Annotated in this window: 59 protein-coding genes (2 of these 59 running past the window's edge); 34 read left to right on the top strand and 25 right to left on the bottom strand. The window is 69.8% G+C overall.

Annotation, left to right across the window (positions count from 1 at the left end; all coding sequences use genetic code 11):
- The 7 genes from gap to MKK82_RS19110 form a co-directional block, all read left to right on the top strand.
- Window positions 1–421, top strand: the final stretch of a protein-coding gene (gene gap, locus MKK82_RS19140; protein WP_238286479.1) for a type I glyceraldehyde-3-phosphate dehydrogenase. The gene continues 584 nt to the left of window position 1, outside the view; the window shows 421 of its 1,005 coding nt (coding positions 585–1,005); its start codon lies beyond the left edge, outside the window; it ends in the stop codon at window positions 419–421.
- Between the two features lie 84 nt (window positions 422–505).
- Window positions 506–973, top strand: coding sequence for a hypothetical protein (locus tag MKK82_RS19135; RefSeq protein ID WP_243986466.1), 468 nt, complete (start codon window positions 506–508; stop codon window positions 971–973).
- A gap of 36 nt (window positions 974–1,009) precedes the next feature.
- Entirely contained in the window at window positions 1,010–2,212 is a 1,203-nt protein-coding gene (locus MKK82_RS19130) for a phosphoglycerate kinase (protein WP_238286477.1), read from the top strand.
- A 106-nt stretch (window positions 2,213–2,318) separates the two neighbouring features.
- Complete coding sequence (locus MKK82_RS19125; RefSeq protein WP_238286476.1) at window positions 2,319–2,537, top strand: hypothetical protein; 219 nt, start codon at window positions 2,319–2,321, stop codon at window positions 2,535–2,537.
- Window positions 2,538–2,597: 60 nt separating this feature from the next.
- Window positions 2,598–3,668 carry a class II fructose-bisphosphate aldolase gene (gene fba / locus MKK82_RS19120; protein ID WP_243986464.1) on the top strand — a complete coding sequence of 357 codons (1,071 nt, stop codon included), beginning with the start codon at window positions 2,598–2,600 and terminating at the stop codon, window positions 3,666–3,668.
- Between the two features lie 19 nt (window positions 3,669–3,687).
- Window positions 3,688–4,332, top strand: coding sequence for a thiamine phosphate synthase (locus MKK82_RS19115; protein ID WP_238286474.1), 645 nt, complete (start codon window positions 3,688–3,690; stop codon window positions 4,330–4,332).
- A gap of 53 nt (window positions 4,333–4,385) precedes the next feature.
- Window positions 4,386–5,381 carry a sel1 repeat family protein gene (locus MKK82_RS19110; RefSeq protein WP_238286597.1) on the top strand — a complete coding sequence of 332 codons (996 nt, stop codon included), beginning with the start codon at window positions 4,386–4,388 and terminating at the stop codon, window positions 5,379–5,381.
- 4 nt (window positions 5,382–5,385) lie between these two features.
- On the opposite strand, the gene MKK82_RS19105 is transcribed toward MKK82_RS19110, so the two are convergent.
- The 8 genes from MKK82_RS19105 to MKK82_RS33985 form a co-directional block, all read right to left on the bottom strand.
- Window positions 5,386–5,820 (bottom strand): cupin domain-containing protein, encoded by a 435-nt coding sequence (locus MKK82_RS19105; RefSeq protein WP_238286472.1) that lies wholly within the window; start codon window positions 5,818–5,820, stop codon window positions 5,386–5,388.
- Window positions 5,817–6,230 carry a carboxymuconolactone decarboxylase family protein gene (locus MKK82_RS19100; protein WP_238286471.1) on the bottom strand — a complete coding sequence of 138 codons (414 nt, stop codon included), beginning with the start codon at window positions 6,228–6,230 and terminating at the stop codon, window positions 5,817–5,819. Before MKK82_RS19100 ends, MKK82_RS19105 begins: the two co-directional genes overlap by 4 nt.
- A gap of 13 nt (window positions 6,231–6,243) precedes the next feature.
- Window positions 6,244–6,669, bottom strand: coding sequence for a DUF779 domain-containing protein (locus MKK82_RS19095; protein ID WP_238286470.1), 426 nt, complete (start codon window positions 6,667–6,669; stop codon window positions 6,244–6,246).
- A 498-nt stretch (window positions 6,670–7,167) separates the two neighbouring features.
- A complete protein-coding gene (gene adh, locus MKK82_RS19090) occupies window positions 7,168–8,691 on the bottom strand; it encodes an aldehyde dehydrogenase (protein ID WP_238286469.1) in 1,524 nt (507 codons plus the stop codon).
- Window positions 8,692–9,036: 345 nt separating this feature from the next.
- Entirely contained in the window at window positions 9,037–9,384 is a 348-nt protein-coding gene (locus tag MKK82_RS19085) for a DUF3325 domain-containing protein (RefSeq protein WP_238286468.1), read from the bottom strand.
- Window positions 9,381–10,904, bottom strand: coding sequence for a PepSY-associated TM helix domain-containing protein (locus tag MKK82_RS19080; RefSeq protein ID WP_313902102.1), 1,524 nt, complete (start codon window positions 10,902–10,904; stop codon window positions 9,381–9,383). The genes MKK82_RS19085 and MKK82_RS19080 overlap by 4 nt, the downstream gene beginning before the upstream one ends.
- Window positions 10,901–11,212 (bottom strand): iron transporter, encoded by a 312-nt coding sequence (locus tag MKK82_RS19075; protein ID WP_238286467.1) that lies wholly within the window; start codon window positions 11,210–11,212, stop codon window positions 10,901–10,903. The genes MKK82_RS19080 and MKK82_RS19075 overlap by 4 nt, the downstream gene beginning before the upstream one ends.
- A gap of 606 nt (window positions 11,213–11,818) precedes the next feature.
- Complete coding sequence (locus tag MKK82_RS33985; RefSeq protein ID WP_279603116.1) at window positions 11,819–12,634, bottom strand: cold-shock protein; 816 nt, start codon at window positions 12,632–12,634, stop codon at window positions 11,819–11,821.
- A gap of 313 nt (window positions 12,635–12,947) precedes the next feature.
- On the opposite strand from MKK82_RS33985, the gene MKK82_RS19060 reads away from it, so the two are divergent.
- The 3 genes from MKK82_RS19060 to MKK82_RS19050 all read left to right on the top strand — a co-directional run bounded on the left by MKK82_RS19060 (window position 12,948) and on the right by MKK82_RS19050 (window position 15,350).
- Complete coding sequence (locus MKK82_RS19060; protein ID WP_238286466.1) at window positions 12,948–13,421, top strand: response regulator; 474 nt, start codon at window positions 12,948–12,950, stop codon at window positions 13,419–13,421.
- Between the two features lie 110 nt (window positions 13,422–13,531).
- A complete protein-coding gene (locus MKK82_RS19055) occupies window positions 13,532–14,614 on the top strand; it encodes a Ppx/GppA phosphatase family protein (RefSeq protein WP_238286465.1) in 1,083 nt (360 codons plus the stop codon).
- Between the two features lie 10 nt (window positions 14,615–14,624).
- A complete protein-coding gene (locus MKK82_RS19050) occupies window positions 14,625–15,350 on the top strand; it encodes an RlmE family RNA methyltransferase (protein ID WP_238286463.1) in 726 nt (241 codons plus the stop codon).
- An 839-nt stretch (window positions 15,351–16,189) separates the two neighbouring features.
- On the opposite strand, the gene MKK82_RS19045 is transcribed toward MKK82_RS19050, so the two are convergent.
- From MKK82_RS19045 to MKK82_RS19025, 5 genes are all read right to left on the bottom strand, one after another.
- A complete protein-coding gene (locus tag MKK82_RS19045) occupies window positions 16,190–17,278 on the bottom strand; it encodes a DUF4167 domain-containing protein (RefSeq protein WP_238286461.1) in 1,089 nt (362 codons plus the stop codon).
- Window positions 17,279–17,687: 409 nt separating this feature from the next.
- Complete coding sequence (gene prmC, locus MKK82_RS19040; RefSeq protein ID WP_313902101.1) at window positions 17,688–18,605, bottom strand: peptide chain release factor N(5)-glutamine methyltransferase; 918 nt, start codon at window positions 18,603–18,605, stop codon at window positions 17,688–17,690.
- Between the two features lie 8 nt (window positions 18,606–18,613).
- Complete coding sequence (gene prfA / locus MKK82_RS19035) at window positions 18,614–19,699, bottom strand: peptide chain release factor 1 (protein ID WP_238286459.1); 1,086 nt, start codon at window positions 19,697–19,699, stop codon at window positions 18,614–18,616.
- 220 nt (window positions 19,700–19,919) lie between these two features.
- Window positions 19,920–22,181 carry a phosphoenolpyruvate--protein phosphotransferase gene (gene ptsP / locus MKK82_RS19030; protein WP_238286458.1) on the bottom strand — a complete coding sequence of 754 codons (2,262 nt, stop codon included), beginning with the start codon at window positions 22,179–22,181 and terminating at the stop codon, window positions 19,920–19,922.
- Window positions 22,182–22,370: 189 nt separating this feature from the next.
- Window positions 22,371–23,606, bottom strand: coding sequence for an aspartate kinase (locus MKK82_RS19025; protein WP_243986462.1), 1,236 nt, complete (start codon window positions 23,604–23,606; stop codon window positions 22,371–22,373).
- Window positions 23,607–23,880: 274 nt separating this feature from the next.
- Between MKK82_RS19025 and ubiG the strand changes: the two genes are divergently transcribed.
- From ubiG to MKK82_RS18995, 6 genes are all read left to right on the top strand, one after another.
- Window positions 23,881–24,666: a bifunctional 2-polyprenyl-6-hydroxyphenol methylase/3-demethylubiquinol 3-O-methyltransferase UbiG gene (ubiG, locus tag MKK82_RS19020; RefSeq protein ID WP_238286456.1), complete on the top strand. Its 786-nt coding sequence runs from the start codon at window positions 23,881–23,883 to the stop codon at window positions 24,664–24,666.
- Window positions 24,667–24,711: 45 nt separating this feature from the next.
- Window positions 24,712–25,284, top strand: a complete 573-nt coding sequence (locus MKK82_RS19015; RefSeq protein WP_243986460.1) for a YbhB/YbcL family Raf kinase inhibitor-like protein — start codon at window positions 24,712–24,714, stop codon at window positions 25,282–25,284.
- A 135-nt stretch (window positions 25,285–25,419) separates the two neighbouring features.
- Entirely contained in the window at window positions 25,420–26,040 is a 621-nt protein-coding gene (locus tag MKK82_RS19010) for a PAS domain-containing protein (RefSeq protein ID WP_238286454.1), read from the top strand.
- A gap of 171 nt (window positions 26,041–26,211) precedes the next feature.
- Window positions 26,212–26,337: a type B 50S ribosomal protein L36 gene (gene ykgO, locus MKK82_RS19005; protein WP_003601867.1), complete on the top strand. Its 126-nt coding sequence runs from the start codon at window positions 26,212–26,214 to the stop codon at window positions 26,335–26,337.
- Between the two features lie 130 nt (window positions 26,338–26,467).
- Complete coding sequence (locus MKK82_RS19000) at window positions 26,468–27,079, top strand: tetratricopeptide repeat protein (RefSeq protein ID WP_238286453.1); 612 nt, start codon at window positions 26,468–26,470, stop codon at window positions 27,077–27,079.
- Window positions 27,076–28,107 carry an alpha/beta fold hydrolase gene (locus MKK82_RS18995; RefSeq protein ID WP_238286452.1) on the top strand — a complete coding sequence of 344 codons (1,032 nt, stop codon included), beginning with the start codon at window positions 27,076–27,078 and terminating at the stop codon, window positions 28,105–28,107. Before MKK82_RS19000 ends, MKK82_RS18995 begins: the two co-directional genes overlap by 4 nt.
- Before the next feature lie 169 nt (window positions 28,108–28,276).
- Here the strand turns inward: MKK82_RS18995 and pyk are convergent, their stop codons facing one another.
- The 3 genes from pyk to MKK82_RS18980 all read right to left on the bottom strand — a co-directional run bounded on the left by pyk (window position 28,277) and on the right by MKK82_RS18980 (window position 31,593).
- Window positions 28,277–29,713, bottom strand: a complete 1,437-nt coding sequence (gene pyk / locus MKK82_RS18990; RefSeq protein WP_238286450.1) for a pyruvate kinase — start codon at window positions 29,711–29,713, stop codon at window positions 28,277–28,279.
- Between the two features lie 112 nt (window positions 29,714–29,825).
- On the bottom strand, window positions 29,826–30,236 hold the full coding sequence (locus tag MKK82_RS18985; protein WP_238286449.1) for a DUF1036 domain-containing protein: 411 nt from the start codon (window positions 30,234–30,236) through the stop codon (window positions 29,826–29,828).
- Window positions 30,237–30,273: 37 nt separating this feature from the next.
- Entirely contained in the window at window positions 30,274–31,593 is a 1,320-nt protein-coding gene (locus MKK82_RS18980; protein ID WP_243986458.1) for a glycerate kinase, read from the bottom strand.
- Between the two features lie 178 nt (window positions 31,594–31,771).
- Between MKK82_RS18980 and MKK82_RS18975 the strand changes: the two genes are divergently transcribed.
- The 3 genes from MKK82_RS18975 (at window position 31,772) to MKK82_RS18965 (ending at window position 33,312) form a co-directional block, all read left to right on the top strand.
- Complete coding sequence (locus tag MKK82_RS18975; protein WP_238286447.1) at window positions 31,772–32,548, top strand: N-formylglutamate amidohydrolase; 777 nt, start codon at window positions 31,772–31,774, stop codon at window positions 32,546–32,548.
- 62 nt (window positions 32,549–32,610) lie between these two features.
- Window positions 32,611–32,919 carry a DUF1244 domain-containing protein gene (locus MKK82_RS18970; protein ID WP_238286446.1) on the top strand — a complete coding sequence of 103 codons (309 nt, stop codon included), beginning with the start codon at window positions 32,611–32,613 and terminating at the stop codon, window positions 32,917–32,919.
- A gap of 114 nt (window positions 32,920–33,033) precedes the next feature.
- Complete coding sequence (locus tag MKK82_RS18965; protein WP_191991933.1) at window positions 33,034–33,312, top strand: DUF2312 domain-containing protein; 279 nt, start codon at window positions 33,034–33,036, stop codon at window positions 33,310–33,312.
- A gap of 63 nt (window positions 33,313–33,375) precedes the next feature.
- Here MKK82_RS18965 and MKK82_RS18960 read toward each other — a convergent pair whose 3' ends face one another.
- Both MKK82_RS18960 and MKK82_RS18955 read right to left on the bottom strand, forming a co-directional pair.
- The gene (locus tag MKK82_RS18960) at window positions 33,376–35,055 is read right to left on the bottom strand and encodes an alkaline phosphatase family protein (protein WP_243986456.1); all 1,680 of its coding nucleotides are present in this window, start codon (window positions 35,053–35,055) and stop codon (window positions 33,376–33,378) included.
- Between the two features lie 274 nt (window positions 35,056–35,329).
- Complete coding sequence (locus tag MKK82_RS18955) at window positions 35,330–36,367, bottom strand: aspartate-semialdehyde dehydrogenase (RefSeq protein WP_238286443.1); 1,038 nt, start codon at window positions 36,365–36,367, stop codon at window positions 35,330–35,332.
- Window positions 36,368–36,687: 320 nt separating this feature from the next.
- Here MKK82_RS18955 and MKK82_RS18950 point away from each other — a divergent pair, with 320 nt between their 5' ends.
- The 3 genes from MKK82_RS18950 (at window position 36,688) to MKK82_RS18940 (ending at window position 39,851) form a co-directional block, all read left to right on the top strand.
- A complete protein-coding gene (locus tag MKK82_RS18950) occupies window positions 36,688–37,515 on the top strand; it encodes a hypothetical protein (protein ID WP_238286441.1) in 828 nt (275 codons plus the stop codon).
- A gap of 137 nt (window positions 37,516–37,652) precedes the next feature.
- Complete coding sequence (locus MKK82_RS18945; protein ID WP_238286439.1) at window positions 37,653–38,075, top strand: hypothetical protein; 423 nt, start codon at window positions 37,653–37,655, stop codon at window positions 38,073–38,075.
- A gap of 156 nt (window positions 38,076–38,231) precedes the next feature.
- On the top strand, window positions 38,232–39,851 hold the full coding sequence (locus MKK82_RS18940; RefSeq protein ID WP_238286438.1) for a gamma-glutamyltransferase family protein: 1,620 nt from the start codon (window positions 38,232–38,234) through the stop codon (window positions 39,849–39,851).
- A gap of 4 nt (window positions 39,852–39,855) precedes the next feature.
- On the opposite strand, the gene MKK82_RS18935 is transcribed toward MKK82_RS18940, so the two are convergent.
- The 7 genes from MKK82_RS18935 to ruvA form a co-directional block, all read right to left on the bottom strand.
- The gene (locus tag MKK82_RS18935; RefSeq protein WP_243986455.1) at window positions 39,856–40,815 is read right to left on the bottom strand and encodes a hypothetical protein; all 960 of its coding nucleotides are present in this window, start codon (window positions 40,813–40,815) and stop codon (window positions 39,856–39,858) included.
- Window positions 40,816–40,919: 104 nt separating this feature from the next.
- A complete protein-coding gene (locus tag MKK82_RS18930) occupies window positions 40,920–41,576 on the bottom strand; it encodes an alpha-ketoglutarate-dependent dioxygenase AlkB (RefSeq protein WP_238286436.1) in 657 nt (218 codons plus the stop codon).
- Window positions 41,577–42,215, bottom strand: coding sequence for a 2,3-bisphosphoglycerate-dependent phosphoglycerate mutase (locus tag MKK82_RS18925; protein ID WP_238286435.1), 639 nt, complete (start codon window positions 42,213–42,215; stop codon window positions 41,577–41,579).
- Window positions 42,216–42,230: 15 nt separating this feature from the next.
- A complete protein-coding gene (dapB, locus tag MKK82_RS18920; protein WP_238286434.1) occupies window positions 42,231–43,028 on the bottom strand; it encodes a 4-hydroxy-tetrahydrodipicolinate reductase in 798 nt (265 codons plus the stop codon).
- Between the two features lie 116 nt (window positions 43,029–43,144).
- Window positions 43,145–43,642, bottom strand: coding sequence for a bacterioferritin (gene bfr / locus MKK82_RS18915; protein ID WP_243986454.1), 498 nt, complete (start codon window positions 43,640–43,642; stop codon window positions 43,145–43,147).
- 44 nt (window positions 43,643–43,686) lie between these two features.
- Complete coding sequence (locus tag MKK82_RS18910; RefSeq protein ID WP_238286432.1) at window positions 43,687–43,959, bottom strand: bacterioferritin-associated ferredoxin; 273 nt, start codon at window positions 43,957–43,959, stop codon at window positions 43,687–43,689.
- Between the two features lie 192 nt (window positions 43,960–44,151).
- Entirely contained in the window at window positions 44,152–44,769 is a 618-nt protein-coding gene (ruvA, locus tag MKK82_RS18905; protein ID WP_238286430.1) for a Holliday junction branch migration protein RuvA, read from the bottom strand.
- A 136-nt stretch (window positions 44,770–44,905) separates the two neighbouring features.
- Between ruvA and MKK82_RS18900 the strand changes: the two genes are divergently transcribed.
- From MKK82_RS18900 to MKK82_RS18845, 12 genes are all read left to right on the top strand, one after another.
- On the top strand, window positions 44,906–45,538 hold the full coding sequence (locus tag MKK82_RS18900) for a YceI family protein (RefSeq protein WP_238286429.1): 633 nt from the start codon (window positions 44,906–44,908) through the stop codon (window positions 45,536–45,538).
- 85 nt (window positions 45,539–45,623) lie between these two features.
- Window positions 45,624–45,989, top strand: coding sequence for a hypothetical protein (locus MKK82_RS18895; RefSeq protein ID WP_238286427.1), 366 nt, complete (start codon window positions 45,624–45,626; stop codon window positions 45,987–45,989).
- 176 nt (window positions 45,990–46,165) lie between these two features.
- Window positions 46,166–46,480 carry a 50S ribosomal protein L21 gene (gene rplU / locus MKK82_RS18890; protein WP_238286425.1) on the top strand — a complete coding sequence of 105 codons (315 nt, stop codon included), beginning with the start codon at window positions 46,166–46,168 and terminating at the stop codon, window positions 46,478–46,480.
- Window positions 46,481–46,567: 87 nt separating this feature from the next.
- A complete protein-coding gene (gene rpmA, locus MKK82_RS18885) occupies window positions 46,568–46,834 on the top strand; it encodes a 50S ribosomal protein L27 (protein ID WP_238286424.1) in 267 nt (88 codons plus the stop codon).
- Between the two features lie 185 nt (window positions 46,835–47,019).
- A complete protein-coding gene (locus tag MKK82_RS18880) occupies window positions 47,020–47,616 on the top strand; it encodes a GNAT family N-acetyltransferase (protein WP_238286423.1) in 597 nt (198 codons plus the stop codon).
- Between the two features lie 89 nt (window positions 47,617–47,705).
- Window positions 47,706–48,734, top strand: a complete 1,029-nt coding sequence (gene obgE / locus MKK82_RS18875) for a GTPase ObgE (protein WP_238286422.1) — start codon at window positions 47,706–47,708, stop codon at window positions 48,732–48,734.
- 130 nt (window positions 48,735–48,864) lie between these two features.
- On the top strand, window positions 48,865–49,980 hold the full coding sequence (gene proB, locus MKK82_RS18870; RefSeq protein WP_238286421.1) for a glutamate 5-kinase: 1,116 nt from the start codon (window positions 48,865–48,867) through the stop codon (window positions 49,978–49,980).
- A gap of 160 nt (window positions 49,981–50,140) precedes the next feature.
- On the top strand, window positions 50,141–51,439 hold the full coding sequence (locus tag MKK82_RS18865) for a glutamate-5-semialdehyde dehydrogenase (RefSeq protein ID WP_238286420.1): 1,299 nt from the start codon (window positions 50,141–50,143) through the stop codon (window positions 51,437–51,439).
- 19 nt (window positions 51,440–51,458) lie between these two features.
- Window positions 51,459–52,133 (top strand): nicotinate-nucleotide adenylyltransferase, encoded by a 675-nt coding sequence (locus tag MKK82_RS18860; protein ID WP_283206427.1) that lies wholly within the window; start codon window positions 51,459–51,461, stop codon window positions 52,131–52,133.
- Window positions 52,134–52,177: 44 nt separating this feature from the next.
- Window positions 52,178–52,579, top strand: coding sequence for a ribosome silencing factor (rsfS, locus tag MKK82_RS18855; protein WP_373323296.1), 402 nt, complete (start codon window positions 52,178–52,180; stop codon window positions 52,577–52,579).
- 14 nt (window positions 52,580–52,593) lie between these two features.
- Window positions 52,594–53,088 (top strand): 23S rRNA (pseudouridine(1915)-N(3))-methyltransferase RlmH, encoded by a 495-nt coding sequence (gene rlmH / locus MKK82_RS18850; protein ID WP_238286419.1) that lies wholly within the window; start codon window positions 52,594–52,596, stop codon window positions 53,086–53,088.
- A gap of 300 nt (window positions 53,089–53,388) precedes the next feature.
- Window positions 53,389–54,421: the 5' portion of a peptidoglycan DD-metalloendopeptidase family protein gene (locus MKK82_RS18845; RefSeq protein WP_279603133.1), read on the top strand. It continues 269 nt past the right edge of the window; 1,033 of the gene's 1,302 nt are visible here — the first part of the coding sequence; it begins with the start codon at window positions 53,389–53,391; its stop codon lies beyond the right edge, outside the window.

Below are 54,421 nucleotides of genomic sequence, written 5' to 3'. Positions count from 1 at the left end.
CTACCGCGGCCGCGCCGCTGCCCTCTCGATGATCCCGACCTCGACGGGCGCCGCGAAGGCGGTCGGCCTCGTGCTGCCGGAGCTCAAGGGCAAGCTCGACGGAACCGCGATCCGCGTGCCGACCCCGAACGTCTCGGCGGTGGACCTCGTCTTCACGGCCAAGCGCGCCACCTCGGTGAAGGAGATCAACGACGCCATCAAGGCCGCCGCCGCGGGCCCGCTGAAGGGCGTCCTGGGCGTCACCGACCGGCCGAACGTGTCGATCGACTTCAACCACGATCCGCACTCGTCCACCTTCCACCTCGACCAGACCAAGGTCATGGATGGGACCTTCGTGCGCATCCTCTCCTGGTACGACAACGAGTGGGGCTTCTCGAACCGCATGGCCGACACGGCCGTGGCGATGGCCAAGCTCATGTGATCGACGAGGCCCGCTGCCCCTGGGACGGGGCGGCGGGCCACGCTCCATCGGACGACCTTTCCTCGAACCAGGGATCCTCCAGGGATGACCGACGCACCGCAGGGCATGTCGAGCGGTTCGGCTGGCGTGCCGCCCGCGCCGAGACCGGCTCCCGCCCCGCCCGGCACGATGGGCGAGCCCGTCATCGCTGGATCGTCCCAGACACTCACGACCAACCACTTCTTCGATCAGCTTGCGCGCATTGAGGACAAGTGCTCGCGCATCGAAGACAAGTACGCTCGCTCCGAGTCGCTGCTCTCGCGCGTCGAAGACAAGGTCGAGAACGCGTCGAACCGGATGAATGAGGCGGCCCGTCAATCCGACCTGGCGGCCCTGCGGACGGAGATGCGCGGCCTCTCCGAGCGCACGCGCCGCCTGCCCAGCACCGGTGCGCTGGTCCTGACTGCCGTCATCACCGCCGTCCTGACCGTCGTGCTGATGGTCGCGGTGCAGCGGCTGAACCTCGATCGCCTGCTGCCGCAGCGGGCCGCGATCGGCACGACGACCCAGTAAGATCCTTCGACCTTCACAGGACCTCGACAGCACCGCATGAGCGCCTTCCGCACCCTCGACGACGCCGGATCCCTGAAGGGCCGCCGGGTCCTCCTGCGCGTCGACCTGAACGTGCCGATGGAGAACGGCCGGGTCACCGACGCCACCCGCATCGATCGTGTCGTCCCGACGATCCGCGAGATCGCCGAGCAGGGCGCGAAGGTGATCCTGCTGGCGCATTTCGGCCGGCCCAAGGGAAAGCGTGAGCCGAAGGACTCGCTGGAACCGGTGGTCCCGGCCCTGGGCAGCGCCCTCGGCCGTACCGTCGCCTTCGCGCCCGACTGCGTCGGCGACGAGGCCGCCAGGGCGGTCGCGGCCCTCCGGGACGGCGACGTGCTGCTCCTGGAGAACACCCGCTTCCATGCCGGCGAGGAGAAGAACGACGCGGCCTTCTCCGACGCGCTGGCGGCGAACGGCGATGTCTACGTCAACGAGGCCTTCTCGGCGGCCCACCGGGCCCATGCCTCCACGGAAGGACTGGCCCACCGCCTGCCCGCCTATGCCGGGCGTGAGATGCAGGCCGAACTCGAGGCCCTGACGAAGGGCCTGGAATCGCCGCAGCGTCCGGTGATCGCCCTCGTGGGCGGCGCCAAGGTCTCGTCCAAGATCGACCTCCTGGAGAACCTCGTCGCCAAGGTCGACATGCTGGTGATCGGCGGCGGCATGGCCAACACCTTCCTGCACGCGCAAGGTAAGTCGGTGGGCAAGTCCCTCTGCGAGAAGGATCTCGCCGAGACCGCAACCCGGATCCTGGCGGCGGCCGAACGGGCCGGCTGCCGGATCATCCTGCCGGTCGATGCCGTGGCGGCCGCCGAGTTCAAGGCCCACGCGACGCACGAGACCGTGCCGGTCGACGCGGTTCCGGATTCCAGCATGATCCTCGATGCGGGTCCGCAGTCGGTCGCCGAGATCAACGCGGCCATCGACGGTGCGAAGACGCTGGTCTGGAACGGCCCTCTGGGCGCTTTCGAACTCGCCCCGTTCGACGCCGCGACCGTAGCGGCCGCCCGGCACGCCGCGGCGCGCACGAAGGACGGTCGCCTCGTCTCGGTGGCCGGTGGCGGCGACACCGTCGCGGCCCTCAACCACGCGGGCGTGGCGGACGAGTTCACCTACGTGTCGACCGCGGGCGGGGCTTTCCTCGAATGGTTGGAGGGCAAGGCCCTCCCGGGTGTCGAGGCGTTGCGGGCCCAGAGCTGAGGGCGAAGGTCTAAGGGCGAAGGACTGCGCGGTGATCGCGGGCTCTTCAAGGCCCCGGGTGGTCACCTATCTGGGTCTTGGGTTCCGCCGGTCAGTGCCGTAGTCGATGGGCGAGGCTTCGGAGATCGGGCTGCCCGGGGGGCCGCAGGTGACGATCGTTCGGTCGCGGACGGAGACAGGGGAGCGCGTCGAGGCGGCCGTGGCGGTGGGCCCGAGCAGGGCGCGTGCCTTGCTCACGACGGAGCGCCCTTCGGTTGCGGGGCGCGATGTCCGCGTCGTCGACGCGGAGGCGCTGCTCGCCAGCCTGGAAGGCGAGACCGATTAGATTACCGTCGCCATCGGCGATCGGACGGATAACGATACGGCAAACGGGAAGACAGGCACGATGGCACGCATCACTCTCCGGCAACTCCTCGACCACGCCGCCGAGCACGAATACGGCGTGCCCGCCTTCAACCTGAACAATATGGAGCAGGGGCTGGCCATCATGGCGGCCGCCGACGCCACCGACTCGCCGGTGATCCTGCAGGCCAGCCGCGGCGCCCGGGCCTACGCCAACGACGTGGTGCTGGCCAAGCTGATCGACGGTCTCGTCGAAATCTACCCGCACATCCCCGTCTGCATGCATCTCGACCACGGCAACAACGAAGCCACCTGCGCCACCGCGATCCAGTACGGCTTCACGTCGGTGATGATGGACGGATCGCTCAAGGCCGACGGCAAGACCCCGGCCGACTATAACTACAACGTCGAGATCACCCGCAACGTCACGAAGATGGCCCATTGGGCCGGCGTGTCGGTCGAAGGTGAGCTGGGCGTGCTGGGGTCCCTGGAGAGCGGCCAGGGCGAGGCCGAGGACGGTCACGGCGCCGAGGGCACGCTGAGCCACGACCAGCTGCTGACCGATCCGGACGAAGCCGTGAAGTTCGTCGAGGCCACCAAGGTCGATGCTCTGGCGGTTGCCATGGGCACGAGCCACGGCGCCTACAAGTTCACCCGCAAGCCCGACGGCGAGGTGCTGGCGATGAACGTGATCGAGGAGATCCACCGCCGCCTGCCGACGACGCACCTCGTCATGCACGGCTCCTCCTCGGTCCCCCAGGACCTTCAGGACATCATCAACCAGTACGGCGGTCAGATGAAGCCGACCTGGGGCGTGCCGGTCGAGGAGATCCAGCGCGGCATCAAGCACGGCGTGCGCAAGATCAACATCGACACCGACAACCGCATGGCGATGACCGGCCAGATCCGGAAGGTACTCACGGAGAGCCCGTCCGAGTTCGATCCGCGCAAGTACCTGAAGCCCGCCATGGAGGCGATGACCAAGCTCTGCAAGCAGCGCTTCGAGGAGTTCAACACCGCCGGCCAGGGCGCGAAGATCCGCCCGATCTCCGTGGCCGAGATGGCCAAGCGCTACGCCAGCGGCGCCCTCGATCCGAAGATCGGTGCCCGCTGACGCGGGCGCCGCAGGTCCGATGAGCACCAGCGCGCGTCTCACCCTGCTCGGGCCGCACGGCCTCGACGCGGCCGGCCTCGACGAGTTCTTGGCGGCCTTGCGGGCCGCCTGCGGAGCCGGCGACGTCGCGGCTTTGATCCTGCGGCTCGCGCCGGCCGACGACCGGAGCCTCACCGCTCGCATCAAGCAGATCGCGCCGGTGGCGCAGGACCACGGCGCTGCGCTGGTCGTGGCCTGTCCGGGTTTCACCGGGGATCTCGCCTCGGTGGCGGTCCGCGGCGGCGCCGACGGCATTCACGTCGACAAGCCGCGCGACCTCAAGGACCTGCGCGGCCGGTTGCCGGACGGGCGCATCCTGGGTGCGGGCGGCCTCGAGACCAAGCACGGCGCCATGGAGGCCGGCGAATCGGGGATCGATTACCTGATGTTCGGCGGCCTCTACCCGGACGGCATCGCGCCGGATCCGGAGACGGTCCGCGCGCGCGCGACTTGGTGGGCCGAGATCTTCGAGACGCCGTGCGTCGCCGTCGCCGCGAATGCCGACGAGATCGCCGGGCTCTGTGAAACCGGCGCGGAGTTCGTCGGCCTGGAGAGCGGCCTCTGGTTGCAGGATCCGGGCATCGTTGCCCGGGCCCTTCAAATCGCCCGGGAGGCTGGCGCGTGAGGGGACGCGTGCTTCGTCCGCTGTGGGGCGTGGCCGTCGCCTGCGCCCTGACGATGCCGGCTTGGGCGGCCCCCGGTCCCCCCGATCCGGCCAGGAATCCCGTGCCCGCGACGGCCGGCGCCGCCGTCCAGCCCGGCAAGAAGCCGTTGCCTGAACTGCCGAGCCCCTACACGCCCAACTACACGCGGGGCGCCGTTCCGCCAGCTAACGGGCAACCGCCGGATCTGGCCTACGGGGCCTATCAGCGCGGCCAGTACGTCACCGCCTTCCGGGAGGCGACAAAGCGCATCGAGGCGAATCCCAAGGATGCGCCCGCGATGACGCTGCTCGGCGAACTCTACAACCAGGGCCTCGGCGTGAAGCAGAACGCCGTCAAGGCGGCCGAGTGGTACCGGCTCGCCGCGGCGCAGAACGATGCGGCCGCCATGTCGTCGCTGGGCCTGATGGCCCTCGACGGGCGCGGGATGGCCAAGGACGCCAAGGCCGGACGCCGCTGGCTGGAACAGGCGACCGGCCACGGCTCACCCACGGCCGCCTACAATCTTGGCTTGATCCTGATCGGCAGCGGCGCCGCCGCGGACGAGGCCGCGGCGGCCACGCAGTTCCGCAAGGCCGCCGAGGCCGAGATCGGCGCGGCGCAGCACGATCTCGGAGTGCTCTATCTTCAGGGGCGCGGCGTTCCGAAGGACCCGGTCAAGGCGGCGGAATGGTTCCGGCGGGGCGCCGACAACGGCGATCTCGCCAGCGAAGTCGAGTACGCGATCCTGCTGTTCAACGGGAACGGCGTCACCAAGGACGAGCGCGCGGCGGCGCGCTACTTCCTTCACGCGGCCTCCCGCGGCAACGCGATCGCGCAGAACCGCGTCGCCCGTCTCTACGCGGTCGGCCGTGGGGTCGCGAAGAACACCGTGGAGGCGGCAGCCTGGAATCTCGCGGCCGCAGGTCAGGGGCTGTCGGACGCGTGGCTCGACCAGACGCTGTCGGGCCTCTCGGCGGATGAGCGCACCCGTGCCGAGCGCCTCGCCAACGAGCGGATCGAGCAGCGCTGATCCTTCAGGCCTCGGCCTTCGACCAGTCGACGCCGGCCTCGAGGTCTGGCAGGAGAACGACGCTCTCCTGCTCGTTCGGATCGGTCCGGGCAATCACGGCCGTCACCGGCTCGGTCTCACTGCGGTTGTAGGGCAGATGCGGCACGTCCGCGGCGATGTAGACGAACTCCCCGGCCCCCGCGATCGCATGATTTTCCAAGCGCTCGCCCCAGAAGCAGCCGGAGATGCCCGACAGGACGTAGATCGCGGTCTCGTGCGATTCGTGTTTGTGCGCATGCGCGCGCTCGCCCGGCGGGATCTCCAGCAGCTGCATGTGCAGCGCCCGGGAGGCCACGGACTCGGCGGAGATCGCCGGCCTGTAGACATGCCCCTGCTTGCCGCGGAACGGCGCACTCTCGTGCACCACCCGGAACCCCCGCGCGTCTGACCCGGAACTCATGGCGTATCCTCCACCCTGAAGGCGGAATCGATGGGGATCTGCAGGCCATTGACCAGCGCGTTCGTCTGGTTCGCCATACCGACCACCGCCAGGAACTCTCCGTGCTGCGCAGCCGTCAAGCCCTTCGTCCGCGCGGCGGCCGTGTGCGAGTGGATGCAGTACGGGCAGCCGTTGGCAATCGAGACCGCGATATAGACGAGTTCCTTGGTCAGCGGATCGAGCGTCCCCGGGCCCATGACGGTCTTGAGCGTGGTCCAAGTCCGCTCCAGCAACCCGGCATCGTGAGCGAGACCGCGCCAGAAGTTGTTGATGAAGTCAGAACCGCGGGTGGCGCGGATGTCGGCGAAGACCGCGCTGACGCGCGGATCGGCCTCCGCCTCGGCATCGCTCCAGAGCTTGACGGTCGCCATCGCTGCCCTCCCCTCAGAGCTTGCACGCTCCCGCCAGGGCCTGATTCTCGGCCTCGGAGAACAGGCGTGAGCGAATGTGGAAGCGCTTCTCGCGCCCGTTCTCCAGCGAGAACATGCCGCCGCGCCCTGGAACCACGTCCAGCAGCAGATGCGTGTGCTTCCAGACCTCGAACTGCGACCGGCTGATGAAGAAGTCGGCGCCACCGACCGTCCCGAGACGGACGTCCCCGTCGCCGATGACGAAATCACCGACCGGGTAGCACATCGGGGAGGATCCGTCGCAGCAGCCGCCGGACTGGTGGAACATCACCGCACCGTACTCGCCGCGCAACTCGTCGATCAGCGCCAGCGCCGCCGGGGTTGCCGTGACCCGCAGGGGCGTGCCGTCGGCACCGACCTGTTCGGCCGTGTCGGCGTCGATCGTCATGTTTGCACCCATGCCATCCTCCACTGTCGAGACCTGACTATGCGCGGCGGCCGGCGAAGATGCACGATGGTTCTACATCGCCGCCGCGCGCGTTGCCGTCTGATCGGTCCGAGGCTCAGCCGGGCGGTCCGGAGAGACTGCCATGCCGCACAGCCGCTCTGCCGCCTGCCTCGCTCTCGCGCCGATCCGCCTTGCAGGACCGGCCGCATCGGAGCCGCTGAGCCTGCGGGTCCAGCCCCGGGCACAACCGCTCTTCCTCCAGCACGGTGGCGTATCGCCGGAAACCCCGACGTCACGCCCGACAACCCGACGGGCGTGGTCGGCGGGGACTGGCCGCTCGACGACGTACCGAGCGTCAGCGGCGATGCCGGCCCGTGGCGCCGGGCTCGATCGCCGACGCACCCGTCGCGGCTACGGCTTCGGCCGCGAGTGACGGCTCCTCCGAGCGAAAAAGCCCCGACCTTTCGGCCGGGGCTGAAGTTGTCTCGGGGGGTTAACCCGGGAAGAGGCTCAGAAGAACCCGAGCTTCTTGGCCGAGTAGCTGACCAGCATGTTCTTGGTCTGCTGGTAGTGATCGAGCATCATCTTGTGGGTCTCGCGGCCGATGCCGGACTGCTTGTAGCCCCCGAAGGCCGCGTGGGCCGGATAGGCGTGGTAGCAGTTCGTCCAGACGCGGCCGGCCTGGATCGCCCGACCGAAGCGGTAGGCGCGGGTCCCGTCGCGGGTCCAGACGCCGGCGCCGAGGCCGTAGAGCGTGTCGTTGGCGATCGAGAGCGCCTCGGCGTCGTCCTTGAAGGTCGTGACCGACAGGACGGGGCCGAAGATCTCCTCCTGGAAGATGCGCATCTTGTTGTGGCCGCGGAACACGGTCGGCTTCACGTAGAAGCCCTCGGCGAACTCGCCGTCCTTGACGTTGCGCTCGCCGCCGGTGAGCAGCTGCGCGCCCTCCTGCCGGCCGATGTCGATGTAGCTGAGGATCTTCTCCATCTGCTCGCCCGAGGCCTGGGCGCCGATCATCGTGGCGGGGTCCAGCGGCGAGCCCTGGGTGATCGCCTCGACGCGCTTCACGGCCCGCTCCATGAAGCGGTCGTAGATCGACTCGTGCACGAGGGCGCGGCTCGGGCAGGTGCAGACCTCGCCCTGGTTGAGGGCGAACATCGTGAAGCCCTCAAGGGCCTTGTCGAAGAAGTCGTCGTCCTCGTTGGCCACGTCGGCGAAGAAGATGTTCGGCGACTTGCCGCCGAGTTCCAGCGTCACGGGGATCAGGTTCTGCGAGGCGTACTGCATGATGAGGCGGCCGGTAGTCGTCTCACCCGTGAAGGCGATCTTGGCGATCCGGGGCGAGGAGGCGAGCGGCTTGCCAGCCTCCAGGCCGAACCCGTTGATCACGTTGAGCACGCCCGGCGGCAGCAGGTCGCCGACGATCTCCATCAGCACCAGCACGGAAGCCGGGGTCTGCTCGGCGGGCTTCAGGACCACGCAGTTGCCGGCGGCGAGCGCCGGGGCGAGCTTCCACACCGCCATCAGGATCGGGAAGTTCCACGGGATGATCTGGCCGACGACGCCGAGCGGCTCGTGGAAGTGGTAGGCGACCGTGTCGTGGTCGATCTCGGAGATCGAGCCTTCCTGCGCCCGCACGCAGCCGGCGAAGTAGCGGAAATGGTCGATGGCGAGCGGGATGTCGGCGTTCGTCGTCTCGCGGATCGGCTTGCCGTTGTCCCAGGTCTCGGCCAGCGCGATCAGATCGAGGTTCTCCTCCATCCGGTCGGCCATCTTGAGGAGGATGCGGGCGCGCTCGGCCGGAGCGGTGCGGCCCCAGGCTTCCTTGGCCGCGTGGGCGGCGTCCAGCGCCTTCTCGACATCCTGCGCGTCCGAGCGGGCGACCTCGCAGATCACCTTGCCGGTGATCGGCGAGGTGTTCTCGAAGTAGCGGCCGGCCGCGGGGGCCACCCACTGTCCGCCGATGAAGTTCTCGTAGCGCGCCGAGAAGGGCGACTTGACCTTGGCGTCGCCGAGGAATTCCGGCTTGTTCATGGCTTGGTTTCCTCCTTGGGGCCCGGCCTCGCGAACCGCGGCTCTTGGGCGTCAGCTTGTTTACGGGCGGCCACTTCGTCGGGCCGCGCCGTGTTCTGCTCTGGTCACAGCCAATGGCTTTTGGCCTGCCGAATCAAGATGGACTTTTGGCCAGTGCGCGAGAGTAGGGATCCTACGCCCTTCCGGCCGATGCCGCGAGGGGACACATTCGGCGGTGCGGCCGAGGCGTAGGGCCGTCGCTCCGGACGGATTCGACATCGATTCGACGCGTGAAGACAAATCGCGCGGATGGCCCGGCGTGTCGAGATGCTGGCCGTGACCGCGCGCGCCGCGGCGTCTGCGGTTTCAGCCCGTCAGCACGAGCGGCAGCATCAGCACGGCGAGCGGTAGCGCCGTCAGGGCAGCAATCCGCAGCCAGCCCGGCTGATAGGCCATCAGCGCCACCACCAGGAGCGCCGAGCCGGTGAGCGATCCGATCCATTGCACGGGCCCGAAATTCCAGCCCCCCGCGGCGACGGCGGCCGCGAAGGACAGGGCAAGTCCCGCCCAGCCCGCGGCCCGCAGCCCGCCGGCCCGCCGCTTGGGAACCGGCGTGCGGAAGGCGGCCCGGTGATGGCGATCCAGGCTGAGCGCCAGGGACGAGAAAGCCGAAAAGCCGAGGAGCAGGCAAAGGGCGAGCGCGGCGACCGTCATGCTCTAGCCGTGGTCTGGAGGGCGCGCGCGGTCCTGCGCGGCGCATCCGCACGGCGGCGCGCGGCCAGCCGGGCGGCCAGCAGGAGGATCAGGCCCAGGATCGCCATCACCGCGTCGAACCCGACGAAGCGCGGTTGGCCGACCATCACGGCGTCGACGACGGGGATCGCCAGGAAGGCGAGCGCGGCGATCGACAGCGTTGCCGTCCAGGCCCTGCCGTGTGGCCAGAGAGCGGCGCCCGCGCCCGCGCAGGCCCAGGCTGCGAAGAAGCATCCCATCTCCCAGGCGGCGCGGGCATTGAGGCCGAGGGGCCGCAGGCGATTGGCCAGGAAGTAGGCCGCGAGGCCGATCGGAAGGCCCGCGATGGTGCCGAGATTGAGGATCCGCACCGCGCGCAAACCGAAGCCGGCCGGATCGGCCCCCTTCGGTGCTCGCGCCACGGCCCAGAGGATGAGACCGCTGGCCACCGTCGCCGCGCCGAGGGCGCCGCAGAGGAAGAAGAGCAGGCGCAGCGGCGCCGCCGCGAAGTGGGCCTCGTGCAGACCGACCATGACGGCGCCCGTGCGGGTCGCCGCGCCGGCCTCGCCCACGCGCCCGATCTCGATACCGGTATCGGCCGCGTAGACGATCTGCGGATGAAGATGCGCGAGCCCGTGCGGCTCCTCGAAATACGCCGTCACCGTCGCCCCCGCATCGCCGGGCTGGGAGACCAGCAGCACCTCCGGCACTTCGCCGGCGGCCGCCTGCGCCCGCGACAGAATGGCGCCCAGGGGCAGCGGCGTGCCGGGCCGCCCTTCCGGCGGGCGACCCGGCGACATGATCCCGGCCTCCGCGTAGTAGCGGAGGACATCGTCGCCGTAGGCCGTCTTGATCCCCCACGGCATCAGCATCGACGAGAGGGTGACGAGGCCTGTGTAGACGATCATCAGGTGGAACGGCAGCGAGAGCACCCCCGCCACATTGTGGGCATCGAGCCAGCCGCGCTGCATCGAGCGGTCGCGCCGGAAGGTGAAGAAATCCACGAAGATGCGCCGGTGCGTCACGACTCCGGAGATCAGCGCGATCAGCAGGATCATCGCGCAGGCCGAGACAATCCAGCGGCCCGCCAGCGGCGGCAGGCTCAATTCGAAATGGAAGCGATAGAGGAAGTCGCCACCGCCGGTATCACGCGCCCGCGACAGCTCGCCGGTGGACGGGTCGAGAAGAGCCCTCTGGAACGGGCCCGCCGGGTCACGCCACCAGTAGACTTCGACGGTGGGGTTCTCGGTCGTGGGCGGGCGGACGGACCAGCCCATGGCGTCCGGTACCGTCTTGCGCAGGTACGCACCCGCCCGGGTCGCGGCCGCCGCGGGATCGACCGACGTTTCCACCAGTTCAGGCCGCATCCAGCGCGAGATGTCGGAGCGATAATAGCTGGCGGTGCCGGTCACGAAGATCGCGAACAGCACCCATCCGACGACGAGGCCCGACCACGTGTGCAGCCACGCCATCGATTGGCGGAAGCTTCCCGATCGGCTCAAGCGGCGGCTCCGCCATTCAGGCCGCCCGCGAGCCACAGGGCTGCGGTCAGCACGGCGGCCACGACGCTGAGGGCCAGGGCCGCGGTGGTGAGCGTTCGCGCCGCAAAGACCCAGATCGCCGCGGCAGCCATGATGGCGAAGCTCAGGAGCGTCGCCGCGGAGACGGCCTCGGCCTTGGGGCCCGGGAGGACCAGCGCGAGAAACCCGGTCGCGAGGGCGGCGACGCCGTAGCCGCCGAGGGCCGCCAGGATCACGCGGCCCGCCACGGCCAGTCGACCGGCCAAGGTCGGCATCACACGGGCGCTCATGGCGCGGCCTCTCGATTCCGTGAGCCCATGCCGCGACCTAGCAGCGGCCGCGGCCGGGGCGCAACGGCTATGTTCCGGAACGATTCCAGTGTGTGCGGAAGCGTTTAGGCGGAACTCGAAGACGCCGTGCAGCGCGCATCGCGATGGGCGCGCGGGCGAGCCGGTGCGATGCCGGAACCCTGCCCGCGCGGACGCCGACTCCCGAGAAGCCCGTGCTTCCCGCGCAGGCCCGGCCCTGGTCCGTGCCCGATCAGCGCCCCGGACGCGTCTTTGCACCGATCCGTTCGGGTCCGCGAACCGAAGCGGACGCCTCCGAAGCGCTCGGAGGCAGGCCGGGCCCGGCACTGCGTTCGTCGATCACCCTGCGGGCATCGGGGGTTGTTACGGGGCCGTGGTGGTCCCGCCCCCAGCCGTAGCCGGCGTTGAGACCTGCATAGAAGCCCGTGAAGTCTTCCGCCCGCGCGTTTCCAGTGATCAGGATCAGAAGAATCGGCAGCAGAGCACAATGCATCGTTGACCTCAAACGGCAAAGGCGGCGGTCCCGTCGGAGCCGCCGCCCTGCAGTGTTTCCCGGATCGCGGCGGCTCGGCGGCCGCCGCGTCGCTCTCAATCTTCGACGTTGATGCTCTGAGCCTCGCGGCCCTTCTGACCCTCAACCACGGCCAGGGTGACCTGCTGGCCTTCGGCGAGGGACTCGAGCCCGGCCCGCGACAGGGCCGAACGGTGGACGAACACGTCCTTGCCGCCGTCGTTCACCGAGACGAAGCCGAAGCCCTTGGCGGGATCGTACCACTTCACGGTGCCGCTCATCTCCACGGAGGGGCCGCTCGCGAATCGGCCACCGCCGCCGCCACCACCCCCACCGTAGCCACCGCCGCCGCCGGCTCCGTAGCCGCCACCGCCGCCGGCTCCGTAGCCGCCGCCACCGCCGGCTCCGTAGCCACCAGTCCGCGGTCGCAGTTCACGCCGGGGCGCGGGCGCCTCGGCCGTTGACGTGTCGACGCTGGTGACGCTCGTCACCTGCGGGCCCTTCTGGCCCTGAGCCGTGGTCACCGACAGGCGGGTGCCCGGAAGGAGATCGGCGTGACCGGCTGCCTCGACGGCGCGGATGTGGAGGAAGGCATCACCCGAGCCGTCACCGAGCTCGACGAAGCCGAAGCCTTTCTCCTTGTTGAACCACTTGACGGTGGCATCACGCTCCGGGCCGGTCGCGACCGGCGCCGCACCCCGGGCCGGGCCGCGGTCGAAGCCGCCCCCACCGAAGCCGCCACCGCTGCCACCGCCGCCGAAACCGCCGCCGCCACCACCACCGTACCCGCCGCCGAAACCGCCGCTGGGGGGAGCTTGATCAGGCCATCTCGGCTCGCCACTCTCGTCGAAGCCGCGCTTCTGCGGCCCCCTGAAATCACGACCACGTCCCATAGAAAGCTCGCAAAAACCGTCCGCCGCCCTTGTCTCGAATACCGCGTGCGCGCCATCCCAGACAGCCCACGCCCCGCACTATCATTACCCCAGGTCGCGGTAACCAAGAATAACGCCCCAGTCCTGACGCAATCGGGCCTTGACCGCAAGGACCTTCTTGGCCCAAACGCGCCCGTTTCGTTACTTTCTTGCGGCAAACAACGGGGGCGTCTGGACGCGGGCGTTCAGGTCTTTCTCATTCGAACGAGGACGTTAGCGAAACGCAAACGCTGTCCGGCTAGCTTGGTGGACGTCCTGTAAGGCCGGCCGCTTTATGATCGCAACTCCGACCTTTCCCGATCTCTCCGCCCTCGTCGTCGACGAGAGCCTCTACATTCGCCGAATCGTGCGCGACATGCTGATGCGCGTCGGGATCAAGCGCGTCCTCGAGGCTCCGGACGGAGCCGAAGCCCTCGGCGTCCTGGCAGAGAGCAAGCCCGATATCAGCATCATCGACTGGGACCTCTCGATTCTGTCGGGCGAGGAATTCATCCGGCTCGCGCGCACGCCGACGACGTCCCCCTGCCCCACCATCCCGATCATCCTGATGCTGGCCCAGCCGCGCCGGAACGTCGTGGACCGGGCCGTGGCGCTCGGCGTCAACGAGGTCATCGCCAAGCCGTTTTCGCCCAAGACCCTGTGGTCTCGCCTGGACGAGGTGATCAACCGGCCCCGCCCCTACTCGCAGGTCAAAAGTCTCCTGCGCCCCATCCCGCGGCGCGCCAGCGCCATGAAGGCGGTGGCTTGATCGGGGCTGCGATCGGACGTTGCAGTTCCCCGCCGAGCCTGTAGGGTCACAGATCAATCAAGGCCGAGCGCGACGCTCCCGGCCGACCCGAAGGATCGACGGCCGCGCCGATGAGGGACGAGACCGCCGCGGCCGCGCCGTCCCGACCCCAGACCGGCGCCGCGCCGCTCCACGCGCCAGCCCCCCCGCCGGGCCGCGATCGCCGTCGGGCGGCCTACGGAGCGCTCGATCTGGGCACCAACAATTGCCGCCTGCTGATCGCCGAGCCGACGTTCAGCGGCTTCCGGGTGATCGACGCGTTCTCCCGCATCGTCCGCCTCGGCGAGGGCCTCGGGACCTCGGACCGCCTGAGCGAGGCGGCGATCGAACGGACCGTCGAGGCGCTGCGGATCTGCCGGACCAAGATGCAGGCCCGCGGGGTGCAGCGGGCCAAGGTGATCGCCACGGAAGCCTGCCGCCTGGCCGTGAACGGGGAGGCCTTCGTCGAGCGCGTCCGACGCGGCGTCGGTCTGGACCTCGAGATCGTGGATCGCCAGACCGAGGCCTATCTCGCCGTCACGGGCTGCGCGGCCCTCGCGGACCCGCTGGCGGAATCGGTCGTGATCTTCGACATCGGCGGCGGCTCCACCGAGATCGCGTGGCTCGACGGCGCGGCCGCCAACCCGTCCACCGACCCCACCCTGCGGATCCGGGCGTGGGATTCGCTTCCGGTCGGCGTGGTCACCCTCGCCGAGCGCCACGGCGGCGCCGAGGTCACGCGCCGGATGTTCGAGGGCATGGTGGAGGAGGTGGCCGAGAAGCTGTCCGCCTTCGCGCTCCGCGCCGCCGCCGCCGCGACGGCGCCGCGCTTCCACCTGCTCGGGACGTCCGGCACCGTCACGACGATCGCCGCGATGCACCTGCGGCTGGCGCGCTACGAGCGCCGCCGGGTCGACGGTCTGTGGATGACGGACGGCGAGGTCGGGACCGCGATCGACGATCTGCTCGACACCCGCCTCGAACAACGGGCCGACAATCCCTGCATCGGCCGGGACCGGGCCGATCTCGTGCTCGCGGGCTGTGCGATCCTGGAGGCGATCCGCCGGGCGTTCCCGGCCGAGCGCCTGCGCATCGCCGACCGGGGGCTGCGCGAGGGATTGCTGATGAACATGATGCGGGAGGACGGCGTCTGGAACAGGAAGCCGGTGCGATGAGGATCTCGCGATGACCGACCGGCGCGGCGGCGCGAGTTCCGGCGGCGGCGTGCGCGGGGAACTGAAGCAGCGGGTGAAGACCGGCCGCGGCCGGACCCTGTCGCAGAAGCGCTGGCTGGAGCGCCAGCTCAACGATCCCTACGTGGCGCGGGCCAAGCGCGAGGGCTATCGGTCCCGGGCGGCCTACAAGCTCATCGAGATCGATGAGCGTTACAAGCTGCTGCGGCCCGGCCAGCGGGTCGTCGATCTCGGCGCGGCCCCGGGGGGCTGGTCGCAGGTCGCCGCGCGCGTCGTGGGACCGTCCGGCCGCGTCGTCGGCATCGATCTCCTCGAGATCGAGCCCATGGCCGGTGTCGAGTTCATCACCCTGGATTTCCTCGATGCCGAAGCGCCGGACAAGCTGACCGCTCTGCTCGGGGGGGCGGCCGATCTCGTGCTGTCCGACATGGCGGCCAACGCCACCGGCCACAAGAAGACCGACCACCTGCGCATTATCGGACTGGCCGAGACCGCTGCCGAATTTGCCCGCGAGATCCTGGCGCCCGGCGGCGCCTACCTCGCCAAGGTGCTCCAGGGTGGCACCGAGAGCGCCCTGCTGACCGACCTGAAGCGCGACTTCGCCACCGTCCGTCACGTCAAGCCGGCCGCCAGCCGCGCCGATTCCAGCGAGCTCTACGTCTTGGCGACGGGCTACCGCGGCACGGCCGGCCGGACACCCGAGCCCGACGAGGACTGAGCCAGTCCGCGATGCCGGTCGCGCGGGCGTTGGCCCTCGTGAGTCCCACGCCGTTGCGCCTGCGGCGGCTCGGCTACGTGCGGCAGAGCAATCTGCTCCATACCTGGTCCCGCCGCCGTCGCCGGGCCTGGGCGCCACATCTCGAGCGGGCGCGCGGACATCGTCACGGCGGCTGCGGAATCCACCCTGCGGCGCCGGCACGCCCTCGTGCTGGGCTCGGGCTTCCGCGACGACGTGCCCTCAATGCCTTTGCCGGCCTCTTCGGCGGGGTCAGTCTGGTGGATGCGGTGCATCCCTGGCCGGCCCGGTTCGCGGCCGGGCGCTGCCTGAACGTGATTATGATGCACGGGGAGATCAGCGCCGGGATCGCCGGTGTCCTGAGAAATATCTGCGACGGGGCCGACCTGATGGCCTCAGCCAATCTGCTGTCGCAGCTTCCCATCGTTCCCATGGCCGTCCACGGAGCGCGCGGGCGCGACGTACCCCCTCGCCTGGGCCAGCGGATCATCGCGGCGCGCCTGATGACACTGGACCATCTGGCCGGACGCGGAACGGGTCTGTCTCACCACCGAGACCGTACAGCGCGGGGAGGACTGCTCCGGCCGCGTTACCGACAGCCTGGACCTGATGTTCGGTTCCGTCCTGCCGCCATCCGGCGTGGCCTGGGATTGGATAATCGAACCCTTCGGCGGGATCGGCCGTCGGCGGCGGCAGCATCCACCGTGTCCACGCCTCAACGGGCTGGCGGACGGCGCGGGCCTGAACCCCGACACATGAAAAAGGCTGCCCCGGTTGCCCGGGACAGCCTCCATCGCGTGTGCGGCGAGCGGGACGGACGTTTATTCCGTCGTCCCATCCTCGCCGGGCGTACCCGTTCCGCCTTCGTCCGCGGCGACGCTCTCGAAGCGCGGCCGGCGGCGGCGGCGCGGCTTGGCAGCCGGCGCTTCCTCGCTGGCCGTCGCGTCCGGCTCGGGGGCAGCCGGCGGCTCGGCCGCCGGGACAGGTCGTGCCGGAGCCATCAGGAAGGCAGGCAGGCCCGTGGGATCCTCGGCGACGGCGGCGGGCGGTGCCTCGCGGCGTCGCTCGCGACGCGGTGCCGGTTCGGCCGGCCGCGGTGCGTCGCTGCGCGGCGCGCGCTCCGGACGGTTTTCAGACCGGCTCTCGGTGCGGGGTGCCTCGGTTCGACCGTTATCGTAACGGCCCTGATCACCGCGGGCCTCCTGCCGGTTCTCCTGACGGGGCTCGTTCCGGACGTCCTGCCGCCCGTCCTGACGTTCCTGCCGGTAATCCGGCCGGTTGTAATCCTGCCGCTCCGGGCGGTCCTGCCGCTCGGGGCGGTCTTGCCGCTCGGGTCGGTCTTGCCGCTCCGGACGATCCTGCCGGTAATCCTGGCGCTGGTAGTCCTGCCGATATTCCTGACGCGGCTGATCCTGCCGCGACGGATCCTGACGCCGGTAGTCCGGCCGGGCATTGTTGTCGAAGCGGCGTTGATCGCGGTTCTGGAACCGGTCCCGGTTCTGTCGACCGTCCGCATTCAGGTCCTGGCGGCTCTCGTAGGGCTGCGGCTGCTGGCCCGGATCGCCGTCATCGTAGCCGTTGTAGGCGTGACCGTTCTGCGCCGAGCCGTTGCCCTGCCCGTCCTCGTCGCCCTCGTCCATGTCTTCATCGAAGGGACGGCTGGCATAACCTCCAGTATTGGCCGGACGGTTCTGCTCCTGGGCGCCGGAGACGATACGGAAATAGTGCTCGCCGTGCTGGAAATAGTTCTCAGCAGCCACGGGATCTCCCGCCGCCAGCGCGTCCCGCGCAAGCTGCGCGTACTTGTCGGCGATGTGTTGCGCGGTGCCGCGGATTTTGACGTCGGGACCGTTGGATTCGTACGAGCGCGTCAGCGGATTCGGACCCTTCGGCCGATTGCGGCCGCGCATCCGTCGATTCTGGTTTGGTCTCATCGGTCTGTAATGACCCTCGTTCACGCAAACGACTGTCTACGGGGGCGCCCAGCAGGGATCTCCTGACGCTCTCCGGCCAAGCGCATCCGGCAGCGCCGCGCGTGCAGCCGATCGACGGCCTGCGCGCCTGTCTGACCATCCCTCGTGCCGCGCGCTTGGATACAGGCGAGGCAGTAAGTCGATTGTCAGGTTCGAAAGCTGCCGCACCGCCGCGCATTCCTCTGCGCGCTCTGGCTCGGCGTTCTTGGGGGATCAGCGAACCAGCCAGCGACCACGGTCGCTACCGACCATAAGGCCGTCCGTCTTAACGAACGGTTCGCGATCTTCAAGCCGACTTTAGCGTTCCCCGGTTGATCCAACAAGCAATTTTTCGGTGCCGCGATCGTCAACGCAGAGTTAGGCATCCCTGTGACCGGTTGTAAGGGCCGTCCGGGCAATCGAAGCTCAAGACGCGATCACGACCTGCCAGATCCCGGTGCAACCCGCGCTCCGTGAAGCCGGCCGCGCGAGCCAGCATCCGCACCGCGTCGGCTTGGTCGAAGCCGATCTCCACGGCCAGCGTTCCGCCCCGGGCGAGGAGATCGCCCCGGCGCACCCCCTCGAGGATGCGACGGTAGGCGTCGAGGCCGTCGGCACCGCCGTCCAGCGCCGCGGCCGGATCGTGGGTGCGGACCTCCCGATCGAGGGTCGGAATCACGTCCCGCGCGATGTAGGGCGGGTTCGAGACGATGAGGTCGAAGCTGCCCCCGATCGCGTCGCACCAGTCCCCGGCGAGGAACGCAGCGCGCTCACCGATGCCGTTCGCCACGGCGTTGTGCCGGGCTACGCGCAGCGCGGCCTCCGAACGGTCGACACCGATCCCGCATGCCGCCGGGAGTTCGTGGAGGATCGCCGTCAGGATGCAGCCCGATCCGGTTCCGAGATCGAGGCAGCGCGGGGGCGCGGTCCGGCCCGCCGCGGCGGCCAGAGCGACCGCGACGAGGGTTTCGGTGTCCGGCCGCGGGACCAGGGTGTCGGGACCCAGCCGGAACGGCAGGCCCCAGAACTCCCAGGCGCCGAGGATGCGGGCGACCGGCTCGCCGGCGAGGCGCCGTGCCAGGGCCGCGTCGAGCGCGGCCGCCTCGTCGGCGGCGAGGCGCCGGTCGCCGTCGACGAGGAGATCGCGCGTCTCCAATCCGAGGATGCCGAGCAGGAGGAATCGGGCGTCCCCCGCCGCCTCGCCGAGGCCGCGGTCGCTCAGGAGCGCCGTGCTCCGCCGCAGGGCGTCACGCCGGGACGGGCCCCCGCCCGGTCCTGCCGTCACGGCGGTGCTCAGGCCATGCCCTCGGCGGCCAGAAGCTCGGCCTGATGTTCCGTGATCAGGGCATCCACCACCTCGTCGAGGGCAGTTCCGGCCATCACCTCCTCCAGCTTGTAGAGTGTCAGGTTGATGCGGTGATCGGTCACCCGCCCCTGCGGGAAATTGTAGGTGCGGATCCGCTCGCTGCGGTCGCCGGAGCCGACCTGCGCCTTGCGGTCCGCCGCCCGCGCCGAATCCTTGGCGCTTCGCTCGGCATCGTAGAGACGGGCGCGCAGCAGCGCCATGGCGCGGGCGCGGTTCTTGTGCTGCGACCGCTCCTCCTGGACGAACACCACGATCCCGGTCGGCAGGTGGGTGATGCGGATCGCGGATTCGGTCTTGTTGACGTGCTGGCCGCCCGCGCCCTGGGCGCGCATCGTGTCGATCTTCAGATCCGCGTCGTTGACGTGGATGTCGACGTCCTCGGCCTCGGGAAGCACGGCGACCGTGGCCGCCGAGGTGTGGATCCGGCCCTGGGTCTCGGTGTCCGGCACGCGCTGCACCCGGTGGGCCCCGCTCTCGAACTTGAGCCGCGCGAACACGCCCCGCCCCTTCACCTCGGCCACGACCTCGCGGAAGCCGCCGACCGTCCCCTCGCTCTCGGAGATGACCTCCACGCGCCAGCCCTTCGACTCGGCGTATTTCGCGTACATCCGGAACAGGTCGCCCGCGAACAGCGCCGCCTCGTCGCCGCCGGTGCCGGCCCGGACCTCCAGTATCGCGCTCTTCTCGTCGGCCGCATCCTTGGGCAGAAGCAGGAGCTGCAGGGCACGATGCGCGGCTTCCAGCGTCTCCTGCGCCTCCGGCTTCTCCTCCGCGGCGAGCGCCCGCATGTCGGGATCCGTCCCGGGCTCGTCGATCAGGGCTTCGACACCGGCGAGGTTCTCCAGGGCCGACCGGTAGGTCCGGATCGCTCCGACGACCGGATCGAGGTCGGACAGCTCCCGCGAGAGCTGGACGACGATGTCCGGCTGACCCTCGCCGGAGGCGAGCTGGGCGGTGACGATATCGTGCCGCGCCAGGATGGCGTCGAGGCGCTCGGTGGGAAAGGGGATCATCGCCCGTGATTCTGCAGGTCCGTGCGGTTCGCTTCGGGGCGGGCTCGGTTCGCCGCATGCGGGGGACGGTGCGTGGCTCCGAGGGTGAACCGACCCGACAGGACCTCCCCCATTCCACACCCCTTCCGTCCGCGAGCGGAAGCCGTGGCGCACCGACCGAAAGCGTCGTGCCGTTGCCGTACAACCCTGGCCGAATGTTCGGCAAGGGTCGCACACGCGCTTAGATAGGGACGCCGTTCGCGTGCGCGAAGGCGGCGAGGGCCGGGCGCAGGGAATCGCCGTCGTGCAGGCGCGCCATCTCGGTATCGATGAGCTCGGCCACGGCGCCGGCATCGAGGCTCAGCACCATCGCCTTGACGGGACCGATGGCGGCCGGCGACATCGAGAGGTCCCGAAAACCGAGGCCGATCAACGCCATCGCGTCGAGCGGCCGGCCGCCGATCTCGCCGCAGACGGTCACCGGGCAGCCGGCGGCGGTCGCCCGCTCGGCGATCAGCCTGAAGGCGCGCAGAGCGGCGATGCTCAAGGGATCGAAGCGGTTTGCGACGCGACGATTCTCGCGGTCCACCGCGAAGAGGAACTGCATCAGATCATTGGACCCGACCGACAGGAAATCCGCCTCCCGGGCGATCTCGTCGATCTGGAACAGCAGGGACGGCACCTCGATCATCGCGCCGAGGCGGCACTCCGTCGGCAGGCGGTAGCCATGGCGCTTCAGGTAGGCCTTCTCGCGCTCGACGATGCCGCGGGCGCGCACGAACTCGTCCACCGTGGCGACCATCGGGAACATGATCTTGAGCGGATCGCCGTCCGCGGCTTTCAGGAGGGCCCGGAGTTGCATCCGGAGCAGGGCCGGCCGATCGAGGCCGATCCGGATCGCCCGCCAGCCGAGTGCCGGGTTCTCCTCCTCAAGCTTGGCCATGTAGGGCAGGATCTTGTCGCCGCCGATGTCCAGGGTGCGGACCGTCACGGACTTGCCCGCCGACGCGGCGAAGACCTTGCGGTAGAGCTCCTCCTGCTCGGCCGCCGAGGGCATGCGCTGGGCCACCATGAACTGCAGCTCGGTGCGGAACAGGCCGACGCCCTCGGCCCCCGTCTCCGACAGGTGGCTGAAATCCACCAGAAGTCCCGCATTGAGGTGCAGGCCAACCCGCACGCCGTCGCGGGTCTGCGCCGGCACGTCGCGGAGCGCCCGGTACTGCTCCTGCCGGCGGGCGCGCAGACGCACCATCTCGGCATAGGCGGCCTCGACCTCCGGTCCGGGACGGACGTGGATCTCGCCGGCGACGCCGTCGACGATGATGGCGTCGCCGGCGTCGCACAGGGCCGTCGCGTTCTCGACCTCGCCCACCGCGGGGATGCCCAGTGCCCGGGCCACGATCGCCACGTGGCTGGTGGGACCGCCCTCCTCCAGGACGATGCCCCGCAACGTCGAGGCCTCGTAGTCCAAGAGCGCTGCGGGACCCATCGTGCGCGCCACCAGGATGGCGTTCTCCGGCAGGTTCACCACGCCGGACCCTTCGGAGCCGAGCAGGGTGCGCAGGACACGGTTGGTGAGGTCGTCGAGGTCGTGCAGCCGCTCCCGGAGGTACGGATCGGACTGGCGCATCATCCGGGCGCGGTTGTCCGACTGGACCCGCTCCACGGCCGCTTCGGCGGTGAGGCCGGAGGCCACGGCCTCGCGCATCCGCCGCAGCCAGCCCTTGTCGTGGGCGAACATCCGGACGGTCTCGAGGACCTCGCGCGATTCGGCGGTGCCGATCCTGTCGCCGCGCTCCACCAATGCATCGATCGCCGAGCGGACCTCCTCGATCGCCTCGTCGAGACGCGCGACCTCGCGCTCGACGTTCTCGGCGATCAGCGTCTTCACGACGACGCGCGGTTCGTGCAGCACCACGTGGCCGAGGCCGATGCCGTCGGCCAGCGCGATGCCCCGCGCCAGGACCGGGCGGCGCGCGGCCGTTCCCGCGTCCGGCGCCAGCCCCTCGAGCTCGCCGGAGGCGATCATCTCCGAGAGCACCATCGCGGTGGTCTGGAGCGCCTCGATCTCCTCCTCGGAGTAGACGCGGTAGGTCTTGTTCTGGACCGTGAGGACGCCGAGCGTGTTGCCGGCCCGGAGCAGGGGCACGCCCAGGAAGGCGTGATAGGCCTCTTCGCCCGTCTCAGGCCGGTACGAGAAGGCCGGGTGGTTCTGGGCGTCGGAGAGGGAGAGCGGTTCGGCCGTGCGGGCGATGAGGCCGACCAGGCCCTCGTCGGTGCGCATCCGTGTCTGGTGAACCGCCTCGCGGTTCAGACCTTCGGTGGCGAAGAGTTCGAGGGTGTTGTCGTCCCGCAGCACGTAGACCGAGCAGACCTCGGCCACGACGTTGGCGGCGATGAGGACGACGATGCGGTCAAGACGCGCCTGGGGGCTGACCGGCTCCGCCATCGCTTCGCGGAGGCGGCGCAGCAGCAGGCGCGGGCCTCCGGGCGCAGCGGGCATCTTTGCGTCGTTCCAGCGTTGGTGAGTGGCCTTGGCGTCGACCACCCTGCAACCTTGGCGCCAAGCTCGGGACAACCGGCGCCGGATGAACCGTGCCGCTGGTCCCAGAAGCGCTCTGAGATCGGAGGACCGGCCCGCGACTGTTCAGTTCAGACCACGCGACCCGCTCGAAACCGCGTCGTCCCAGGCTCAGGCCTGATCCAGGCCGTATAGCGAGTGAAGCGTGCGCACGGCAAGCTCCGTATAAGCTGCATCGATCAGCACGGAGAACTTGATCTCCGACGTGGTGATCGCGCGGATGTTGATCCCCTTCTCGGCGAGCGCCCGGAAGGCTTTGGCCGCGACGCCCGCGTGACTGCGCATCCCGACGCCGATCGCCGAAACCTTCACCACGTCGGTTGCGCCCTCGATCTGCGCGTAGCCGATCTGCGCGCGGGCCTCGTCGAGGATCGCGCGGGAGCGCTGGTAGTCGGAGGCCGGCACCGTGAAGGTCATGTCGGTGGTCGACTGGTCGCCCGACACGGTCTGGATGATCATGTCGACGTTGATGTTGGCGTCGGCGAGCGGTCCGAAGATCGCCGCGGCCACGCCGGGGCTGTCCTTGACCTTGCGCAGGGTGATCTGCGCCTCGTCCCGGGAGAAGGCGATCCCGGTGATGATCTGCTGTTCCACGATGTCGTCCTCGTCGCAGATGAGGGTGCCCGGGCGCGCGGCGTCGGGCGGATCGAAGGAGGACCGGACCGTGGTCGGCACCCGGTGGACCATGGCGAGCTCCACCGAGCGGACCTGCAGCACCTTGGCGCCCAGCGAGGCCATCTCGAGCATCTCCTCGAAGGTCACCCGCTCCATGCGGCGGGCCTTCGGCACGATGCGCGGATCGGTGGTGTAGACGCCGTCCACGTCGGTGTAGATGTCGCAGCGCTCGGCACCGATGGCTGCCGCGATCGCCACCGCCGACGTGTCCGAGCCGCCCCGGCCCAGGGTGGTCACCCGGCCGGTCTCTTTGTGGACGCCCTGGAAGCCGGCGATCACCGCCACCTCGCCCTGCGCGAACCCGGCCTCAAGGTTCTTCGGATCGATCTCGGCGATGCGGGCCGAGCCGTGTGCGTCGGAGGTCACGACCGGGATCTGCCAGCCTTGCCAGGACCGGGCCTTGACGCCGTCCTTCTGCAGCGCGATCGCCAGAAGGCCCGCGGTGACAAGTTCGCCCGAGGCGACGACCGCGTCGTATTCGCGCGGATCGTAGAGGGCGTTGGCGTCCTTCACCCAGTCGACCAGCTCGTTGGTCTTGCCCGACATCGCGGAGACGATCACGGCGACCTCGTAGCCGGCCGCGAGCTCGCGGGCGACGTGGCGGGCCACGTTGCGGATGCGATCGACATTGGCGACGGAGGTGCCGCCGAATTTCATCACCAGACGGGGCATGGTCTCTCGGTCGCGGGTTCCCGGTGGCGATTGAATCAGACCGCTTCATACCGGTCCGGACGGTGCCCGGCGGGTACAAGCGGCTCGGTGGAGTGTCAACAAGCGGCCCGGCATCGCACCGGCGCGTCGCAGCGACTTCCCGGGCCGCGGCGTGCTAAGGCGCGGGCGGGACGGATCACCGGGACACATCGCGGTGGGTCACACCCGTCGAACGGCCCCGGGGGATCGGGGCCGGACGCCGCGGGTCGGACGCCGGGAACTGGGTAGGGCGCGCATGGACAGGGCTGCCACGGACGGCGACGCGGAGAAGGGCGCCGGCGGAAGCGTCGACGGGTTCGTCGATCGTGGCGAGGTCGCGCGTTTCGATGCCCTCGCCGCCACTTGGTGGGACGAGACCGGACCGATGCGGGTGCTGCACCGGTTCAATCCGGTGCGGCTCGCCTACATCCGCGACGCGCTCTGCCGGCACCATGGCCGAGATCCGAACGTGCCGTTTCCTCTCGACGGACTCGCGATCTGCGACGTCGGCTGCGGCGGCGGCGTCCTGTCGGAGCCGCTGGCGCGTCTCGGCGCGACGGTGACCGGCCTCGATCCGGCGGAGCAGAACATCGCCGTGGCCCGCGCGCACGCCGAGGCGTCGGGCGTGCCCGTCGATTATCGCGGCGCGACGATCGAGGCCGTCGTCGGATCCGGGCAGACCTTCGACGCCGTGCTGATCATGGAGGTCGTCGAGCACGTCTCGGACATGCCGGCCTTCGTGCGCACCGCCTGCGCCGCCGTGAAGCCCGGCGGGATGCTGTTCGCCGCGACACTGAACCGGACCCTGCGCTCCTACGCGCTGGCGATCGTCGGGGCCGAATACGTGCTGGGCTGGCTGCCGCGCGGCACTCACGATTGGGACAAGTTCGTGCGGCCGGAGGAATTCAGCCGGGCCATCCGCGCCGGCGGACTCGCGGTCACCGATACGGTGGGCGTCGTCTACAACCCGCTCACCGACGGCTGGCGCACCGGTCGGGATCAGGCCGTGAACTACATGCTCGCCGCAGAGCGCCGGGTCTGAACCGGACCGGCCCAGCGGTGTTGGGTGTCGGTGGAGGATCCGGTGATGCTTGAGCACATACCCAGCGCCCTGGGCGCGGCACTCTCGGGGCTCAAGGCCGGCTTGGCCAAGACTGCCTTCCACGCCGCGTTCTCGGACGTTCCGGATACGATCACGCTGACCAGCCCGGCCTTCAGCGACGGAGCGGACCTGCCGGCACGGTTCACGGCCGACGGCGAGGGCCTTCTGCCACCGCTGGCCTGGCGCGGCCTGCCGGATGGAACCGATTCCGTGGTCCTGCTGGTCGAGGATGCCGGCAGCCCGACGCCACAACCGCTGGTTCATTTTATCGCCTGGGATATTCCACCCGATCCGCCCCGCCTCGGCGCGGAGGCCCTATCGGAGGGCGGCCTCCCCGGTGATGCGCCGCGAATGGGCAGGAACAGCTTCCTGCATACCGGGTGGCTGCCTCCGGATCCCCCGAGCGGACACGGCCGGCACGCCTATGTCTTCCAGATCTACGCCCTTCGACAGCCCCTGCGCCTCGCCGAGCGCTCTGGCCGGGGCGCATTGCTCCAGGCGATGCGGGGGCGCGTCATGGCCAGAGGGCACCTGATCGGCACCTATTCCCGGGTCTGATTTGCGTGGGAAGACTGGCTAAAACGAGCTGAAGATGCGCATTCGGCGTTAAGCCTTCCGCAAAGGTCAGGTATTGTGTCGACCGTATTTACGACTACGGATAGTATCGCCTTTTGAATAGGGGAGGTCTGGCCGGTGGCCGTCGACGCGCGGACGAAGGGGTTGGGCACCGCCAGCATGGCACGCGCCCTGGCCGCATCGGATGTCGGCACCTGGGAATGGCACATCGCGGACGACATCCTGCGTTGCGACGAGGCCGCGGCGGCGATGCTGGGGGTTCCGCAGGCGCGGCGCGGAAGCGGCGCTACCATCGCGCTGTTCCTGGACCGCATCCATCCCGAGGATCAGCCGCGCGTCGGTTCGCTGATCGACGGTCTCCGCCGCAGGGGCGGCCCGTACATCGCGCAGTATCGGACCGTTCCGGAATTCGGCGACGTTCGGTGGATCCTGGCGCGCGGCCGGTTCGGCGAGAACGCGGACGGGATCGTGAACGAGGCCCGCGGGATCGTCATCGACATCACCGCCGCCATTCCTGAGGGATTCCCCGACGAGGCCGCGTTCTACGCGACGGACGTCGTCGCCGGCGGTATCGACCACGTGGCGGAGTTGGCGCTGGCGCTGTTCGCCTCGGCCGAGGCCGGCTTGCCGCAACAGGGCTTCGAACGGTTGAAGCCCCTGCTGGAGTCGCTGCTGCACGAGATCGGGCGCCAGCTCGTCAGTGCGCCGCCGGTGCCGGACCTCGACAGCATCCACTGAGCCCCACCGAACCCCGTTCCTTCGGCGCCTTGCCTAGCGGGGGCGAATCCTGATATGGCGGCGCCATCCCGCGATGCGTGAGCCGTGATCGCTGGGCGCGATCACGCGTCCTGCCTCTTGGCCACGTTCCCGATACTCCACCATGGACGGCCCTCCGGGCTCGAGAGACCGATGAAGATCCGCAACTCCCTCAAGTCCCTGCGTGGCCGCCACCGCGACAATCAGCTCGTGCGTCGCAAAGGCCGGGTCTACGTGATCAACAAGACTCAGAAGCGCTTCAAGGCGCGTCAGGGCTGACGACAGATGCCCGGCTCCGGCCGGGTCCGCTAGGCCGACAACAGCCGCATCCCCCTCGGATGCGGCTGTTGTCGTGTGCGCGTCACAGCGGCGCGTTGACCAGGGAGCCGACTGCGCTCAGTCTCGCGTGATGATGCCGACGCGCCTTCTTGCCGCTCTGGTGTGCTTCACGTCGCTGGCCGTCCTTGCTTCGGCGGCCGACGCGGCACCGGATGCCGCCCGATCCGGCCGCGCAGCGCCGGAGGCCAAGCCCGCGCCCAAGCCGCCGAGCCTCGACGACCTGTTCGCCCGCCTCCGCGCCAGCGAGGATCCGGTCGAGGCCAAGGGCATCGCCCGCCTGATCGAACGGCGTATGGCCGGTTCCGGCAGTCCGACGGTCGACCTGCTCACCGACCGGGCGCGGCAGGCCGTGTCGTCTCACGACTTCGCCCTGGCGGCCGAACTGATGGACCGGGTCACGGTCCTGGAGCCGAACTGGTCCGAGGGCTGGAATCGGCGCGCGACGGTGTTCTGGCTCCTGACCGACAGGGACGATGCCATCGCGGATCTGCAGCGCGCGCTGGTGCTCGAGCCGCGCCATTTCGAGGCCTGGGCTGCCCTGGGCCGGATCTACGAATCGGCCGACGACAAGACTCGTGCGCTGGCCGCGTTTCGCCGGGCCCGCACGCTTTATCCGCAGATGGAGAAGGTCAAGGAAGCGATCGACCGCCTCACGCCTGAGGTGGACGGCCGCGACCTGTGACCCGGGTGTTCGCCGTTCTCCTGACGCTCCTCGCCCTTCCGCTCGCCATCACGGTCCTGGCCCTGGTGGTCGGCGCGCTGGCGAGTTTCATCCTGACGCTGCGGGTCGAGGCTGCGCATCCGCCGGCCGGTCCCGACGTGGCCGTTCGGGGCGGCAGACTCGCCACGATCCAGGACGGGCCCGCGGACGGCCGTCCGATCGTGCTTCTGCACGGGGCTTCGGCCAACGCCTCGGATCCGATGGAGGGTGTCGGACGCCGGCTCGCGGCGCGCGGTTTCCGGGTCATCGCCTTCGACCGTCCCGGATTTGGCTACAGCGATCGGATCGCCGGTGATGAGGCTGCCGCACCGGCCGTTCAGGCCCGCCTGATCGCGGAGGCGCTGAAGAATCTGGGCATCGGCCCGGCGATCATGTTCGGCCATTCCTGGGCTGGAGCCCTGGCGCTGGCGCTCGCCCTCGATCATCCGGAACGGGTCGCCGCGCTCGCCCTCGCCGCGCCCGTGGCGATGCCGATGCCGGATCGCATGCCGGATCTGCCTTGGTACTGGCGATTCGCCGTCAAGCCCCCCGTTGCGTGGCTCCTCAGCCGGACGGTAGGTCCGCCGCTGGCACAGCGATTCCTGCCGGAGGCCGCGCGCCGGGTGTTCCAGCCCCAGCCACCCATGCCGGACTACGCCGAGAAGGCCCGGGCATCCCTGGTGTTGCGCCCTGGCACGCTGCTCGCCAACGTGCAGGATCTACTGGGCTTGCCGGCGGCGCTGGCAACCCAGAGCCCGCGCTACGGCGAGATCCACGTGCCCACGCTGGTGATTTCCGGCGCGGCCGACCCGATCGTCCGCAGCGAAGCGCAGGCCGTTCCGCTGGCGCGGTCGATCCCCGGGGCGCGCCTCGTACTGCTCCCGGGGATCGGGCACATGCTCCAGTACGTCGCCGCCGAGCAGGTGGCCGACGAGATCACACGGCTGTCCGAAGGGCTGCCCGACGGGGCACGCGAGGCGGCCGGCCCCCCCTCGGCTGCAGCCCGTTGAGCCGCAGGCCTATGGCGGCGCCCCCTCACCCTTCGAGGCGTCGCCTCATGCCGCGGCGCCCGTGCCGCACGGCCTCGAAGCCGACCTGCTGAGATCGCCGCGATGGCGGCAGCCCGTGTCGGGAGCCTGCCAGACCCCTGTGTGACGAGACGGGTCCGCGCGCCGGTTGCTACGCCTTCTCGGCGTGCTCCCGGGTGATGAAGGTGAGCCGGACGAGGTTGGTCGCCCCCGGCGTGCCGAAGGGCAGGCCGGCCACGACGATCACCCTGTCACCCACGGCGGCGAACTTCTCGCGCACGGCGAACTTGGCGGCGCGGAACGACATGTCGTCCACGTCGCTCGCGTCCTTCGTGACGATCGGATGCGTACCCCAGGCCAGGGCGAGGCGGCGTGCGGTCTCGCGACGGGGCGTCAGGGCGATCACGGTGGCGTTCGGGCGCTCGCGCGACAGGCGCAGGGCCGTGGAGCCGGAATTGGTCCAGGCCATGATCGCGTCGAGGTTCAGCGCGTCGACCATCTGGTGCGCGGCAGCCGCGATGGCGTCGGCCGCGGTCTCGTCCGGCGTCGCGCTCTGCGCCCGGATGATCGACCAGTAGATCTGATCGCGCTCCACCTGCTCGGCGATGCGGTTCATGGTCTCCACCGCGCCGATCGGGTGCGCCCCCGAGGCACTCTCGGCCGACAGCATCACGGCGTCGGCACCCTCGTAGACCGCGGTGGCGACATCGGAGACCTCGGCGCGGGTCGGCACCGGCGCGGTGATCATCGATTCGAGCATCTGGGTCGCCACCACGACCGGCTTGCCGTATCGCCGGGCGCTCCGGGTAATCCGCTTCTGCACGCCCGGAACCTGCTCCAGGGGCATCTCCACGCCGAGATCGCCCCGGGCGACCATCAAACCGTCCGAGATCTCGATGATCTCGTCCAGGCGCGTCAGCGCCTGGGGCTTCTCGATCTTGGCCATGACCAGGGCGCGGCCGGCGCAGACCTTCTTCACCTCGGCCACGTCCTCCGGGCGCTGCACGAACGACACGGCGATCCAGTCGGCGCCGGCGTTCAGGCCGGCATCGAGGTCCGCCCGGTCCTTGTCGGTCATCGCGGGCACCGGAATGACGGTGTGGGGCAGCGACACGCCCTTGCGGTTCGAGATCCGCCCACCGACCTCGACGCGGGTCACGGCCCGGTTCTCCGAGGTCTCGACCACCGAGAGCCGCAGCTTGCCGTCGTCGAGGAGGATCGCGTGGCCCGGCTCCAGAGCCTGCAGGATCTCCGGATGCGGCAGGTGGCAGCGGGCGGCGTCGCCCGGGGTCGGGTCACCGTCGAGGACGAAGGTCGCCCCGGCCTCGATCATCGCGGATCCGTCCGCGAAGGTGCCGAGCCGGAGCTTGGGTCCCTGCAGATCGACCAGGATGCCGATCGGGTGCTTGGCCTCGCGCTCGATGGTGCGGATCACCTCGACCTTTTCGGGCAGCTTCTCCCGCGGGAGATGGCTCATGTTGAGCCGGAATACGTCCACGCCCGCGCGGAACAGCCGCTCGATCATCTCCGGCGAGTCGGAGGCCGGCCCGAGGGTGGCGACGATCTTCGTGCGGCGCGAGCGTTTCAAGCGTAATCCTCCGGCTGTTTTCGCGGCGCGCTCCAAAGCATCGCCGCGTGCTTATGATGGATGCGTGTGTGAGCACCCCGATGAGGACAGCGTCAAGGGCGCCGTCCTCACGTTACGGCTTCGCGGGTGCTTCGGCCCGATTCGGGTCGGTGAGCTGTATCGTCCAGCTCTTCTGCTCGCCGGTATCTACCTCGAAGAAGCCGTTGCGGTCGTAGCCGCGGGCGAGGCAATCCTCGATCCCGCGGATCGTGAACTCCGAATCGCGGGTGCACATCAGCGAGCGCCCGCTCCACTCTCCGCCCCGCGTGTAGTCGACTGCGAAGACGTAATAGAATCGCCCCGCCAGAGCGCCCCTGAGCAGGGTTTCGCAGGCCTTCGGCGCCAGATCCCACCAGCCTTCAGTGACCCAGCCCTGCGGGTCGCGGTAGCCCAGCGCGATTCCGACCTTGCTACCGGTCTGATTGCAGAGGCGCAGGTCCGCCCGTGCGGGGCTCGCGCTCAGAAGCGCGAGGCCGAGCGCCATGATAGCGGGGAGGACCTGAGCCGCCGGGATTCGCAACCTAGTCGACGAGGATAATGCGGCAATCGTTGACATTGGTGCAGGTCGGGCCGGGGTTCACGAGGTCGCCGATGGCCGCGAAGAACGCGGTCGAGTCGTTCTGCTCCAGCATCGCGGCGGGGTCGAGGCCGGCGGCACGGGCGCGGTCGAGCGTCGTCGGGTCGATCAGGCCGCCCGCCGGGTCGGTGGCGAGGCCGCGACCGCCGTCGGTGCCATCCGTGTCGGCGCTGATGGCGTAGATGCCCGGTGCACCCTCCAGCGCGACCGCCAGGGCCATCGCGTATTCCTGGTTCGGACCGCCGGTGCCCTCGCCCCGGATCGTGACCGTCAATTCGCCGCCCGAGATCAGCGCCACGCGCCGCCCGGCCGCCTTGTGGCGCCTGGCCTCGGCCGCGTGCTCGGCCGCGACCTCGCGCGCCTCGCCCTCCAGGTCGGCGCCGAGCATCACCGGCTCGTAGCCCGCGGCCTTCGCCGCCTCGGCGGCGGCGTTCAGCGCGTCGATCGGGCGGGCGATGATGCGGTACTCGGCGCGGGCGAAGGCCGGGTCGCCCGCCTTCGGCGTCTCATTGTTGGGGTCGTTGAGGAGGCGCACCGCCTCCTCGGGCAGCGGGATGCCGCGCCGCTCGCAGATGGCGCGGGCGTCGGCCAGCGTGGACGGATCGGGCACCGTAGGCCCCGACGCGATCACCGCCGGATCGTCGAACGGCACGTCCGAGATCGCCAGCGTCAGGATCCGCCGGGCGTTGCGGGCGGCCAGCGCGAGGCGGCCCCCCTTGATCCGCGAGATGTGCTTGCGCACCGTGTTGATCTCGCCGATCGGCGCGCCCGAGCGCAGCATCGCGCGGGTGATCGCCTGCTTCTCGATCAGGGTCAGCTCGCCGGCCGGGGCGATCCAGTTGGCCGAGCCGCCGCCCGAGAGCAGCACCAGGACCTCGTCGTCCGGACCGGCCTCGGTGGCGAGGCGCAGAGCCTCCTTGGTGGCGGCGATGCCGGCTTCGTCGGGGACCGGGTGGCCCGCCTCGACCATATGGATCCCGGGCGCGTCCTGCCCGTAGCCGTGCCGCGCGACCGCGAGGCCGACGATCCGATCGTCGCCGAGGCCGTGCTGTCGGCGGTAGAACCGGCTGGCGACCGCGCTCATGCTGCCCGCGGCCTTGCCGGCCGCCAGGATGATCAGCCGGCCGGGGCTCGGCTCCGGCAGGTGCGGCGGTAGGGCGAGGTCCGGATGGGCGGCGCGGATCGCGGCCGTGAGGATCTCGTTGAGGAGCGCGCGCTGCGCCTGCATGGCCGGATCGGCGACGGGCGGGACGGTCTCGGACATGGCGTCGAACGGGCTCCTCTCTCGATCATGTCGTGCGATCCCCGCCCGTTTCTTCCCTGGGCGGCGGGCCCGTTTCTTGCCGTGAGCGCACGATCCTTGATAGGTGATCTGCCCGAGCGGCCGCCCTACGGCAAGCACCATCGGCGCCCTCGCACAGATCTGAAGACCTCGGAGCCCCGTGACCCGCCCGGAGACAGAATCGGCCGCCCCCCCGGTGCACCCCTGCGAGATCATCCCGGGCGATCCGGCCTGCGGCCTCGTCATCGCCTGCGACCACGCCTCGAACCATGTCCCGCCGGACATCGATCTCGGCGTGCCGGCCTCCGAATTCGGACGGCACATCGCCTACGACATCGGCGCGGCGGCCGTGACGCGACGGCTCGCGGCCCAGCTGAATGCGCCCGCGATCCTCACGAACTTCTCCCGCCTGATCATCGATCCCAATCGCGGCCGGGCCGACCCGACGCTGGTGATGCGCCTCTCCGACGGTGCCATCGTGCCGGGCAATGCCCGGATCGACGAGGCCGGCAAACGGGCGCGCATCGCCCGCTTCTACGCGCCGTTCGACGCGGCCATCGACGCCGCGGTCGACGCCGCCATCGCGGCCGCCGAGACGACCGGCCGGCCGCCGGTGGTCCTGACCATGCACAGCTTCACGCCCTACTGGCGGGGGATCGCGCGGCCCTGGCAGGTCGGGATCCTGTACGACCGGGACGAGCGCTTCGCCCGCCCGCTCATCCAGGCGCTGGAGGACGATCCCGCCGGGCTCACCGTCGGCGACAATGAGCCTTACGGCGGCGGCCTGCCGGGCGATACGATTGACCGGCACGCGACGGCCCGTGGCCTCGCCAACGCCCTGGTCGAGATCCGCCAGGATCTCATCGCCGGCGAGGCCGGACAGGCCGAGTGGGCCGAGCGCTTCGCCCGTGTCCTGCGTCCGCTCCTGACGGCTTGATCTCCGCCCGGCCGGTCACAAAATCCGAACGTCCCGCCCGACACCAACGAGAGCTGCGACCGATGCGCGAGATCGACGCCAAGACCCAGACCGAACTCGAAGCCGCCGTGTTCCGCCGCCTCGTCGCGCATTTGCGTACCCGGACAGACGTGCAGAATATCGACCTGATGAACCTCGCAGGCTTCTGCCGGAACTGTTTGTCCAACTGGCTCAAGGATGCCGCCGACGAGAAGGGTCTGCCGCTCACCAAGGATGAGAGCCGCGAGGCGGTCTACGGGATGCCCTATGCCGAGTGGAAATCCCGCCATCAGACTGAGGCGAGCCCCGAGCAGCAGACGGGTTTCGCGGCCTCGCAGGCCGAAGGACACTGACGGTCCCCGTTCCTCCGGAAATCGGCTAAGCTTCCGGTAAGGCCGGCCCGTTAACCACGGGTCCAGGGCGCAACCGCGCCGCGCAGTCCGGAGAGCCTCATGAACGCCCATTCGATGCCCACCGCAGCCCAGCGGCCCGGCGGCGACGTGTCGTCGGCCGAGGGCGTGGCCGCCGACGAGTTGAAGCAGTTCATCGAGCGGCTGGAGCGGCTCGAGGAGGAGAAGGCCGGCATCATGGGCGACATCAAGGAGGTGTTCGCCGAGCTGAAGGGCCGCGGCTTCGACGCCAAGGCGGTGCGCACCATCCTGCGGATCCGCAAGCAGGATCACAGCGAGCGCCAGGAGCAGGAGGCGATCCTCGAACTCTACCTGCAGGCCCTCGGCATGGCGTAGGCGCCGGATCGCCCGGCGGGGATCATCCCGTCGGGACAGTCGACGGGTTCGCGCCGCAGCCGCTCAGCGTGGCTCGGCGGAGGCCGACTGGGCGGTATCGGTCAGGCCGAGGGTTCGGCCCGGATACCCCGCGGCGTCGAAGTAGCGGGTCCCCTCGACCGTCTGGTACTCCAGCACCGTGACCTGTCCGACCACGTCGGGCGCCGAGCGCAGGACCTGCGCCTCGAACTTCGGCGCGCTGACATTCGCCAGAGCCTCCGTGAGGACAGGCCCGACCAGCGTCCCCTTGGCGGGGATCGTGAGATCGAGGATTCGGGCGATCGTCCGTCCCAGATCGGCATTGCTGGCCGGGAGCGGGCTCGCGAGACCCTCGCGGAATCTCGGGCCGACGGCGCCCATCACGTTGCGGGTATCCGCGCGCGAGAAACGGCCGTGCATCCCCTGACCTTGTTGCAGCACGGAGTCGGCGATCTCGACCCCGCAGGTGGTCGGGTTCGCGCATCCCGTCGAGAAGCTCCGGAAGTTCACCACGATGGCGGGTATCGGCGTCAGAGCCCTTCCGTCGAGGGCGATGCTGGAGAGCGGCAGCGTCGCCGGAACCTTGCCGAGGGCGGCGCTCACGAAGAGGCCGCTAACGTAATCCTGCCGCGACAGGGCCTGCACCACCCTGTGCGCCAGAGCCCTGTCACCGCTCGGAAGGTAGACGAGATCCGAGCCGCTATTTGCCGCCACCACCACATCGGGCTTCGCCGGATCCGCACCGATCAGGCCGTTGGCCCGGCTCGGGAAGCTGTCGGCGCCGAGCCGAGCGCCCCTAGCGTCGGGATCGAAGAGGCTCAGGCCCAAATCGTGCGCGAGGTCGATAGCCAGGAAGCCCGGCGGGAGCTGGCGCGGTGGAACGCCTCTGTAGCCCCGGGTCGCGGAAACGCTCGTGGCGCTCTCCTTCGAGATGGTGGAGAAGCCGTGGTCCGACGTCACCACCACATCGGTGGTGTCGGCGAGCCCCTGCTCGCGGAGCGCCTTGAGGAGCGCCGCCAGGTTCGCGTCGGCATTGCGGATGGCGGCGAGGCTCGTCGGACCGTTGATGCCGGGAACCAGCGGGCCCAGACTATCGCCCTGGTTGTGCTGCGTCCCGTCCGGATCCCGCGACCAGAACACGAGAACGAACGGTTTCCCGCGCGCCTTGAACAGCGGCAGCACCGCCCGCGTCGCCGCGGCGGCGAAGAAGTTCTGCTGCTCGACATTGGCAACCATCGTCCCGGGCGTCACCGCGGTCTCGGCCTGTCCATTGGCACCCCGAGGCGGGGTGCCTGGAGCGGAAGGCCGGCTTCGCCGAGGCGCGCCCGAGGCTCGTCGCTCAAGGGAACGCCGCCGGGACGTCCCGTACTGTCGTCGATCAGGACTGTCCTGTCCGGCCCGCGCCGTATGGTCGAAGACCAGGGACGGCCCGAGCTTGCCGATGCTGGCCGTCGACAGCCCCTTGGCTTGGGCCGCCCGGAGGATCGTCTCCTCGTTGAGGTAGTTGCCGGCGCCATGCGCATCGACGTCGCCCAGGACCGGGTCGCTCTCGAGAAACAGGGTCGGGCTCTCACCGGCGCCCGGCACCGGAGAGCCGGTGTAGATCGTGTTGCCGAACTGCCCCGTATCACCCAGCCGATGTCCCGTCGCCATCGCGGCGGCGTTCGGCATCGTGAAGGTCGGGAACAGCGCGTGCGTGTTGGTGAACCGCACGCCGGCCTTCATGAGCCGGTCCATAGCGGGGGGCGTTCACCGCGCTCACCATCCCGTCGCGCAGGCCGTCGGCCACGAACAGGACGACGTTCCGCGGCGCGGCCAGTGCCACCCCCGAACCGGCGATGACCACCCCGATCAGACCGGAAACCATGAGGCGACGCATCCCGGATCCCCGCGCGATCCGCGGATCGGGGGTGGCCCCTCAAGATGACAGAGGCATGACGACGGCGGGGCGATCGACGATCACGATCGCCCCGCCGCGGATTGTCGTCCCGGGAACGCCTCAGGCCGCGCGCTTGGACCGGTTGAGGAGCTTGCGGTTCACCAACACCTCGGCGATCTGAACCGTGTTGAGGGCCGCGCCCTTGCGGAGGTTGTCCGAGACGCACCAGAAGTTCAGGCCGTTCTCGACCGTCGCGTCCTCACGGATGCGCGAGATGTAGGTCGCGTCCTCGCCGGCGGCCTCGTGGGGCGTGATGTACCCGCCGTTCTCGCGCTTATCGATCACGAGCACGCCGGGGGCGGCGCGCAGGATCTCGCTGGCCTTCTCGGCCGAGAGCGGGCGCTCGAACTCGATGTTCACCGATTCCGCATGCCCGATGAAGACCGGAACGCGGACGGCGGTCGCCGTCAGCTTGATCTTCGGATCGAGCATCTTCTTGGTCTCGGCGACCATCTTCCACTCTTCCTTCGTGTAGCCATCCTCCATGAACACGTCGATGTGAGGGATCACGTTGAAGGCGATGCGCTTGGTGAACTTGCCGCCCTGCTTGATCTCGCCGGCGGTGAACACCGCCCGGGTCTGGTTGAACAGCTCGTCCATCGCCTCCTTGCCGGCGCCGGAAACCGACTGGTAGGTCGAGACCACGACGCGCTTGATCGTGGCCGCTTCGTGCAGCGGCTTCAGGGCGACGACCAGCTGGGCGGTCGAGCAGTTCGGGTTCGCGATGATGTTACGCTTGGTGAAGCCCACGATCGCGTCGGCATTCACCTCGGGCACGATCAGCGGCACGTCCGCGTCGTAGCGGAAGGCCGACGAGTTATCGATCACGACGCAGCCCTGCTGGCCGATGCGCGGCGACCACTCCTTCGAGGTCTCTCCGCCGGCCGACATCAGGCAGATGTCGGTGTCGGAGAAGTCGTAGGTGTCCAGCGTTTTGACCTTGAGCGTCTTGTCGCCGTAGGACACTTCCTGCCCCTGGCTGCGGCGCGAGGCCAGAGCCACGACCTCGTCGGCGGGGAAAGCCCGCTCGGCCAGGATATCGAGCATCTCGCGGCCCACGTTGCCCGTGGCGCCGACGACGGCGATCTTGTAACCCATCTCACGTCTCCGCGCGGAAAACCCTGATCGATCCGGGTGCCACGCTCCTGCTGGAAGGCCGGCCGAAGGATCGTTCGTGCCGGGCGAGCGCCCGCTGAACGGGCGCGGCCGCAGAGCCCGGCCTCTACGGAGGTGGGATCGACGGCCTCTGCGAGCAAGGCGCGCAAGGTACCGCGCTGTCAAGGCCGCCGGATCCGCAACAAACGATTCACCCTGGGCGCGGGAAACTGTTGACGGTTGGCCGGCCACGAAACGGAACGCAATCCTTGCCGGCCAGGGTGGCGGACGCACCATGAGGTTCGTCGTCCGCACGGAGCACCATGCCGGCCGGAGCAGCACACGCCGTCGATCTGATCGAACCCGCCGCGGGGACCGGCAACGCCGCGCTCTCGCCGGTGTCCCTCGGCTTGCGCATCCTGCTGGCCTCGGCCGTGATCGCCCTCCTCTGCGTCTGCGCCGGGCGGCCCGGTCATGTCGCCGGTGAATTACCGGCCGAGCCGCGGATCGCGACGCCGTTCGTGCCCTCGACGCGGGCCGTACCGGCGCCGCCGCCGGTTGCAGCAGCGCATTTCGACTTGGCGGAGCCCGGTATCGATCCCGTACGGGTCTCGGCCCGGATCGATCCGCGGACGGGGCAGCGCGAGGATGCGCTGACCCGTGGCGACGTTGCGGCGATCGAGGCGGTCGCGGTGCGGGTGACGCTGACCCGCGGCGCGTCCCGGCATCCTGCGCCGACGCTGTTCGTGCTGATGGCTCGGCGGGCTGCCGGCGGTCCAGCCGTCGACAGGCCGGCACTCTCGGTGCTGCGGACCGGCGCCCGCGGTCAGATCCTGACGAAGTTCGGCGCCGTCGAGACCCTGGACGTGACCTTCAGCGGCTTCGCGCCGCGAACCTGCACGGGCTTCGTCACGCGCGACACCGACTTCCAGCTCGACGGCTGGTTCTGCGCGCCGCTGGGGTACCCGCCGGAACCTCAGGCCCTGGTCTGCCTGATCGACGCCTTGCGCCTGGTCGACTTGGCCGATCCCGAGACCACCGCGGCCTTCGTAAGGGCATCCCCGGCGGAACGTGGCTGTCTCGCCGCGACGGGTGCCGAGGCGGCCGGTCGAACCGGTTCGCTCGCGCCAAGCGCCCGAAACAAAAAATAAGGCTGGAGTGTGGCAAAACGCACGAGCTCGGCCGTTTCGCTGGAACAACAGCTTCGCTCAAGCGTCATCTCATCAAAGGCGGCGAACTGTTAAGCTTCGGTCGCCATACCGTTCGGCACTCTCATACAAGGTTGGCCATGCGCTCGCTCAAGATCGCCCTTCTCGGCGTCGTCGCCGCAGCCGGCTTCGGCGCTGCCGCCCCCGCGCCGGCCCAGGCCCAGGACGGGTTCGTTGCGGGCCCGGTCTACCGCGTGAGCCGGCCCCTTCCGATCCGCGTCCGCCCCCGGAGCTGGCTCGACGCCGGCAACGTGCCGCTGACCTCCAACGTTCCGGGTGCCGGCGGCTCGCGCAACCCGGCCCTGAACCCCTACCTGATCGCCGCGTCGAACCAGCTGACGCCGCCCTACGGCCCGACTGATCGCTTCGGCCGCGGGATCCTGCCCGATCCGATCACCAACGGCCCGTTCATCGGTGCGCGCTCCAGCGCGGTCCGCAACGTCGACTTGTCCTTCGTCGATCGCCTGGATCCCACATCGCCGCTCTACGGCCGTCCTTACTGACGGCACCCAGTCGAGCTGGACGGTTCTTACAGAGCGCGGACCCTCGGGTCCGCGCTTTTCGTTTGGGCGTCGGATGTTCGACACTTCTCCCAACGCCGTTATCCTATATGCCAGTCAGCCTGTGAGCCTTGTGCCGCCGCCGATGGGATCTGCGCCATGAAGCCGTTCGACTGGGTGACCGGGTACCCGTCGCTGCGCATGCCGATGTTCGGGCGCAACTGCGTGGCGACCTCGCACGCGCTGGCGGCACAGGCCGGGCTCCAGATGCTCCAGGCGGGTGGCAATGCCGTCGATGCGGCGATCGCCACGGCTGCCGCCAAGACCGTGACGGAACCCTGCAGCAATGGCCTCGGCTCGGACGCCTTCTGCATTCTGTGGGACGGCCGAGCGCTGCACGGACTGAACGCGTCGGGCGGTGCGCCAGCGGCCTGGACGCCCGACTACTTCGCGCGGAAATACGGGCCGGCGGAACGGCCGCCGATGCGCGGATGGGACTCGGTCACGGTGCCGGGCGCGGTCGGTGCGTGGGCGGCGCTCAGCGAACGCTTCGGGCGGCTGCCCTTCGCCGATCTGATGCAGCCCGCGATCCGCATCGCGGAGCGCGGGTACCTCGCGCCGGTGGTGGTGCAGCAGAAATGGGCGGCGGCCGCCGGCCTGGAGGCGATCACGCGCCAGCCGGGTTTCGCCGAGTTCTTCCTGCCGCGGGGGCGCGCGCCGGACGTGGGCGAGCTGGTGACCTTCCGGGGTGCCGAGAAGACCCTCCGACTGATCGCTGAGACCAAGGGCGAGGCCTTCTACCGCGGCGCCATCGCCGAGGCCATCGCGGCCCATGCTCAGGCCCACGGTGGCGCGATGACGACGGACGATCTCGCCGCTTTCCGACCCGAATGGGTCACGCCGACCGCCAAGGATTACCGCGGCTACACCCTCCACGAGATCCCGCCGAACGGACAGGGCATCGCCGCGCAGATCGCCCTCGGGATCTTGGAGCAGTTCGACCTCGGGGCGATGGCCGTCGACGGCCCCGAAGCCCAGCATCACCAGATCGAGGCGATGAAGCTCGCCTTCAGCGACACCTACCGGTACGTCGCCGACCCGAGCAGCATGGACGTCACGCCGGAGGCGATGCTCGATCCCGCTTACCTCGCGGAGCGCGCCAAGCTGATCGATCCGCGACGTGCCCAGGTGTTCGGTCCCGGCAAGCCGCCCGCGGGCGGCACGATCTACCTCACCGCAGCCGATGAATCCGGCATGATGGTAAGCTTCATCCAGTCGAACTTCATGGGATTCGGCTCCGGGGTCGTCGTGCCGGGCTGGGGGATCTCCCTCCAGAACCGCGGCTACGGATTCGTTCTCGACCCGCAGAGCCCCAACGTGGTCGCTCCGGGCAAGCGGCCGTTCCACACCATCATCCCGGGTTTCCTCACCAAGGACGGTGCCCCGGTGATGAGCTTCGGCGTGATGGGCGGCAACATGCAGCCGCAGGGCCATGTCCAGACCCTCGTCCGGATGCTCGACCACGCCCAGAATCCGCAGGCTGCCTGCGACGCGCCGCGCTGGCGGGTGAGCGAGGGCCTCGACATCAACGTCGAGGCGGCGATGCCGGGCGAAACCCTCGAGCGGCTGAAGGCGCTGGGCCATCGGGTCGAGGTGATCCAGGACAGCTACCAGGATTTCGGGGCCGGCCAGTTCATCTGGCGGATGGGCGATCCGGGCGTCGAGGGCTACGTGGCGGCCAGCGACCCCCGTCGCGACGGACAGGCGGTGGTGTGGTGAGGCGCTACTTCACCTGCACGCTGTCCACCACCTCACGGAACTTGGCGAGCACGCCGGTGCGCTGATCCTCGCGGACCACGCCGAGGGCGCGAAGATAGCCGTCGGGCGCGAACCGGATCGTCTGCGACACCACCACCGGTACGTTGGTTGGCTGGTCCACGGCGCGGGCCACGATCTCGTGCCAGTCCACCCCATTCGAGCGGTAGCTCTGCGACCGCTCGATGACGAAGTCCTTGAGGGTCTGGTTCGACGCCAGGGCGGCGCGGGCAAAAGCGTCCCTCTGCTCGGCGGTGGGCGGCTGCTGCACCGCCCGCGCCAGAACGAGGATCGGCTGCTCGAGGTTCTGCATCTGGTCCTTCGGACCCTGGGTGAGCAGGACCGAGTTGCCGGCCAGCACCCGCACCGGCCGGAAGCCCCCCAGGTCGGCGATGCGGAACGGCAGCGCGTCGACCTGCTGGGTCAGGCTCAGGGCCGGCCGCAGGGTGACGCCCGTCACCAGCTTGCGCATCGTCGCCTCGGTCTCGGCGTCGGGCAGCGCCTGGGCGATCACGAGACCGGTGACGCTCGGTGCGCCGACGACCAGGATCCACTTCCGGATCGCCGGTGCGGACGCGTTCGGATCGGCGGGCTGCTCGCCGGTGTAGAGCATGCCCTCGTTGTCGCCGACCTTGACCTCCTCGCGCTTCTCGACCGCGAAGCCCTGGCTCAGGAGGTTGGCGTCGGTGAAGCCGCTGACCAGTTCGGCGAAGGCGTTCGGCGGCAGTTCCACCACCGACAGCGTGGCGCCCCCCTCCTTGCGTTCGAAACCGGTGAAGCGCCGCGACAACGCCATGTCGGAAGGGGGTTCGAACCCGAAGCGGGAACCCGGCGGGAAGATCGGATCACCGGCTTGCGCCGGGCAGACCGCCAGGAAGGCGAGGACGAGTAACTGCCCGAGACGCAGCGACAGGGCACGCACCAGCATCGGACATCCATTCTCCACACGCGCCCGAGGGGCTTCGCCTCCGTGAGGGGTCGGACGCCTTGCAGCGGGTGTCAAGCCGCCAGAACATCGGTCGATCGCGCGATTCATCGGTCCGCGTCGCGCGGTGCGGGCGTGACCCGGCGCAAGGTGAGATTGCAGCGGCTCCCCGGCGGCAGGAAGCTCGGTGCGGCGGGCCCGCCGAAAAGGTCGTCGGCCGGGTAGAGGCGGTCGACGCCGTGATGGATCAGCCGCGAGGCACCGCCGATCACCAGGGCATCGCCATCCGACAGTCGCACCGACCGGGTCGGGTCGGTCCGCTTCAAGCCGCCATACCGGAACAGGGCGGACGCGCCGAGCGACAGCGACAGGACCGGCACCGTGAGATCGGCCTCGTCACGATCCTGGTGCAGCCCCATCCGTGATCCGGGTCCGTAGAGATTGATCAGGCAGGCTTCGGGACCGGCGGGATAAGCCACCAAGGCGTCCCAGGCCGCGAGGGCGGTCGGCGGCATTGCCGGCCAGGGACGACCGGTCTCGGGGTGCGCCGGCTGGTAGCGGTAGCCCCGGATATCCGACACCCAGCCGAGCGGGCCGGCATTCGACATCCGCACGGTGAACGGCCTGCCCGTGCGGGGCATCCGCGGTGTGACCCAGGGCGCGTCAGCGAGGATGGCCGCGGTTTCATCGGCGATCCGGGCGCGCGCTGCCGCGTCGAGATAGCCCGGATGATGGAACAGCCCGGGAGCGAGTTCCACCGCCACTCAGGGTGTCGCCCGTTCGTCGGGTACGAGCACGGTCCTGGAGGCGACCGTGGTATCGGCCTTGAGGCGATAGATCAGCGGGATACCGGTCTTGATCTCGAGCTCCGCAACGCGCTCGCCGCCCACGCCGTCGAGGACCATCGCCAGCGCGCGCAGCGAATTGCCGTGGGCGGCCACGAGGACCTGCGCGCCGGCCATAACCCGGGGCAGGATGGCGGCGATGTAGTAGGGCAGCACCCGCGCGGCAGTGTCCTTCAGGCTCTCACCTCCGGGCGGTCGTGCATCGTAGGACCGACGCCAGGCATGAACCTGCGCCTCCCCCCACCGGCTGCGGGCATCGTCCTTGTTGAGGCCCGCGAGGTCGCCGTAGTCGCGCTCGTTGAGGGCGCGATCGCGCAGGACGGGGAGATCGGACAGGCCCATCTCCGCGAGGATGAGGGCGCAGGTCTTCTGGGCCCGCACGAGCTCCGACGTGAACGCCGCGTCGAAGGCGTAGCCGTGCTGCTTCAGCCCACGACCGGCCGCCCGGGCCTCGGCGACGCCCCGCTCGGTGAGATCGGGATCCCGCCAGCCCGTGAACAGGTTCTTGCGGTTCCACTCGCTCTGGCCGTGCCGGACGAGAATCAGGATCCGTTCCATGGCCCCACGGCGCCGTCAGAAGCCGAGGACGTCGGTCATGGCGTAGAGCCCCGGCGGCTTCGGGTGGGCCCAGAGCGCCGCCTTGACGGCCCCCGAGGCGAACAGGCCGCGGTCGGCGGCGTGGTGGCTGATCGTCAGGCTCTCCCCGGTCCCGGCGAAGATCACGCTGTGGTCGCCGACGACGCTGCCGCCTCTGAGCGTCGCGAAGCCGATATCGCCGGGCTTGCGCGCGCCCGTGATCCCGTCCCGCGTCGAGACGCGGACCGCCTTCAGGTCCACGCTCCGGCCCTCCGCCGCGGCCTCGCCCAGCATCAGCGCCGTGCCCGACGGCGCGTCCACCTTCATGCGGTGGTGCATCTCGCAGATCTCGACGTCGAACTCGTCGCCGAGCGACTTGGCCACCCGTCGCACCAGCTCGGTCATCAGATTGATGCCGAGCGACATGTTGCCCGACTGCACGATGCGGGCGTGATAGGAGGCCGCCCTCAGCTTCGCGAGGTCCTCCTCGGACAGGCCGGTCGTGCCGACGACGTGGACGATGCGGGCCTGAGCGGCCAGTTCGGCGAAGGCCACGGTGGCGGCCGGCACGGTGAAGTCGAGGACCCCGTCGGCGGCCGCGAAGGCCGCGAGCGGATCGTCGGTGATCGGGACGTCGAGGGACGGCAGGCCGGCAAGCGTTCCCGCATCCTGGCCGAGGGCGGGCGAGCCCGCCCGTTCGATGGCAGCCGAGAGGGTGCAGCCTTCGGCCTGCGCCACCGCCCGCACCAGCATCCGCCCCATGCGCCCGTCGGCGCCGACCACCACGAGCCGCATCCTGGTTTCATCTCCGCTACGGGGCACGGGACGGCCGGACCACCCGGCGCCGCCCTCCCCGCCTTATCCCATCGGGCTCGCGCTCCGCCGCGGCGGAGACGCGAGCCCGGGCGACATCAGTCCTTCTCGGGCGCGATCGGCTCGAGCCCGCCGATGTGCCTCTGCGCGTAGAGCGGCAGGCCGATCTGCTTGATCAGCTCCTGCTGGGTCTCGAGGAAGTCGATATGGCCTTCCTCGTCCGTCGCCAGATCCTCGAACAGGATCTTGGAGACCCGATCGTTGATCGAATCACAGTACTTCGCGGCCTCGAGGTAGAGGCTGCGAGCCTCGTTCTCGGCCGCGAGATCGCACGCGATGATCTCCTCGACGTTCTGGCCGATCCGCAGCGGGTCGAGTTCCTGCAGGTTCGGGAACCCGTCGAGGAACAGGATCCGGTCGACGAACCGATCGGCGTGGTTCATCTCCTCGATCGATTCCTTGCGCCAGAACTTGGCGAGGTCGATGTAGCCCCAGTCATTGAGCATGCGGAAGTGTAGCCAGTACTGGCTGACGGCCGTCAACTCGCTGCGCAGACCGCGGTTTAGATACTCGATGACCTTTGTGTCGCCCTTCATGCCCCCGTACTCCTTACCGTTATCTCAGGCGGGGGGCAGAGGCACTAAGCTGCGACTCCCTCATCCGCAGTTTGGAATTTCACCAAACTACAGGCGTTCGCGCAAGCCGTCGTGCAGGCATGGCTGCCCTCAGGCGCCGCCACTTGGCCGAGGGCATTCTGCATGATGGAGCGGATTGTCCGCGCGCAACGCCCGCATTTCGGGCTGCAGCCGAGGCACGCGTAGACCTGCGCGGGGGTGCGTGGGCAGCCCGGGCCGGGCGCGAGGCAGCCGCGGACCGCGCCGTCCGATATGACATTGCAAGAACAGACGATCATGCGTGCCGCAAATCCCGTCAATCCACATCCCGACGCGGCCGTCGTGGACAGAGCCAAGCTTCCGGGCCAGATTAGAAGCGTTGAAAAGTAGCTGTCTTTTCAAGGCTTTACTGGCCGGCGGTCGACATGGCACCCACCGCCGCCCGGGTCAAGGGCGGGGTCTATTCCGGGCGGGGGCGGCCCGACGGCGCGTCAGCGGGCCAGCTCCCGCAGACCCAGGCGGATCAGCACCTTGGTCTCCGCCCCCTCCCCCGCTCCCTTCAGGGCGGCCGCGATCGCGGAAGCGGCCTGGACCTGCGGATAACCTAGATTGATGAGCGCCGAGACGGCGTCGGCCACGGGCTGAGGGGCGGCCCCCTCCTCGACGGCACCCGTCAGGGCGACCAGGGCCGCGTCCAGCGGCGCGAAGGCGGGCGCCTTGTCCTTCAGCTCGGCCGCAAGCCGGGCCGCCAGGCGCGGCCCGACGCCGGGCGCGCGGCTGATCGCGCCCTTGTCGCCGGTCGCGATGGCGCCGGCGAGGGCATCGGGTTCCAGGACGGACAGGATGGCGAGCGCCACGCGCGCGCCGACGCCCTGGACGGTCTGGAGCAGCCGGAACCATTCCCGTTCCGGGTCGGACCGGAACCCGTAGAGACGGATCATGTCCTCGCGGACATGGGTCTCGATCGAGAGCTCCGCGGGCTCGCCGACCTTCGGCATGCGCTGGAGGGTGCGCGCCGAGCAATGGACGATGTAGCCCACGCCGCCCACGTCGAGGATCACGAAATCCTCCCCGAAGGAATCCACCACGCCCTTGAGCTTGCCGATCATGTCACGCCTGCCCGCTGTCGAGGGATGCCTACAGAAGCGCGCCCGCCGCCGCCAGACGTGGTTGAGCGCGCAGGAACTTCATGGAATCAGGGGTCCCGCCGCGGTCAGGCTCGACCGCGCATCCGGGGGGACGAGCATGCGTGCGCCACTTCTAGCCGTATTAGGCCTGCTCTGCCTGGATGCGGCCCGGGCGGCGGACGATCCGGCCGGCACGCGCGTTCCGGTCGCACCGAGTGCCGATCCGACGCAGGTCCGGCCGGGCGCCTACGTGCTCGATCCCGATCACGGCAAGATCACGTGGTCGGTCTCCCATCTCGGCTACTCGACCTATTACGGCCAGCTCACCGGGCTGACCGGCACCCTCGTCCTCGATCCGAAGGCGCCGGAGAAGAGCCGGCTCGATGTGAGCGTACCGCTCGGCGGCGTCATCACCGGGAGTGCGCGGCTCAACGAGCACCTCGCGGCGCCGGACTTCTTCGACACGGCCAAGTTCCCGAACGCGACCTTCACGGCCACCGCGGTGGAGCCCACAAGCCCGACGACTGCGCGGATCACCGGCGACCTGAACCTGCGCGGCGCCGTCCGGCCGCTCGCCATCGACGCCACCTTCAACCAAGCGGGCATCCACCCGGTGGACCAGCGCTACACCGTGGGCTTCGACGGTCGCGCCGTCATCAAGCGGTCGGAATTCGGCATCAACGCCTATCTGCCGCACCTCGGCGACGAGGTGACGCTGCGCATCGAGGGCGAGTTCAAGGCCGCTCCGTAGCGGCGTCACGAAGGTCGTCGGCCGAAACGCGACCGCGCGCGGTCGTCACGCCACCAGGGAGATTCGAGCAGTGCGGAGCACGCGCGTGGTCAGCGTCAGTCTGCTGTTGTCCTTCACCGGTCCGGCCGGTGCGCAGGTCCCCGCGCCGGCCAGCCCGGCATCGCCGCTGGACAATTATGCCGAGGCGGCCTCCACCACGATCATCGCCGAGCAGGCCTGCCCGGGCGTGCAGGTAAGGGCGGGCCAGCTCACCACGCTCCGCCTCGCCGCGCGCGTCAATGCCGGCCAGGAGGTCGTGCTGGAGGAGAAGCTGCGGAGCCGGGCCGTCCAGGTGCGCCAGCAACTGGCGGCCGTCGGCCGGGAGGCGTGGTGCGCCGGTGCTTTGGCGGCGTTCGGTCCGCAGGGCACTGTCGTCAAGGGTATCCTGGCGACCGGCGCGCCGATCCGCTGAGCCGCCGCGGATTGACACGGCGCGACCGCGCCCGTAGTGACCGGGCACGGCGCGCGGCCTCTGACGGAGGTCCGCGCGTTTCGCGTTGTCCGGGCTCAAGCCCGCGCAATGACTTCAAACAAGAAGCCGGTCCAGGGGCTGCCGCCCCGGAGGCCGTTCGAGAGCACGAGAGAACGATGTTCGCAGTCATCAAGACGGGCGGTAAGCAGTACCGCGTCGCCGCCAACGACACCATCACCATCGCGACGCTCGCGGGCGAGGCCGGCGAGGCCGTGACCTTCGGCGAGGTCCTCCTGTTCGCCGACGGCGCCGGCGCCACGCAGGTGGGCGCCCCGACCCTGTCGGGCATCAGCGTCACCGGCGAGATCGTGCGCCATGGTCGCGACAAGAAGGTCATCGCCTTCAAGAAGCGCCGCCGGCAGAACTCGCGCCGCAAGCGCGGCCACCGGCAGGACCACACGGTCGTGCGTATCACCGGCATCTCGGCCTGACGCACGGCTCAAGGCTGGGCGCGTAGTGGTCCCTCAGGACCCGATCCGCGACCGCATCGAAGCAGATCAGAATTCGGAGCTCTTCCCATGGCACACAAGAAAGCAGGCGGTTCGTCCCGCAACGGCCGCGACTCGGCCGGCCGTCGTCTCGGCGTCAAGAAGTTCGGCTCGGAGGCCGTGATCCCGGGCAACATCATCGTGCGCCAGCGCGGCACGAAATGGCATCCCGGCACCAATGTCGGCATGGGCAAGGACCACACGCTGTTCGCGCTGGTACCGGGTCATGTCCGCTTCGAGACGCGCCGCGGGCGCGAGTTCGTAGCCGTTACCCCGCTGGCCGAGGCCGCGGAATAAGAGGCGGGCGCCCCAAGCGGCGAAGCTGGCGTCCCGCCCGGTGTCCCACACCGGTCCGGAGACGTCATTGCCGAGCCCCTGAAGGCCGGATCGGACGGAACACCGGGGAGGATGGGGCGCCATCCTCCCCTTCGTCGTCTTGAGGCGTTGCCCCGGAGCCGGGTGCATCGCCCGGTGAGGGCACGATGTTCCCCGATCTGACCCGCGATGATGTCTTCCGGATCGAGACGCGCCGGCTGTGGCTGCGCTGGCCCACCGCCCGGGACCGGGACGCGATCCTGAAGCTGGCCGGTGACCCCGCAGTTGCCGCGATGTTGGCGCGGGTGCCGAATCCGTTGCCGGCCCAGGTGGTGGACGCCTTCGTTCTTCAGGCCCGATCCGACAACACCGCCGGGACCGGACTGACACTGGCGCTGGCGCCGCGCGCGGCACCAGCCAGCCTGATCGGCATCGTCAGCATCGAAGGATCGGCCGGCGCGGAACCGGAACTCGGCTACTGGCTGGGACGGTCCCACTGGGGCACCGGCCTCATGCGCGAAGCGGTCTCGGCCCTGTGTCAGGCCTATTTCGCGTATGCGGGCGGGGCGGAGCTGACCGCCTCGGCGCGCTCCGCCAACCCGGCGTCCCGGCGAGTCCTGGAGGCCTGCGGCTTCGTTCACACCGGCACCGGGATGCGGCCGTTCCCGGCGCGCGGCGAGGATCTGCCCGTCGATCTCTTCCGTCTCGATCGGCGCCGGTGGCAGACTCTGGGAACGGAGCCGGCACTGACCGAAGCCGCCTGAGGCGACTTCGCGGCCCCGGCAGTTGCCGGCCGTCGCCGACTGAAGGATGGTGCGGGTCGCGGATCCGCGCCCGATTAGGGATTCGAGCCGTGAAGTTCCTCGACGAAGCCAAGGTGTATGTCCGCTCCGGTGACGGCGGTCCCGGCTGTGTCTCGTTCCGGCGGGAGAAGTTCATCGAGTTCGGAGGTCCGAACGGCGGGGACGGCGGCCGCGGCGGCGACGTCTGGGTGGAGTGCGTCGAGGGTCTCAACACCCTGATCGACTACCGCTACCAGCAGCATTTCAAGGCCAAGAAGGGCGAGCACGGCATGGGCTCGAACTGCCACGGCGCCAACGGCTCCGACACGGTCCTGAAAGTACCGGCCGGCACGCAGATTTTCGCCGAGGACGGCGAGACCCTGCTCGCCGATCTGACCGAGGTCGGCCAGAGGATCCGCCTCGCCAAGGGCGGCAACGGTGGGTTCGGCAACGCCTACTTCACGACCTCCACGAACCGCGCCCCGAAACACGCCAATCCCGGCCTGGAAGGCCAGGAAATGTGGATCTGGCTGCGGCTCAAGCTGATCGCCGATGCCGGCCTCGTCGGACTGCCGAACGCCGGCAAGTCGACCTTTCTGGCGAGCGTCACGGCGGCCAAGCCGAAGATCGCCGATTACCCGTTCACGACTTTGCATCCCGGGCTCGGCGTGGTGCGGTCGGATGGGCGCGAGTTCGTGCTCGCCGACATCCCCGGCCTGATCGAGGGCGCGCACGAGGGTGTCGGTCTCGGCGATCGGTTCCTCGCCCACGTGGAGCGCTGCCGGGTGCTGCTGCACCTCGTCGACGGCACGAGCGAGCATGCCGGCAAGACCTACAAGCTGGTACGCGGCGAGATCGAGGCCTACGGGAACGGCCTGGCGGAGAAGCCCGAGGTCGTTGCACTCTCCAAGGCCGATGCCCTCGATGCCGACACCTTGAAGAGCCAGGTCGCCAAGCTGAAGCGGGCCGCCGGCCGCGCGCCTCTGGTCCTGTCGTCGGCGAGCCGGAAGGGCGTGCCCGAGGCGCTGCGGGCGCTCCAAGCCGAGATCGACGCCAGCGCCGCGGCCGAGGCGCAGCCCGTTGCGGCGTGGCAGCCGTGATCCGATGAGAGCACCGCGCAAGATCTGAGTCCGGCGTCGACGGACCTGCGACCCGGGTCTGCCGCGGGGCGCTTGTCCGACGGCGCGCTGTTCTCCCGATCGTCCTGGCTCCGGTACCCTGCGAAGCATCATGATCCCGGTTCTCGAAGATTTCCGTCGCGTCGTCATCAAAGTCGGATCGGCCCTCCTGGTCGACCGGGCCGCCGGACGCCTGCGGCACGCCTGGCTCGCGGCTTTGGCCGAGGACATCGCCGAGCTGCACGCGCGTGGCGTCGACGTTCTGGTCGTCTCCTCGGGCAGCATCGCGCTGGGACGGACCGTGCTGGGGCTGCCCCCCGGCCCCCTGCGGCTGGAGGAGAGCCAGGGGGCCGCCTCGGTGGGGCAGATCACCCTGGCGCGTCACTGGGCCGAGGCCCTCGGTCATCACGGCATCGTGGCCGGTCAGATCCTGGTGACGCCGCAGGACACCGAGGAGCGCCGTCGCTACCTCAATGCCCGGGCGACGGTGCTGAAGCTCCTGGAGATGCGCGCGGTCCCCGTGGTCAACGAGAACGACACGGTGGCGACCTCCGAGATCCGGTACGGCGACAACGACCGGCTCGCCGCCCGGGTCGCCACCATGATCGACGCCGACGTGCTGGTCCTCTTCTCCGACATCGACGGCCTCTACACCGCACCGCCCTCGAGCGATCCGCATGCGAAGCATCTGCCGGTGATCGAGCGCATCACGCCCGAGATCGAGGCCATGGCCGGCGGGCCGGCCTCGGAACTGTCGCGGGGCGGCATGCGCACGAAGGTCGAAGCGGCCAAGATCGCGGTCTCGGGCGGCACGCATCTGGTGATCGCCGACGGGCGCGGTAAGAACCCGCTCCGCGCCGTGCGGGACGGGGCCCGCTGCACGTGGTTCCTCTCCGGCTCCACGCCGACTGCGGCCCGTAAGACCTGGATCGCCGGCTCTCTCGAGCCGCGCGGCATTCTCACCATCGACACCGGCGCCGTGAAGGCCTTGCGGGGCGGCGCGAGCCTGCTGCCGGTGGGCGTGCGGGCGATCGAGGGCAGCTTCTCCCGCGGCGACGCGGTGGTGATCCGCGACGGGGAAGGCCGGGTGCTCGGTCGCGGCCTCGTCGCCTACGACAATGCGGAGGCCGCTCTGATCATCGGACATCCGAGTGCGCGGATCCCGGAGCTGCTCAATTATCCTGGTCGTGCCTGGATGGTGCATCGCGATGATTTGGCATTGTTCTAGGGTTCTTGTCAGATTTTGAATTAATCACAATCTTGCGGTCACTGACTATTGTGACTTCTAGAGCTCGGACACCCTTGTGTCCGCGGCGCGCGATATGCAAATACGGCCTCACCCTTTGTCGAGCCCCCCTGAAGGCGGCCGAGCAACCGAGGACGCCAGCGTGCCCGTCCTGAATCTGAGATCGGACTTCGCCGAGGCCGAGGCCCTCCCAGAGCAGATGGCCGCCATCGGCCGCCGCGCGCGCGCCGCCGCGCGCCTGATGGCGCTGGCCTCCGCCCGGACCAAGGACGTCGCCCTGAAGGCGATTGCCGAGCGCCTGCGGGCCAGCCGCGACGAGATCCTCGCCGAGAATGCCCGCGACGTGGCGGCCGCCCGGAGCGCCGGCCAGACCGCCGCGCTGATCGACCGGCTGACTCTGGATCCCGGTCGGCTGGGGGCTATGGCGGACGCCGTCGAGAAGGTCGGATCGCTGGCGGACCCGGTTGGGCGCCAGCTCGCCGCGATCGAGCGCCCCAACGGTCTGCTGATCGAGCGCGTCGCGGTACCGCTCGGCGTGATCGGCGTGATCTTCGAGAGCCGTCCGAACGTCACGGCGGATGCCGGCGCCCTCTGCCTCAAGGCCGGGAACGCCGCCATCCTGCGGGCGGGATCGGACAGTCACCGCACCGCCATGGCCATCGCCCGGTCCATGAGCCGCGGCCTCGCAGATGCCGGCTTGCCGGAGAACGCGATCCAGCTCGTGCCGACCCGCGACCGGGCCGCCGTGGGCCTGATGCTGGCCGGCCTCGACGGCTGCGTCGACGTGATCGTGCCGCGCGGCGGGCGCGGGCTCGTCACGCGCGTCCAAGCGGAGGCTCGGGTTCCCGTCTTCGCCCATCTCGACGGCATCAACCACGTCTACGTCGCCGCCGGGGCCGATCCCGAGATGGCGCGCAGGGTGCTGCTCAACAGCAAGATGCGGCGGACCAGCGTCTGCGGCGCCGCGGAGACGCTGCTGGTGGACCGAGCCTGCGCGGCGACGCAGCTCGCGCCGCTGGTGCGGTCGCTCCTCGACGCCGGCTGCGCCGTCCGCGGGGATGCCGAGACCTGCGCGGTCGATCCCAGGGTCACGGCGGCCTCGGAAGAGGATTGGCACACCGAATATCTCGACGCGATCATCGCGGTTCGGGTGGTGGAGGGGATCGATGCCGCGATCGAGCACATCGAGACGTACGGCTCACATCACACCGACGCGATCATCACCGAAGACGACGCGGAGGCGGCGCGGTTCCTAGCGGAGGTCGATTCGGCAATCGTGACCCACAACGCCTCCACGCAGTTCGCCGATGGCGGCGAGTTCGGCTTCGGCGCCGAGATCGGCATCGCCACCGGGCGCATGCACGCACGCGGGCCGGTCGGGGTCGAGCAGCTGACCACATTCAAATATCGCGTCCACGGCAGCGGCCAGACCCGCCCGTGACGCCGATTCAGGACCCGGCGTGCGGCTGACCCTGCCGCCGAGCGCCCCCGGCATGCGGATCGGCCTCTACGGTGGATCCTTCAATCCCGCCCATCTCGGCCACAGGCACGTCACCGTCATGGCGCTGCGCCGGCTCGGGCTGGACCGGGTCTGGTGGCTGGTCAGTCCCGGAAACCCGCTGAAGAACCGGAACGCGCTTCCTCCCGTGGTGACCAGGTGCGCGCAGGCGCAGCGGGTCGCCCGGCACCCGCGCATAGCGGTGACCGGCATCGAGGCGGCGCTCGACGTGCGCTTCACGGTGCAGACGCTCCGGTTTCTCGTCCACCGCCGGCCCGGGGTGCACTTCGTGTGGATCATGGGCGCCGATTCGCTCGGTACGTTCCACCGCTGGAAGGGCTTCGCCGAGATCGCCCGCCTCGTGCCGATCGCCGTCATCGACCGGCCCGGCTTCACCATGACGCCGTTGAGCGCGCGGGCGGCGCGCCGCTTGGCGAAAGCGCGGCTGCGCGAGACGGCCGCGCCCACGCTTGCGCTGCGCGAACCGCCCGCCTGGGTGTTCCTGCACGGGCCCCGCTCGACCCTGTCGTCGACGGCGATTCGCGAGGGCCTCCAGGGACGCACTGCGCATTCGGGGACGCCACGGTTGCAATCGGCGCCCGATGCCGCCAATTTCACAGGATCCCGCGAGGCGTGACTTTGCCCGCGGCACCACGAGGAACCAGGACTCTGCCCGAGACCATCCGCACGGAGACGATCCGCACCCCCGTTCAGGCTCCGGGTGAGCCAGGCCAAGCGCGCTCGGACGACCTGAAGGCCCTCGCCCTCGGATGTCTCGACGAGATGAAGGCCGAGGAGACGATCGCCATCGATCTCGCCGGGAAGACCTCTCTCGCCGACACGATGATCATCACATCGGGGCGGTCGCAGCGCCATGTCGGCTCCATCGCCGACAAGGTCATCCAGGAGATGAAGAACCGCGGCTTTGGCAACGCCCGCGTCGAGGGCCTGCCGGCCTGCGACTGGGTGCTGATCGACGCCGGCGACGTGCTCGTGCACATCTTCCGCCCCGAGGTGCGCGGCTTCTACAACCTCGAGAAGATGTGGGGCGCCGATCGGCCGATCGGACTCGCGGCCGGCTAGAACGGACTGCACGGTTGCGCCTCATCCTGGCGGCGGTCGGGCGGCTCAAGGCCGGCCCTGAGCGCGAACTCGCCTCACGCTACCGCGAGCGGGCGGCGCAGCTCGGACGCGGCTTGGGTTTCCCAGCCTGCGACAGCATCGAGATACCCGAATCCCGGGCCCGGCGTGCCGGCGACCGCTGCGCCGAGGAGGCGGCGGCGCTCCTCACCCACCTGCCGTCCGGCGGGGCGCTGCTGGCCTACGACGAGCGCGGGCGCTCCGATCTCGCAAGCGAAGCGCTGGCGGAGCGCGTGGCCGCGTGGCGCGACGTCGCGCGACCGGCCCTCGTGGTGGCGATCGGCGGACCGGATGGTCTGGACGCCTCAATTCGGACGAAGGCGGAGTTGATCCTGTCCTTTGGGGCCGCCACCCTGCCCCACGGACTCGTGCGCGTGCTTGCCCTCGAACAGATCTATCGCAGCCTGACGCTCCTGGCCGGCCATCCGTATCACCGCGGCGAGGCGGGCTGACCGGCCGTGACGATACTGGGGATCGCGGAGAGGCTTGCCGCTGCATCGGAGAAGGTTTCCGCCGAGGTCGAGCGGCGGGCGGAAGCCACGGGGGTCGGCACGGCTCCGAGGCTCCTGACCGGTGAAATCTCCCGTCGCCGTCCTTATCCCGGCATACCCCGATCGGCGGGCCTCGAAGGCGCCCTCGGGGCGGCTGCGCGATGGCTGAAACCGGCTTTCGACGCCGGCGCCGCACTCCGGCATATCGGTCCGGGCGGGACGGGTGGTGGGGGGCGTCTCGCCCGCCGCAGGCTTTCCGCCCTGGCTCTCCTGGCGCTCAGCGGCGGCACGCTGCCTGCGCGCGCCGAACCCCCCGCGGATGCGGAGGCGAACCAGCGCGCCAGCGAGGAGCGCGACCGTCGCGCCGAGAACCTCAAGCGCGTGCAGGACGCGCTCGCCGCCAGTGCCGGCCAGCGCACCCAGTTCGAGACCGAAATCGCCGCGATCGGCACCGACCGGGCCAAGCTGGACGCCGCGCTGGTCGATGCCGGTCGGCAGGCCCAGGCGACCGAGGATCGTCTGAGCCGCCTGGAAGAGCGCCTCAAGGCGATGAGCGAGAGCGAGTCGGCGATCCGGCGCTCGCTTCAGGCGCGGCGCAGCATCGTCGCCGAGATTCTGGCGGCGCTCCAGCGTATGGGACGCCGTCCGCCCCCGGCGGTGCTGGTGAGTCCCGAGGACATGCTCGCGGCGATTCGCACGTCGATGCTGCTCGGCGCCGTGGTGCCTGAGCTACGCGGCGAGGTCGACACCCTCGCGGCCGACCTGACGGAGATGATTCGGCTGCGCGGCCTGATCGCGCAGGACAAGGAAGGTCTCGCGTCCGACCTCGCCGGCTGGGCGCGCGAGCAGCAGCGCCTGCAGGCGCTGGTCGCCGCCCGCCGCGCCCGTCAGGCCGAGGTCGAGAGCGGTCTCTCCGCCGAGCGCCGACGTGCTGCCGAACTCGGCGCCCAGGCCAAGACCCTCAAGGATCTCCTCGACAGGACCGAGGCGGAGGTCGCCGCCGCGAAACGCACAGCCGACGAGGCGAAGGCCGCAGCCGAGCGCGAGGTGCGGGTTGAGCAGGAGCGATTTGCCGCGGCCGGGTTCCGGGATCCGGCCCGGTTGGCCCCGAAGGTGCATTTCTCGGATGTGCGGGGCGAAGTGCCGCGGCCGGTCAGCGGGCGGGTGATGCGTGGTTTCAACCAGCCTGACGGCAACGGCGGCACCACGCGGGGCGTGTCCTACACGACGCGGCCGAAGGCGACGGTCTCCGCCCCGGCCGATGGGTGGGTGCAGTTTGCCGGGCCCTTCCGGT

The sequence above is a fragment of the Methylobacterium sp. E-046 genome (genome assembly GCF_022829625.1).
Taxonomy (GTDB): domain Bacteria; phylum Pseudomonadota; class Alphaproteobacteria; order Rhizobiales; family Beijerinckiaceae; genus Methylobacterium; species Methylobacterium longum.
The sequence above is the reverse complement of the archived record's forward strand: the minus strand, read 5'-3'. Positions and strand labels throughout refer to the sequence as shown.

Bases quoted from the DNA above. Each gene is read 5' to 3' on its own strand.
- fba (WP_243986464.1), top strand. From the start codon at position 2,598: ATGGCACGCATCACTCTCCGGCAACTCCTCGACCACGCCGCCGAGCAC.
- MKK82_RS19075 (WP_238286467.1), bottom strand. From the start codon at position 11,212: ATGAGCGCCCGTGTGATGCCGACCTTGGCCGGTCGACTGGCCGTGGCG.
- MKK82_RS18900 (WP_238286429.1), top strand. From the start codon at position 44,906: ATGCGTGCGCCACTTCTAGCCGTATTAGGCCTGCTCTGCCTGGATGCG.
- bfr (WP_243986454.1), bottom strand. From the start codon at position 43,642: ATGAAGGGCGACACAAAGGTCATCGAGTATCTAAACCGCGGTCTGCGC.
- rpmA (WP_238286424.1), top strand. From the start codon at position 46,568: ATGGCACACAAGAAAGCAGGCGGTTCGTCCCGCAACGGCCGCGACTCG.
- MKK82_RS19060 (WP_238286466.1), top strand. From the start codon at position 12,948: ATGATCGCAACTCCGACCTTTCCCGATCTCTCCGCCCTCGTCGTCGAC.
- MKK82_RS33985 (WP_279603116.1), bottom strand. From the start codon at position 12,634: ATGGGACGTGGTCGTGATTTCAGGGGGCCGCAGAAGCGCGGCTTCGAC.
- MKK82_RS19130 (WP_238286477.1), top strand. From the start codon at position 1,010: ATGAGCGCCTTCCGCACCCTCGACGACGCCGGATCCCTGAAGGGCCGC.
- MKK82_RS19105 (WP_238286472.1), bottom strand. From the start codon at position 5,820: ATGAGTTCCGGGTCAGACGCGCGGGGGTTCCGGGTGGTGCACGAGAGT.
- prfA (WP_238286459.1), bottom strand. From the start codon at position 19,699: ATGATCCCCTTTCCCACCGAGCGCCTCGACGCCATCCTGGCGCGGCAC.
- MKK82_RS18950 (WP_238286441.1), top strand. From the start codon at position 36,688: ATGCCGGCCGGAGCAGCACACGCCGTCGATCTGATCGAACCCGCCGCG.
- MKK82_RS19110 (WP_238286597.1), top strand. From the start codon at position 4,386: ATGCCGGCTTGGGCGGCCCCCGGTCCCCCCGATCCGGCCAGGAATCCC.
- MKK82_RS19085 (WP_238286468.1), bottom strand. From the start codon at position 9,384: ATGACGGTCGCCGCGCTCGCCCTTTGCCTGCTCCTCGGCTTTTCGGCT.
- MKK82_RS19015 (WP_243986460.1), top strand. From the start codon at position 24,712: ATGCTTGAGCACATACCCAGCGCCCTGGGCGCGGCACTCTCGGGGCTC.
- ubiG (WP_238286456.1), top strand. From the start codon at position 23,881: ATGGACAGGGCTGCCACGGACGGCGACGCGGAGAAGGGCGCCGGCGGA.
- MKK82_RS18940 (WP_238286438.1), top strand. From the start codon at position 38,232: ATGAAGCCGTTCGACTGGGTGACCGGGTACCCGTCGCTGCGCATGCCG.
- MKK82_RS19115 (WP_238286474.1), top strand. From the start codon at position 3,688: ATGAGCACCAGCGCGCGTCTCACCCTGCTCGGGCCGCACGGCCTCGAC.
- MKK82_RS19095 (WP_238286470.1), bottom strand. From the start codon at position 6,669: ATGGGTGCAAACATGACGATCGACGCCGACACGGCCGAACAGGTCGGT.
- ptsP (WP_238286458.1), bottom strand. From the start codon at position 22,181: ATGCCCGCTGCGCCCGGAGGCCCGCGCCTGCTGCTGCGCCGCCTCCGC.
- MKK82_RS19135 (WP_243986466.1), top strand. From the start codon at position 506: ATGACCGACGCACCGCAGGGCATGTCGAGCGGTTCGGCTGGCGTGCCG.
- MKK82_RS19045 (WP_238286461.1), bottom strand. From the start codon at position 17,278: ATGCGCGGCCGCAATCGGCCGAAGGGTCCGAATCCGCTGACGCGCTCG.
- MKK82_RS19125 (WP_238286476.1), top strand. From the start codon at position 2,319: ATGGGCGAGGCTTCGGAGATCGGGCTGCCCGGGGGGCCGCAGGTGACG.
- rplU (WP_238286425.1), top strand. From the start codon at position 46,166: ATGTTCGCAGTCATCAAGACGGGCGGTAAGCAGTACCGCGTCGCCGCC.
- ruvA (WP_238286430.1), bottom strand. From the start codon at position 44,769: ATGATCGGCAAGCTCAAGGGCGTGGTGGATTCCTTCGGGGAGGATTTC.
- adh (WP_238286469.1), bottom strand. From the start codon at position 8,691: ATGAACAAGCCGGAATTCCTCGGCGACGCCAAGGTCAAGTCGCCCTTC.
- MKK82_RS18880 (WP_238286423.1), top strand. From the start codon at position 47,020: ATGTTCCCCGATCTGACCCGCGATGATGTCTTCCGGATCGAGACGCGC.
- MKK82_RS18910 (WP_238286432.1), bottom strand. From the start codon at position 43,959: ATGATCGTCTGTTCTTGCAATGTCATATCGGACGGCGCGGTCCGCGGC.
- MKK82_RS18970 (WP_238286446.1), top strand. From the start codon at position 32,611: ATGCGCGAGATCGACGCCAAGACCCAGACCGAACTCGAAGCCGCCGTG.
- MKK82_RS18925 (WP_238286435.1), bottom strand. From the start codon at position 42,215: ATGGAACGGATCCTGATTCTCGTCCGGCACGGCCAGAGCGAGTGGAAC.
- MKK82_RS19025 (WP_243986462.1), bottom strand. From the start codon at position 23,606: ATGCCCCGTCTGGTGATGAAATTCGGCGGCACCTCCGTCGCCAATGTC.
- ykgO (WP_003601867.1), top strand. From the start codon at position 26,212: ATGAAGATCCGCAACTCCCTCAAGTCCCTGCGTGGCCGCCACCGCGAC.
- MKK82_RS18960 (WP_243986456.1), bottom strand. From the start codon at position 35,055: ATGAAGGCCGGCGTGCGGTTCACCAACACGCACGCGCTGTTCCCGACC.
- MKK82_RS19100 (WP_238286471.1), bottom strand. From the start codon at position 6,230: ATGGCGACCGTCAAGCTCTGGAGCGATGCCGAGGCGGAGGCCGATCCG.
- dapB (WP_238286434.1), bottom strand. From the start codon at position 43,028: ATGCGGCTCGTGGTGGTCGGCGCCGACGGGCGCATGGGGCGGATGCTG.
- MKK82_RS19055 (WP_238286465.1), top strand. From the start codon at position 13,532: ATGAGGGACGAGACCGCCGCGGCCGCGCCGTCCCGACCCCAGACCGGC.
- proB (WP_238286421.1), top strand. From the start codon at position 48,865: ATGATCCCGGTTCTCGAAGATTTCCGTCGCGTCGTCATCAAAGTCGGA.
- MKK82_RS18965 (WP_191991933.1), top strand. From the start codon at position 33,034: ATGCCCACCGCAGCCCAGCGGCCCGGCGGCGACGTGTCGTCGGCCGAG.
- MKK82_RS19050 (WP_238286463.1), top strand. From the start codon at position 14,625: ATGACCGACCGGCGCGGCGGCGCGAGTTCCGGCGGCGGCGTGCGCGGG.
- MKK82_RS19000 (WP_238286453.1), top strand. From the start codon at position 26,468: ATGATGCCGACGCGCCTTCTTGCCGCTCTGGTGTGCTTCACGTCGCTG.
- MKK82_RS18955 (WP_238286443.1), bottom strand. From the start codon at position 36,367: ATGGGTTACAAGATCGCCGTCGTCGGCGCCACGGGCAACGTGGGCCGC.
- MKK82_RS18935 (WP_243986455.1), bottom strand. From the start codon at position 40,815: ATGCTGGTGCGTGCCCTGTCGCTGCGTCTCGGGCAGTTACTCGTCCTC.
- MKK82_RS18980 (WP_243986458.1), bottom strand. From the start codon at position 31,593: ATGTCCGAGACCGTCCCGCCCGTCGCCGATCCGGCCATGCAGGCGCAG.
- MKK82_RS18985 (WP_238286449.1), bottom strand. From the start codon at position 30,236: ATGGCGCTCGGCCTCGCGCTTCTGAGCGCGAGCCCCGCACGGGCGGAC.
- MKK82_RS18945 (WP_238286439.1), top strand. From the start codon at position 37,653: ATGCGCTCGCTCAAGATCGCCCTTCTCGGCGTCGTCGCCGCAGCCGGC.